We start from the raw sequence: 56390 nt of genomic DNA, 5'->3' as shown, positions 1-56390 counted from the left end.
GCACATTAGATCCAGTGATTGGTCGTAGCAAAGAAATTACGCGTGTAATCGAAATCTTAGCGCGTCGTACAAAGAACAACCCAGTGCTTATTGGAGAGCCTGGTGTTGGTAAGACCGCAATCGCAGAAGGACTTGCGCAGCAAATCGTACACAACGAAGTGCCTGAAATCTTGCGTGACAAACGCGTTATGACACTGGATATGGGGACGGTTGTAGCAGGTACGAAATACCGCGGAGAATTTGAAGATCGTTTGAAAAAAGTAATGGATGAAATTCGCCAAGCAGGCAACATCATCTTGTTCATTGATGAACTTCACACATTGATTGGTGCAGGGGGAGCAGAAGGTGCGATTGACGCATCTAACATTCTAAAACCAGCACTAGCACGTGGTGAACTGCAATGTATCGGTGCGACAACACTTGATGAGTACCGCAAATACATTGAAAAAGATGCGGCTTTAGAACGTCGTTTCCAGCCAATCCAAGTGGACGAACCATCTGTTGAAGAAGCGATTCAAATCATCTATGGTCTGCGCGACCGTTACGAAGCGCATCACCGTGTGAAAATCACAGATGCAGCGGTAGAAGCGGCAGTTAAAATGTCAGACCGCTATATTTCGGACCGTTTCCTACCGGATAAAGCAATTGATCTGATTGATGAAGCAGGGTCGAAAGTACGCCTACGCTCATACACGACACCGCCGAACTTAAAAGAGATGGAACAACAACTTGAAAGCTTACGTTCTGAGAAAAACGCAGCCGTACAAAGCCAAGAGTTTGAAAAGGCTGCATCGTTCCGCGATAAAGAACAAAAGTTAAAAGAAGAACTTGAGAAATTGAAAGACAACTGGAAAGAAAAGCAAGGGAAAGCAGAAACAGAAGTGACTGTCGAAGATATCGCAACTGTCGTTTCGATGTGGTCAGGTGTACCGGTCTCAAAACTGGCGCAAACGGAGTCAGACAAACTGTTGAAACTCGAAGATACATTGCACAAACGCGTCATCGGACAATCGGAAGCAGTCGATGCCATTTCTCGTGCGATTCGTCGAGCACGTGCTGGACTTAAAGATCCAAAACGTCCAATCGGTTCATTTATTTTCTTAGGGCCAACTGGTGTTGGTAAAACAGAACTTGCGCGTGCACTCGCTGAAGTAATGTTTGGAGATGAAGATTCAATGATTCGTATCGATATGTCTGAGTACATGGAGAAACACTCGACATCTCGCTTAGTCGGTTCACCTCCAGGGTATGTTGGCTTTGATGAGGGGGGTCAATTGACGGAGAAAGTGCGTCGCAAACCTTACTCTGTCATCTTATTAGATGAAATTGAAAAAGCGCACCCAGATGTATTTAACATCTTGCTTCAAGTGTTAGAAGATGGGCGTTTGACAGATTCGAAAGGACGTACAGTCGACTTCCGTAATACAGTGGTCATCATGACTTCAAACGTCGGAGCAGACGCTGTGAAGTACAACAAGTACGTTGGTTTCAATCTTCAAGAAGCAGGTTCTTCTAAAGACTATAAAGACATGAAGTCAAAAATGCTTGAAGAGTTGAAAAAAGCATTCCGCCCAGAGTTCTTGAACCGTCTCGATGAGATGATTGTGTTCCACTCATTAGAGCGCGAACACTTGAAAGAAATTGTCACACTTATGGCGAATCAGTTAACGAAACGCCTAAAAGAGCAAGATATCGAGCTGGAACTTACAGAAGCAGCAAAAGATAAAATTGCTAAAGAAGGGTATGACCCAGACTACGGAGCACGTCCATTACGCCGTGCGTTACAAAAGCACGTTGAAGATCGTTTATCAGAAGAAATTCTAAAAGGCGAAGTGCTGACAGGTCAATACATCATCTTTGATGTTGAAAATGATGAATTTGTCGTTCGTACAGAAAAAGCTCAAGCTGAAACTGTAACGGAATAGAAGCACGTTAGCACCCCGTTTCTTTGCAGGAATGGGGTGCTATTTTTCGTATAGAAGAAAGTACGTTATACTGAGAACTAGAACGCCCGTTCCTAAGGAGGACTTTATGGCAAAGAGAAAAACAAAATTTATGTGTAATGATTGTGGCTATGAATCACCAAAATGGATGGGAAAATGTCCAGGGTGCGGCCACTGGAATACGATGGTGGAAGAAGTGGAGGTCGTCAGCAAAGGGCCGAAACGTTCTTTTGTAACATCTGATGGACCGAGTATGAAAGCGACGCCGATTGTTTCGGTGCAAACACAAGAAGAACCACGAGTTGATACGTCACTTGAAGAACTGAACCGTGTGCTAGGTGGTGGGATTGTCCCAGGCTCCTTAGTCCTTATCGGTGGAGACCCGGGGATCGGCAAGTCTACGTTACTCCTTCAAGTATCTTCGCTCCTCGCGAATAAAAATATGCGCACACTCTACATTTCCGGAGAGGAATCCGTTCGCCAAACTAAATTACGTGCGGAACGACTCGGGGTCGCATCGAGCGAGTTGTATCTGTATGCAGAGACAAACCTTGAACTGATCAATGAAACGATTGAACAAGTAGAACCGAAGTTTGTCATCATCGACTCGATTCAAACTGTCCATCATCCAGATGTCACGAGTGCACCTGGTAGTGTGTCTCAAGTGCGTGAATGTACGGCAGAAATGATGCGTATTGCGAAAACGAAAAATATTGCCATCTTCTTGGTTGGTCACGTGACGAAAGAAGGGCAGATTGCAGGGCCGCGTCTTCTTGAACATATGGTGGATACCGTATTGTATTTTGAAGGAGAACGTCATCATACGTATCGCATTTTACGCTCCCAAAAAAATCGTTTTGGGTCCACGAATGAAATTGCGATTTTCGAAATGGTACAAGCGGGGTTAAAAGAAGTGTTGAACCCGTCGGAACTATTCTTACAGGAACGCTCGCACGGTGCGCCTGGTTCGGCAATTGTCGCGTCAATGGAAGGTACCCGACCGATTTTGGTTGAAATCCAGGCGCTGGTTACCCAGTCGAGTTTCAACTATCCAAAGCGTATGGCAACAGGTGTCGATCAAAACCGTGTTTCTCTATTAATGGCTGTTCTAGAAAAGCGAATGGGTATGCTTTTACAGTCGCAAGATGCTTATATCAAAGTAGCGGGTGGGGTAAAACTCGACGAACCATCCATTGACCTTGCCATACTAGTAAGTGTTGTCTCTAGTTTCCGAGACACCGGTGCAAACCCAACAGACGTCTTTATCGGTGAAGTAGGATTGACAGGTGAAATCCGTCGCGTGTCTCGTATTGAACAACGCGTGCAGGAAGCAGCGAAACTTGGTTTCAAACGTGCGATTGTGCCGGCGAGTAATTTAGGAGGTTGGGATTATCCGGCGGGCATCAGTGTGATTGGTGTAGAGACTGTGAATGAGGCTATGAAATTAGCATTTAATTAGATGTGGAGAACGCCATTTTTTAGTAGGTTCAATCTCTGGCGATCCGGCAGTGAGTTCCCAGGGGAGCATACCGGAGCCTCCTCTTGGCATACGAGAAGCTTGCACTTCTCGCCTCCACTGCGGGGTCTCCGCTATACTCTGATTCCCAAGGAACTCACTACCTCCTCTTGTCGATTGAAAATGACGACAATATAGTGGAAACTTACTTCACTTCCCAGGATTAAATACTCTTTAAGGCTCTGCATGGACGTCCGTTTCAAGGAAAGCGTATAATGAAAAGACAACTGATGAGGAGGTGGAAGTATGCTTAAATGGATCATTCAAATCGCATTTGTGTTGATTGGTGGTACACTCGGGTTATTTTTCTTACCGCACTTATACGAAGCAATGAATTTATCCGACAACCCGTGGATTGCCAATCCGTACGTATCCATTTTAGTAGGAGCCATTTTATTATATGTGGCCGCATTGTTCATTACAGATTATCTCGTAACATTTATCCGATTCATGGAAGAACGACTCTTGAACACTCCGGTGTGGGACTTGGTATTTGGAACAATTGGTCTTGTGCTCGGTCTTGTAGTGGCATTTTTATTAGGAACTGCCATCGACACACTCGAGTTACCTGCCATTGGATCCGTCGTTCCAGTCGTATTGTCCCTGGTTCTAGGGTACCTAGGTTTTCAGGTTGGATTTAAAAAGCGTGAAGAGATGATGTCGATTTTCTCTGGTTCTCGAGGAACAGTGAAAAAGCGTGGGGAAGAAGAGGTCGCGGTTGTGGACGCGCCGAACTATAAATTGCTCGATACAAGTGTCATTATTGACGGACGAATTGCTGATATTTCGGATACGGGCTTCCTAGAAGGGACGCTTGTCGTACCCCAGTTCGTGTTAACCGAATTGCAACATATCGCCGACTCTTCAGATACACTTAAGCGTACACGCGGTCGCCGAGGACTCGATGTATTAAAGCGTCTGCAAGCTGAACGGACGACACCTATCGAAATCGTGGAAGACGATTTTGAGGACGTGCATGAAGTAGACTTGAAACTGGTGCGATTAGCGAAGAAGAAAAAAGGGATAGTCATGACCAATGATTTTAACCTGAATAAGGTATGTGAGTTACATAATGTACCGGTTCTCAATATTAATGATCTTGCCAATGCTGTGAAACCAGTCGTTATCCCAGGTGAAGTCATGCAAGTTGTGATCATCAAAGACGGGAAAGAGCAAAATCAAGGCGTGGCTTACTTAGATGATGGTACGATGATTGTTGTTGAAGGTGGAAAATCGTATATCAATCAAGCGATCCAAGTGGAAGTGACAAGTGTTCTTCAGACATCTGCAGGACGCATGATTTTTGCAAAGCCACTTGAAAAATAAGTTCAGGATCTCGGGCACGTTCGTGTACCGGGATTCCGTCTGTTTAGAAAGGTGTTTCACTATGAACTATACAGTCGTACTGCCGGCTGCCGGAAGTGGAAAGCGGATGGGAGCAGCGTATAATAAATTATTTCTAAAGTTGAATGGCAAACCGATACTTGCACACACATTGGAAGTATTTCAACTAGATCCGTGGTGTGAAGAAATTGTTCTTGCGATTAAAGAACAAGAACAACAAGATGTTGAAAATTTGATTACACAGTATCAACTGACAAAGGTGACAAAGCTCGTACAAGGTGGAGATGAACGTCAACACAGTGTTTATGCAGCACTTCAAGCAGCAAGTGGTGCAGAAATCGTACTCGTCCACGACGCGGCACGCCCCTTCATCTTGCAAGAGACGATTCATGCACTCGTTGAAAAAGCAACAGCGAGCGGCGGTGCAATCGCCGCAGTAAAAGCAAAAGATACGATGAAACGAGTGGTAGATGGCCAAGTGCAAGAGACGATTGACCGTGAAACTTTGTGGTCTGTTCAGACGCCCCAAGCGTTTCAGTATGAATTGCTAATGAAAGCGGCGCGTCAAGCAGATGAACAGGGTTTTTTAGGGACCGATGAAGCGATGCTTGCAGAACTAGCGGGCATTCCAGTTTATGTTGTGGAGAGTTCGTATGACAATCAAAAAATGACGACACCAGAAGACCTGGTGCTTGGAGAAGGAATTTTAAAACTTAGAGAGGAGACAAAGTAATGCGTATTGGACAAGGATTTGATGTACATGCTTTTGAAGAAGGGCGCCCATTAATTATTGGAGGAATCACAGTTCCCCACGAAAGAGGTCTTGTCGGCCATTCGGATGCAGATGTTCTGCTACATACGATTACAGATGCGGCACTTGGAGCAATCGGCGAAGGAGACATTGGCCGTCACTTCCCAGATACGGACCCAGCATTTAAAGACGCAGATTCAGCGAAACTGCTCACACACTGCTGGAACATTGTAAAAGAAAAGGGCTATGTACTCGGCAATATTGACTGCACGATCATTGCACAGCGCCCGAAAATGGCTCCACACATTCCTGCGATGCGTGCCCGTATTGCAGAACTATTAGAAGCAGATGAGTCTCAAATCAACGTCAAAGCAACGACGACAGAGAAGCTAGGATTCCCGGGTCGTGAAGAAGGGATCGCTGCACTAGCAACGATTTTACTCGTACAAAAATAAACTTTCTCTATCTCGGCTCGAATGATAGAATGGTACAAGTGAATTTTAGAGGAGGAACACCCATGACAAACGAAGTACGCGTACGTTACGCACCGAGTCCGACTGGTCAATTGCATATCGGCGGTGCCCGTACAGCACTTTTTAACTATTTATTTGCGCGCCACCACGGCGGGAAATTTATCGTCCGAATTGAGGACACAGACATCGAACGCAACATCGAAGGCGGCGAATTGTCACAGCTTGATAACTTGCGCTGGTTAGGAATCGAGTACGATGAGTCTGTAGACATTGGCGGCGACTACGGTCCGTATCGTCAAATGGAACGTTTAGATATCTACAAAGAACATGCTGAAAAGATGCTTGCAGAAGGTCATGCTTACAAATGCTTCTGTTCATCAGAAGAGCTCGAAGCAGAGCGCGAGCGCCAAAAAGAAGCGGGAATTGCTGCTCCTATGTATAGCGGGAAATGTCGCAACCTTTCTGCAGAAGAAGTAGCTGCAAAAGAAGCGGCTGGAGAAGCTTATACAATTCGCATGCGTGTACCAGCGGATGTAACTTACACAATCGAAGATATGGTCCGTGGTACAGTCACGTTCGAATCCAAAGATGTGGGGGATTGGGTACTGGTTAAAGCAAACGGCATCCCAACATACAACTATGCGGTAGTATTAGATGATCACTTCATGAAGATCAGCCATGTTCTTCGTGGGGAAGAGCATCTTTCAAACACGCCAAAACAAATCATGGTATTCCATGCACTTGGTATGGAAGCGCCAAAATATGGCCACATGACGTTGATTATTAATGAGAGCCGTAAAAAACTTTCAAAACGTGATGAGTCCATCATTCAATTCATCACACAATATAAAAACTTAGGCTACCTTCCTGAAGCGATGTTCAACTTCTTCGCACTTCTTGGGTGGTCACCTGAAGGGGAAGAAGAAATCTTCTCAAAAGATCAGCTCATCGAATTATTTGATGAAAAGCGCCTTTCAAAGTCACCATCGATGTTTGATACGAATAAACTGACATGGATGAACAATCAATATATGAAAAAACTATCTGCTGAAGAAGTCGCTGCAATGGCCATCCCGCACTTGCAACAAGCAGGTAAGCTTCCTGCTGAATTGTCAGCGGAGCAAGCGGACTGGGCAAACCAGTTGGTTGCCTTGTATCAAGAACAAATGAGCTTTGGTGCTGAAATCGTGGAACTATCGGAGTTGTTCTTTGCCGACGAGTTAAACTATGATGATGAGGCAATGGCAGTTCTTAATGAAGAGCAAGTGCCTGCTGTTATGACAGCCTTCAAAGCACAACTTGAGACAATGGACACGCTAGAGGCAGATGCAATTAAAGCAGCAATTAAGGCTGTACAAAAAGAGACGGGCGCTAAAGGGAAAGGCTTATTCATGCCGATTCGTGTAGTTGCTACAGGGCAAACACATGGTCCGGATCTTCCGAATGCGATCGCCCTTCTTGGTAAAGAGAAAGTTCTTAAGCGCGTGGAAAAATTCGCGAATCAATAAGATTGACTTTCTGCACTAGGTGAGTAAAATTAGAACCACATATGAAAGCTTTGATGAGGAGAAGTAAAAGACGTAAGCTCCCGTAGAGAGGGTCACCACCGGCTGCAAGTGACCTGAGCCCATGCATCTTTGAAATGCACCTCTGAGCGCTGTGCTGAACAATCAGTAGGCCAGACGATTCGCCCTCGTTATCGGGTAGGAGAAGTGAAATCTTTTTTCGGGATTTCTCATCAGAGTGGAACCGTGCATACTGCGCCTCTGTCTAGTCGACCTGACTAGGTGGGGGCGTTTTTTTACGCGTATTTAATTGAGAAGCTACTTAAATGGCGGAATTAGTTTCCATAATATGACCCAGGGCACAAAACGTCTTGTTCAGGGCACAAAACCATCTTCACAGGGCATAAAACGTCCACTTCAGGGCACAAAGTCAACAGACGTCCATCAGTATTTAAAATCTTCATTATTCATCATTAACTCAAGGAGGAACTCCTATGTTCAAGCATATAAAAGAAGACATCGCCACCGTCTTCGAGCAAGATCCTGCAGCCCGCAGCGTCTTTGAAGTCGTGTTGACCTACTCCGGCCTTCACGCGATCTGGGCGCACCGAATCGCACATACTCTGTTTAAAAATAAACTATTTTTCTTGGCGCGTGCTGTTTCTCAAATTAGCCGCTTCTTCACGGGAATCGAGATTCATCCGGGGGCAAAAATCGGTCGCCGTTTCTTCATCGATCACGGCATGGGTGTCGTCATCGGTGAGACATGTGAAATTGGCGACGACTGCATTTTGTTCCAAGGCGTCACGCTCGGCGGGACCGGTAAAGAAAAAGGCAAACGTCATCCGACACTTGGAAATAACGTCCTAGTGGCAACTGGCGCAAAAGTACTTGGTTCCATCACACTTGGAGACAATAGCAAAGTCGGGGCGGGGTCTGTCGTATTAAAAGACGTCCCTGCGAACGCGACGGTCGTTGGAATCCCAGGAAAAGTCGTCGTGCTAGATGGTGTACGTGTGAAGCAAAACTTGAATCACCAAAACATTCCGGACCCTGTAGACGAACGCTGTCAGCAGATGGAAGACTGTATCGAAAAATTACAACGTGAGTTAGATCGCTTAAGTGCGCAATTACGAGAGGAGAGAGGACAATGAGCATCCGTATTTTTAATACACTAACGCGTGAAAAAGAAACATTCGTCCCGTTAGAAGAAGGAAAGGTCAAGATGTACGTCTGTGGCCCAACGGTTTACAACTACATCCATATCGGAAACGCTCGTCCTGTCATCGTCTACGATACAGTGCGAAACTATTTGAGCTATCGCGGATATGATGTGCACTTCGTTTCAAACTTTACGGATGTCGACGATAAAATCATCAAAGCAGCGAATGAACTCGGAGAAGATGTATCGGACCTGACAGAACGCTTTATTGAAGCTTACTTTGCTGATATCGAGGCGCTTGGGTGCAACCGGGCAGACGATCATCCCCGCGTAACTGAGCATATGGATCAGATTATCGACTTTATCAATGTCTTAATTGACAAAGGCTATGCTTATGAATCACAGGGAGACGTTTACTACCGAACGCGTAAATTTGATGGTTACGGCAAATTGTCGCACCAAGATATTAACGACTTGAAGAGTGGGGCACGAATTGAAGTCGGCGAGAAGAAAGAAGATGCGCTTGATTTCGCTTTATGGAAAGCAGCAAAGCCAGGGGAAATCTCATGGGAAAGTCCGTGGGGAGCAGGACGCCCTGGTTGGCACATTGAATGTTCAGTAATGGCACGCGATATCCTTGGCGACACAATCGATATTCATGCAGGTGGCCAAGACCTGACATTCCCGCACCATGAAAATGAAATCGCTCAGTCTGAAGCACACAACGACAAAGAGTTCGCACGCTACTGGATGCACAATGGCTATATCAACATCGACAACGAAAAAATGTCGAAGTCTTTAGGGAACTTTGTGCTCGTGAACGATATTCGTAACCATATCGATCCACAAGTGCTTCGCTTCTTCATGTTGAGTGTGCACTACCGCAACCCAATCAATTATTCTGGTGAACTTGTGGAACAAGCAGAAGCGGGACTTGACCGCATCCGCACGGCCTATGCAAATGTCGTTCACCGCTTAGAACACTCGGCAGACCTTGGAGATCAAGATGACATGTGGACATTCCAGTTGAACGAGCAGATTAAAGCGTATGAAGATGCGATGGATGACGATTTCAATACAGCAAACGCGATTGCGACATTATTTGAAATCGCGAAACAAGCAAACGTCTATTTGAAGCAGAACCAGACATCGGTTGCTGTGTTAACGGCATACGCGGCGACACTAGAGAAGTTTATGGCCGTTCTTGGATTGAACGTATCTTCAGAAAAAGAACTGTTAGACGAAGAAATCGATGCGTTGATTGAAGAACGCAATCAAGCACGAAAAGACCGCAATTTTGCACGTGCGGATGAAATTCGTGACCAATTAAAAGAAATGAACATCTTGCTCGAAGATACAGCACAAGGTGTTCGTTGGAAGCGAGGCTGACATGTCGTTACGTCCAGCTGATGTGAAACAACTGAATGCCCTCGCGCTCGCCTATATGGGAGATGCTGTTCTTGAACGGGCGGTTCGTGAGCACCTTCTTGTGAACGGGATGATTCGCCCGAATGCCTTACACCGAGAAGCTACGAACTATGTATCTGCAAAAGCCCAGAGCGCTATTGTGCATGACATGATGGAAAACAACTTCCTGACAGAAGACGAACTTGCGACGTATCGCCGTGGCCGCAATGCGAAGTCTGGAACGGTCCCGAAAAACACAGACGTCCAAACATACCGAGCAAGTACAGGGTTTGAGGCGGTACTAGGTAGCCTTTATCTGCGAGGAGACCATGACCGTGTCGAACAACTTTTAACCTATGCGATCACCGCAATTGATAGCCGAAAGGAGGCCGCAAAATGACTGAAAAACATGAACAGACCGGAGAGATTATTGCCGGGAAAAACCCCGTCCTCGAATCATTAAAGGCCGGACGAGAAATGAACAAAATTTGGATTGGCGAAGGAACGCAAAAAACCGGCGTCACGGAAATTATCAAACTCGCAAAGGAATCGGGCATCGTCGTCCAGTTCGTTCCGAAGAAAAAACTCGACCAACTGACAGATTCGGTCCACCAAGGAGTCGTCGCATCAGTTGCTGCATACACATACGCAGAGCTTGATGATATTTTGGCCCTAGCAGAAAGTCGCAAAGAAGACCCATTCATCTTAATTTTAGACGAGCTAGAAGATCCTCATAATCTGGGGTCGATTTTACGAACAGCGGATGCAGTGGGTGTTCACGGAATCATCATTCCAAAGCGCCGTGCAGTTGGATTGACAGCGGTCGTTGCAAAAGCGTCAACTGGCGCAATTGAACACGTACCTGTTCATCGCGCTACAAACTTAGCGCAAACCATTGATGAGTTAAAGAAGAAGGGTGTTTGGATCGCAGGAACTGATGCAAAAGGCTCGACAGATTACCGTCGTATGGATGCAACACTTCCACTAGCTGTCATCATTGGAGGCGAAGGGAAAGGGATGGGCCGCTTGTTACGTGACAAGTGTGACTTCCTGTACCATTTGCCGATGATTGGTCACGTGACAAGTTTAAACGCGTCCGTAGCAGCTTCTCTCTTGATGTACGAAGTGTATCGAAACCGTCAGCCACTAGGTAATTAACATGAAGCAGATCCTTCTTGTAGACGGCTATAATATCATCGGTGCTTGGCAAGAGCTGCGCGTGTTAAAAGATAGCAAGCTCTTAGATGCCAGGGACCGGTTGATTGAACACATGGCAGAATATCAAGCCTTTATGGGATGTGAGGTCATCATTGTATTCGATGCCCACCTCGTCCCAGGGATCGAGTCGAAGGAAAACAAATACAAATTACAAATTATTTATACACGTGAGAATGAAACTGCGGATGAGCGGATAGAGAAGCTTGCTGCCCAACTCATCAACCGACGGACAGAAGTGGTCGTAGCTACGTCGGACTCTATCGAACAATGGGTCATCTTTGCGCAAGGAGCGCTCCGCAAGTCCGCGCGGGAGCTTGAAATCGAAATGGAACTTGTGGAGAAACAAATCACAAAAGAAGTTCGGTCTATTCAGTCTTCCAATGCCCATTCAAAGATTCCTTTGACGTCAGAAGTTGCAGAAATTTTCGAAAAATGGCGCCGAGGATTGAAATGATGCATTGAAGGCGCTTACCATCTTCTGTATACTAAAGGTAACAAGCGCATCCGAGGTGACTTCATGGATAAGACAGCACATGGGCATGCCCCCTTCTCACAACTGGCAGATGACGCCGTTCTCGAGCTCATCCATGCCGGCAATACCGAAGCACTGGATTTTCTGATCACCAAATACAAGCCACTCGTCCGTATGAAAGCCAAATCCTATTTTTTGATAGGAGCGGACCGGGAGGATATTTTGCAAGAGGGCATGATTGGCCTTTATAAAGCCATTCGTGACTTTCGTGAGGAAAAATTAACGTCTTTCCGAGCCTTTGCGGAACTTTGTATCACACGTCAAATTATTACGGCGATCAAGACGGCGACGCGTCAAAAGCACATCCCGTTGAACTCGTACGTCTCCCTTGATAAACCCGTTTATTTTGACGAAGATTCTGAACGGACACTGCTTGATACCATTGCCAGCACGGTGATCGATGACCCGGAACAATTGGTGATTAGCCAAGAGAGTTTTGATTTCATTGAAGAGAAGATGGGGGAGATGTTGAGTGATTTGGAGCAGCAAGTGCTCATGCTCTACATCGAGGGTCAGTCGTACCAGGAAATCTCGGAACAGTTAAACCGGCATGTCAAATCGATTGATAATGCTTTGCAGCGTGTCAAAAGAAAATTGGAACGTTATGCAGAAGTAAGTGTTATGAGTTGAGTACTTGACGCGCTGTTGACAGAGGAAATATCAGGTGGTACGCTTGTAAAAGACTTTACACGCCGAGAGGTGATGGTTATGTCGCAAAAAATGAGTTTAAGTTGTACACAGTGTGGCAGTCGTAATTATACGGTGCCTGCCAAAACCACATCAACGCGTGTTGAACGCAAGAAATTTTGTGCGCATTGCAATGCACATACACTTCATAAGCAAACACTGTAAACATACATCGCAAGATCCCACGCATGGAGGTTTTAGCTCGAATGGCTAATGTAGGTAATTTCTTTAAAAACGTCGTTTCTGAGATGCGTAAGGTCAGCTGGCCACGCCGCAAGGAACTTACACGTTACACAATTATTGTATTGTCCACGGTTGTAGTTGTAGCTTTATTTTTTGCTGTTATCGATTTAGGAATTACTGAGTTGTTCCGTTGGTATCTTGACCTGTAAATCACAGCAAATTGATATGTGAACGAATAGCCCGTCCTAAAACGGGTTTTTTCATTTGGAGAGAAAAAAGGAGGATTCCACACCGATGGAGAAGAATTGGTATGTCGTCCACACGTATTCTGGGTATGAGAACAAAGTAAAAGCAAACCTTGAAAAACGCGTTGAGACGATGGGAATGCAAGACAAGATTTTCCGCGTCATCATTCCAGAAGAGCAAGAGACAGATTATAAAGATGGTAAAAAGCGCACAGTGATGCGTAAAACATTCCCAGGCTACGTTTTGGTCGAATTGATCATGACGGATGACGCTTGGTATGTGGTACGTAACACACCAGGTGTAACAGGGTTTATTGGGTCATCAGGTGGAGGAACAAAACCAACACCACTTCTTCCAGAAGAAGTTGATTTCATCCTGAAACAAATGGGCATGTCCGAGCGCAAAGTCGAAATGGACTTTGATATCGGCGAGCTAGTTGAAGTGCTTGAAGGGCCGTTTGCACACTTCCAAGGCAAAGTGGAAGCAATCGATGGCGCGAAAGGCAAGATCACAGTTTCCGTCGACATGTTCGGTCGTGAAACGAATATGGAACTTGATTACGAGCAAGTTCAAAAAATATAATTCCGATTGCTACTTGCAGAACGTTGGAAATTATAGTATCATTTCAAAGGTCAGGCTGAAAAAGTCTGCCTAACAAATTTTATTACTGTAAGCAGCGAAATCGCTGAGAGACAGATATTGAGTGGGAGGGGCAACCCTATTACCACATCACGGACTTAAGGAGGTGTGTCTCGTGGCTAAAAAAGTGATTAAAGTTGTTAAACTACAAATCCCTGCAGGTAAAGCTAATCCAGCTCCACCAGTTGGACCAGCACTAGGTCAAGCAGGTGTGAACATCATGGGATTCTGTAAGGAGTTCAACGCACGTACTGCTGATCAAGCAGGACTAATCATTCCGGTTGAAATTTCTGTATTTGAAGACCGTTCATTTACATTCATTACAAAAACTCCACCGGCAGCAGTTCTACTTAAAGTAGCAGCTGGTATTCAATCTGGATCAGGTGAACCAAACCGCGTAAAAGTGGCAGTGGTGAAACGTGATAAAGTTCGCGAAATCGCAGAACAAAAAATGCCAGATTTAAATGCAGCATCTGTTGAAGCAGCTATGTTGATGGTTGAAGGTACTGCACGTAGCATGGGTATTACGATCGAAGACTAATACTGTGCTTACGTTTTTATGACGCGTTTGTTTTGGGGGTTGTAGTTGTTCATAACATGAATAGCTACAGCCCTTAATTGTGGGAGGTTTATTCCGCTAAGACCACTATAAGGAGGACATTTTAAAATGGCTAAACAAGGTAAAAAACTACAAGATGCGGCGAAATTAGTCGACCGTACGAAATTATATTCTGTTGACGAGGCGATCGCGCTTGCGAAAGAAACAAGCACTGTAAACTTCGATGCAACAGTTGAAGTGGCATTCCGTCTTGGAATCGACACTCGTAAAAACGACCAGCAAATCCGTGGAGCAGTAGTGCTTCCAAACGGAACTGGTAAAACTCAACGTGTATTAGTATTCGCTAAAGGCGAAAAAGCAAAAGAAGCAGAAGCTGCTGGCGCTGACTTCGTAGGCGATGCTGACTACATCAACAAAATCCAACAAGGATGGTTTGACTTCGATGTAATCGTAGCGACTCCTGACATGATGGGTGAAGTTGGTAAAATCGGACGTGTATTAGGACCAAAAGGTTTAATGCCGAACCCGAAAACAGGTACAGTTACATTTGACGTAACAAAAGCTGTTAACGAAATCAAAGCTGGTAAAGTAGAATACCGTGCAGACAAAGCTGGAATCATCCACGCTCCAATCGGTAAAGCTTCTTTCGACAACGACAAGTTAGCAGAAAACTTCAAAACTGTATTTGATGTAATTCAAAAAGCTAAGCCTTCAGCTGCGAAAGGTGTTTACATGAAGTCTGTAGTTGTAACAACAACTATGGGTCCTGCTGTAAAAATCGACGCTGCTGCTGCAGCAAAATAAGTATTGACAACTCTGAGAGGCATCTGTTAAGATGTCTCTTGTTGTAACTTAATCATTTGTACCGAAGACAGCAGGTGCGTGTCATGCGCTTAATGTTCCTGCCGAGGACAAGCAAAATTCAGATTCTTTTTGATGATGACTTTTCCTGCCTTCGTGTCTTTTTAGACCCGGGGGCTTTTCTTTTGTCGGTATAAATGGCAATTCTAATAGGAGGTGCCACTATGAGCAAAGCAATCGAAACAAAAAAAGTGCAAGTTCAAGAGATCGCTGAGAAGTTCCAATCTGCTGCATCAGTAGTAGTTGTTGACTACCGTGGTTTGAACGTTGCGCAAGTAACTGAACTTCGTAAACAACTTCGTGAAGCTGGCGTTGAGTTCAAAGTATTCAAAAACTCTTTAACACGTCGTGCTACTGAATCTGTTGGATTCGAAGCAATCAACGAGCACTTAACAGGTCCAAACGCTGTTGCATTTTCAACTGAAGATGTAGTAGCTCCTGCGAAAATCATCAATGATTTCGCAAAAACGAACGAAGCGCTTGAAATCAAAGCGGGTATTATCGAAGGTACGGTTGCATCTGCAGCAGACGTTAAAGCTCTTGCAGAACTTCCATCACGCGAAGGCCTACTTTCTATGCTACTTTCTGTACTTCAAGCTCCAATGCGCAACTTCGCGCTTGCAACAAAAGCTGTTGCAGAACAAAAAGAAGAGCAAGGCGCTTAATAGCAGCCTCGTAGCTTCATAAACTTATATCCAAATAGGAGGAAATTAAAATGAAAAACGAGCAAATCTTAGAAGCAATCAAAGAAATGACAGTTCTTGAACTTAACGACTTAGTAAAAGCAATCGAAGAAGAATTTGGTGTAACTGCTGCTGCTCCTGTAGCTGCTGCTGCTGGTAACGCTGCTGCTGCTGAAGAGCAAACTGAATTTGATGTAATCCTAGCTTCTGCTGGCGATCAAAAAATCAAAGTAATCAAAGTGGTACGTGAAATCACTGGTCTTGGCTTGAAAGAAGCTAAAGAAGTAGTAGACAACGCACCAAAAGCACTTAAAGAAGGCGTATCTAAAGAAGATGCTGAAGCAATCAAAGCTCAACTTGAAGAAGTAGGCGCTAACGTAGAAGTTAAGTAATCACTTTCTTCCTACAGTGAAAAGCCCGTCAATTAGTGACGGGCTTTTCTTCTTTTTACGTTTTACGAAGGAGGGGAATGTCATGAGCAACCACTATTATTCGAATCGTCCAGACGTTGAAAGTAATCCATCAAAGATCCAGCATGTAGGGCGTGGCCACACGTTCACACTAGAGACGGATCGTGGAGTATTCAGCAAAAGTGGAGTAGATTTTGGCTCCCGTGTTCTCATGGAGGCATTTCAGGCACCTCAGATCGACGGAGACTTTGCAGACGTAGGGTGTGGATACGGCCCGATCGGGTTGACGCTCGCCAAAGCGTTTCCAGAACGGATCGTCCATATGGTGGATGTCAATGAGCGAGCTGTGGAGCTTGCTGGAAAAAATGCAGACCGCAACGGGGTTCAAAATGTGCGAATTGCCGTAAGTGACGGAATGGAGAATGTACCGACAGGACTAGCTGCGGTCATTACCAATCCTCCGATTCGTGCAGGGAAAGAAACTATTTTCCGATTCTATCAACAAGCGTATGAACGTCTTTTAGACGGTGGCGAACTTTGGATCGTGATTCAAAAGAAACAAGGTGCCCCATCGACAAAAGAATTTCTCGAACAGCTCTACTCAGAAGTAGAAGTTGTGGAAAAAGTCAAGGGATATTGGATTTTAAAGGCCAAGAAATATTGACTTGACAAATTCGCTGTGATATTATAATAAAATGCAAAAATATTATTTTGTAGGAGTATGCCCATTTTTACAGCACGCTCCGTCAATTTTTATGTAATCGAAAATGAGCTCTAACTTAGAACTCGTTTTCTTTTTGTCTTTATCGCTGCCTAGGTAGCATAGAAAGAAAATCGTTTCTTGAGGGGTGAATAAGTTGACAGGTCAACTAGTTCAGTACGGACAACACCGCCAGCGTAGAAGTTTTGCGCGTATCAGTGAGGTGCTCGATCTTCCGAATCTGATTGAGATTCAGACGGCATCTTATGAGTGGTTTTTAGAAGAAGGATTGCGTGAAATGTTTAAAGATATTTCACCGATCGAAGATTTTACAGGGAACTTATCCCTTGAATTCGTCGACTACAAGCTTGGTGAACCTAAGTACTCAGTAGACGAATCAAAAGAGCGTGATGCAACATATGCAGCACCACTTCGTGTAAAAGTACGTCTCCACAACAGAGAGACAGACGAAGTAAAAGAACAAGATGTATTTATGGGTGACTTCCCACTTATGACAGAAACAGGCACATTCATCATCAATGGTGCTGAACGTGTAATCGTTTCTCAGTTAGTTCGTTCCCCAAGTGTATATTTCCACGATAAAACAGATAAAAACGGTAAAAAAGGCTTTGGTGCTACAGTAATTCCAAACCGTGGTGCATGGCTTGAGTATGAAATCGATGCAAAGGACGTTGTATACGTCCGTATCGACCGTACACGTAAACTACCAGTTACCGTGTTACTGCGTGCATTAGGTTTCGGTACAGACCAAGAAATCATTGAGCTTCTTGGTGACAACGAATACTTACGCAATACACTCGAAAAAGATAACACAGAAACAACAGAAAAAGCACTTCTAGAAATTTACGAGCGTCTTCGTCCAGGCGAGCCGCCAACAGTAGATAGCGCGAAGAGCCTTTTATATTCTCGTTTCTTCGATGCGAAGCGTTATGATCTTGCAAATGTAGGTCGCTACAAGATGAATAAAAAGCTTCACATCAAAAACCGTCTCTTCAACCAAACGATTGCTGAAACACTTGTTGACCCAGAAACAGGAGAAATCCTTGTAGAAGAGGGAACAATGATCGACCGTCGAGTACTAGACCGTTTGATTCCAAACCTTGAAAGTGGGATTGGCTTCAAAACACTTTCACAAGTGGGTGGCGTACTTGAAGATGACATCGTAATCCAAGCTGTGAAAATCTACGCACCAAACGATGAGAACCAAAAAGAAATTACGGTAATCAGCAATGCGTACGTAGAAGAAGAAATCAAAAATATCACACCTGCTGATATTATTTCTTCTATCAGTTACTTCTTTAACCTTTTATACAACGTTGGAAACACAGATGATATCGATCACCTAGGAAATCGTCGTCTGCGTTCAGTCGGAGAACTTCTTCAGAATCAGTTCCGTATCGGTCTTTCTCGTATGGAGCGTGTTGTTCGTGAGCGTATGTCAATCAATGATACACAGTCTATCGTGCCGCAACAGCTGATTAACATCCGTCCTGTTATCGCGTCGATTAAAGAGTTCTTCGGTAGCTCGCAATTATCTCAGTTCATGGACCAAACAAACCCACTTGCAGAGCTAACGCATAAGCGTCGTCTATCTGCACTTGGACCTGGTGGTTTAACACGTGAGCGTGCTGGATTTGAAGTACGTGACGTTCACTACTCTCACTATGGTCGTATGTGTCCGATTGAAACACCTGAGGGGCCAAACATCGGTCTAATCAACTCCCTTTCAAGTTTCGCGAAAGTGAACAAGTTTGGGTTTATTGAAACACCATATCGTCGTGTAGATCCTGAGACGGGTCAAGTGACTAGCCGCATCGATTATTTAACAGCAGATGAAGAAGACAACTATGTAGTGGCACAAGCAAACTCGATTCTTAACGAAGACGGTAGCTTTGCAAACGAAGAAGTCGTAGGACGTTTCCGTGGAGATAACACGGTATTCCGCCGCGAGCAAATCGACTACATGGACGTATCTCCAAAGCAAGTTGTATCGGCTGCGACAGCATGTATCCCATTCTTAGAAAACGATGACTCCAACCGTGCCCTAATGGGAGCGAACATGCAACGTCAAGCCGTGCCTCTATTAAACCCAGAAGCACCGTTTGTCGGAACAGGTATGGAGCACGTCAACGCACGTGATTCAGGCGCAGCAGTTGTTGCCAAGTATCACGGAATCGTTGAGCACGTCGAAGCAAAAGAAATTCGCGTTCGCCGCATCGAAGAAGTCGATGGCAAAGAAGTAAAAGGCGATTTAACAGTATACAAGCTACAAAAATTCATCCGTTCAAACCAAGGGACAAGCTACAACCAACGCCCAATCGTACGTGTTGGCGATGTAGTGAATCCAAATGATATCCTTGCAGACGGACCCTCAATGGAAGCTGGAGAGCTAGCGCTTGGGCGTAACGTTCTTGTTGCCTTCATGACATGGGACGGCTACAACTACGAGGATGCTGTAATCATGAGTGAGCGTCTTGTGAAAGACGACGTTTACACATCTGTCCATATTGAAGAGTATGAGTCAGAGTCTCGTGATACAAAGCTTGGGCCGGAAGAAATTACACGTGATATTCCAAATGTCGGGGAAGAAGCACTTCGTAACCTAGACGATCGTGGAATCATCCGTATCGGTGCTGAAGTTCGTGATGGCGATATCTTAGTAGGAAAAGTAACACCTAAAGGGGTTACAGAACTTACTGCAGAAGAGCGTCTACTACACGCAATCTTCGGTGAAAAAGCACGTGAAGTTCGTGACACGTCTCTACGTGTACCACACGGCGCTGGCGGTATCATCCTAGACGTGAAAGTGTTCAACCGTGAAGACGGAGATGAGCTTCCACCGGGTGTAAACCAACTCGTTCGTGCGTACATCGTACAAAAACGTAAAATCTCTGTAGGGGATAAAATGGCTGGACGTCACGGAAACAAGGGTGTTATCTCGCGCATCTTGCCGGAAGAAGATATGCCTTTCCTTCCAGACGGAACGCCAGTTGATATCATGTTGAACCCACTTGGTGTACCATCTCGTATGAACATCGGTCAGGTACTTGAGCTTCACTTAGGTATGGCTGCTCGTACGTTAGGTGTTCACATGGCATCTCCTGTATTTGATGGAGCGAATGAAGAAGATGTATGGGAAACGATGGAAGAAGCTGGGATGAATCGTGACGGGAAAACTGTCCTTTATGATGGTCGCTCAGGGGAACCATTCGACAACCGTGTATCTGTCGGAATCATGTACATGATCAAACTTGCGCACATGGTTGATGACAAGCTTCACGCACGTTCTACAGGACCTTACTCACTTGTTACGCAACAACCACTTGGCGGTAAAGCCCAGTTCGGTGGTCAGCGTTTCGGGGAGATGGAGGTTTGGGCACTTGAAGCTTATGGTGCTGCTTATACACTTCAAGAAATCTTGACAGTGAAATCCGATGACGTTGTAGGTCGTGTGAAAACATACGAAGCCATCGTTAAAGGCGAAAGCGTTCCAGAACCAGGTGTTCCAGAATCATTCAAAGTATTAATTAAAGAGCTTCAGTCACTAGGTATGGACGTTAAAATGATGACAATCAATGATGAAGAAGTAGAGCTTCGCGATCTTGAAGAAGACGAAGACCTGCCATCAGCTGAGTCATTAGGCATCTTACCACCAGTTTCAGAGGAAACTGCTGAGACAGTTGAATAAGTAATTTCTATACTGCGGGAAGGTTCGTCCTTCCCGCCTATCTTAAAGCAGAGCTGCTTGAAGTCTTTTAAAGACAACACTAGAGGGAGGTAGGCTCCTTGATAGACGTTAATAACTTCGAATATATGAAAATTGGATTAGCTTCACCAGACAAGATTCGTTCATGGTCTTATGGAGAAGTTAAAAAACCAGAAACAATCAACTACCGTACACTAAAACCTGAGAAAGACGGGTTATTCTGTGAACGTATCTTCGGTCCTACAAAGGATTGGGAGTGTCACTGTGGAAAATACAAGCGCGTCCGTTATAAAGGCGTCGTCTGTGACCGCTGTGGAGTAGAAGTCACACGTGCAAAAGTACGTCGTGAGCGTATGGGTCACATCGAGCTAGCTGCTCCTGTTTCACATATTTGGTACTTTAAAGGAATTCCAAGTCGTATGGGCTTGATTCTTGATATGTCTCCACGCTCTTTAGAAGAAGTCATTTACTTTGCTTCTTATGTCGTGGTAGATCCTGCGGATACACCGCTTGAAAAGAAACAACTTCTTTCTGAGAAGGAATACCGCGCATACCGTGAAAAATATGGAACGAAATTCTTAGCAGCGATGGGTGCAGAAGCTATCAAGCGCTTGCTCGAAGAAATCGATCTTGAAAAAGAAACGGATACGCTAAAAGAAGAATTGAAAACTGCACAAGGACAACGTCGCACACGTGCGATTAAACGTCTTGAAGTAGTTGAGTCATTCCGTAACTCTGGAAACAAACCAGATTGGATGATTCTTGATGTTCTTCCGGTCATTCCACCAGAATTACGTCCGATGGTTCAATTAGATGGTGGACGTTTTGCGACGTCTGACTTGAATGATTTGTACCGCCGTGTCATCAACCGGAACAACCGTCTAAAGCGTCTTCTTGACCTTGGTGCTCCAAGCATCATCGTTCAAAATGAGAAGCGCATGCTCCAAGAAGCAGTGGATGCATTGATTGATAATGGTCGCCGTGGCCGTCCAGTTACTGGACCAGGTAACCGTCCATTGAAGTCACTATCACACATGCTAAAAGGGAAGCAAGGACGTTTCCGTCAAAACTTACTTGGTAAACGTGTTGACTATTCTGGTCGTTCGGTTATCGTTGTAGGTCCTAACTTAAAAATGTACCAATGTGGTCTACCAAAAGAAATGGCGATCGAGTTGTTCAAACCGTTCGTTATGAAAGAATTGGTAGAACGCGGTCTTGCCCATAATATTAAATCTGCAAAACGCAAAATCGAGCGTCTACATTCTGAAGTTTGGGATGTATTAGAAGACGTTATCCGTGAGCATCCGGTCCTTCTTAACCGAGCACCTACGCTTCACCGATTAGGAATCCAGGCATTCGAGCCAACACTAGTTGAAGGCCGTGCCATCCGTCTACACCCACTTGTATGTACAGCTTACAACGCTGACTTCGATGGTGACCAAATGGCGGTTCACGTTCCACTTTCTGCAGAAGCACAAGCAGAAGCGCGTCTTCTTATGCTTGCCGCTCAAAACATCTTGAACCCGAAAGACGGAAAACCAGTTGTTACACCATCTCAGGATATGGTACTAGGAAACTACTACTTAACTCTTGAGCGTAAAGGTGCAACAGGTGAAGGTTCTATCTTCTACGGACCAGATGAAGTTTTACTTGCATACACGAACGGTCACGTGCATTTGCACTCTCGTATCGCGATTGCAGCTTCTTCTCTAAACAACCAAACGTTTACTGAAGAGCAAAACAAAATGTTGTTATTAACGACAGTCGGTAAAGTGATTTTCAATGAGATCCTTCCTGAGGAATTCCCATACATCAACGAACCAACTGACTTTAACCTACAAGTTGAAACACCAGGAAAATACTTCGTTCCAACGAACACAGATGTGAAAAAACATCTAGAGGACATGGAAATTGTTTCTCCGTTCAAGAAGAAAATCCTTGGAAATGTTATTGCTGAAGTGTTCAAGCAATTCCACATTACAGAAACATCAAAAATGTTGGATCGCATGAAAGCATTAGGCTTTAAATACTCAACGCGTGCTGGTATCACAATCGGTATTTCAGATATCGTGGTACTTCCAGACAAAGGAGAAATCCTTGAGGAAGCACAAGGCAAAGTGGACAAAGTAACGAAGCAATTCCGTCGTGGTCTTATTACGGAAGATGAGCGTTATGCAAGTGTCATCAGCCAGTGGAGTAAAGCAAAAGAAGTTATGCAAGACAAGTTAATGCAGTCTCTTGATCACTTAAACCCAATCTTCATGATGCAAGACTCTGGAGCACGTGGTAACGCGTCCAACTTCACGCAGCTTGCAGGTATGCGAGGTCTGATGGCCAACCCGGCTGGTCGTATCATCGAGTTACCAATCAAATCTTCCTTCCGTGAAGGTTTAACGGTACTTGAATACTTCATCTCTACTCACGGTGCTCGTAAAGGTCTTGCCGATACAGCCCTGAAGACAGCTGACTCAGGTTACTTGACGCGTCGTCTAGTAGACGTAGCACAAGACGTCATCGTTCGTGAAGACGATTGTGGAACAGATCGTGGTCTTGAAATTGGATCATTAATGGAAGGTTCAGAGGTTATCGAGGACTTCAGCGAACGTATCGTTGGCCGTCACACGAAGAAAACAGTATTCCACCCAGAAACGGGCGCTGTCATCTTAGAAAAAGACGGATTAATTACAACGGATATCGCACGCGAAATCTTAGACGCTGGACTAGAGAAGTTAACAATCCGTTCTGCTTTCACATGTAATACAAAACATGGTGTATGTAAGAAATGTTATGGTCTTAACCTTGCAACAGGCGACACAGTTGAAGTGGGAGAAGCAGTTGGTATCATCGCTGCCCAGTCAATTGGAGAGCCAGGTACTCAGTTAACAATGCGTACATTCCACACAGGTGGGGTAGCAGGAGACGATATCACACAAGGTCTTCCACGTATCCAAGAAATCTTTGAAGCCCGTAATCCAAAAGGACAAGCGGTCATCTCAGAAGTCAACGGTACAATCGAGAAGGTCGATGAGATTCGTGAAGGCCAGAAAGAAATTACAGTCAAAGGCGACGTGGAAACACGTAAGTACTTGGCACCATACAATGCCCGTCTGAAAGTGTCTGAAGGCGACACGGTTGAGCGTGGACAAGTTATGACAGAAGGTTCAATCGATCCGAAAGAACTTCTTCGCGTCAAAGATGTCAACACAGTTCAACTTTACTTGCTGAAAGAAGTTCAGAAGGTTTACCGTATGCAAGGGGTAGAAATCGGCGACAAACACATCGAAGTAATGGTTCGCCAAATGCTTCGTAAAGTGCGTGTCATCGAGGCTGGTGAAACGGAACTACTTCCAGGATCACTTCTGGACGTTCACCAATTCGCTGAAGCAAACCGTGACGCTGTTCTTGAAGGAAAACTTCCGGCTACTTGCCGTCCAGTCATCCTGGGGATCACAAAAGCATCACTTGAAACAGAATCCTTCTTATCTGCAGCATCGTTCCAGGAGACAACTCGTGTCCTTACAGATGCAGCAATCAAAGGAAAACGTGACGAGTTGCTTGGTCTTAAAGAGAACGTTATTATCGGGAAGCTTGTCCCAGCTGGTACAGGGATGCAACGTTACCGTCAATTGCGCTTAGCTAAAGACGAACTTGAAGAAGATTTAGAAACGATTGGCGCTGAGTAAGTTCTAGTCGATAAATCGCGGGCTCCTCCGAAGTGGAGAGAGTCCGTGATATTTTTATGGATTCGTGTTGACATGAATCTGTAGAGATGATAATATGTTTAAGGTTGATAGTTCCATGACTTGACCGCTTTGGAGGATATGCAAATGTCTTATGAAAAAGTGAAGCAAGCACAGAAAACGATCATCGGTACAAAGCAAGCAGTAAAAGCTGCGCGAAATGGACACTTGTCCGAAATTATTGTCGCGATGGATGTTGATCACCATGTGATTGCACCCGTTCTGGAAGTTGCGCGAGAGTTCAACATTCCGGTAACGAATGTTCCGTCAAAACAACAGCTTGGTAAAGTGGCTGGCCTTCGGGTTCACGCTTCTGTCGTAGCAATTGCTGACTCACGGTTTTTGTGAAATTCACAAAGCCTTTGTTTTTTACCTAAAAATGAACCACCTGGATGTGTGGTCTTAAATTAACTAGAAATGAAGGGAGGACAAATCGATGCCTACAATTAACCAATTGGTCCGTAAGCCTCGTAAATCCAACGTCACTAAGTCAAAATCACCAGCACTAGGAAAAGGCTACAACAGCTTTAAAAAATCAACGACAAACTTAAACTCGCCTCAAAAGCGTGGAGTTTGTACGCGTGTTGGTACGATGACACCGAAGAAACCGAACTCGGCTCTTCGTAAATATGCTCGTGTGCGTTTAACAAACACACTGGAAGTAACTGCTTACATTCCAGGTGAAGGTCACAACCTTCAAGAGCACAGTGTTGTACTTATCCGTGGCGGACGAGTAAAAGATTTACCAGGGGTACGCTACCACATCGTTCGTGGTGCACTTGATACTGCTGGTGTTAATGGTCGTATGCAAAGCCGTTCACTTTACGGTACTAAGCGTCCAAAAGAAAAAAAATAATTTAATTCAAATCGTACCAATCTTTGAAAGGAGGAAAACACATGCCTCGTAAAGGTCCTGTTTCCAAACGTGACGTGTTACCAGATCCAATTTACAATTCAAAGCTAGTAACACGCTTAATTAACAAAATGATGATTGATGGTAAAAGAGGTACTTCTCAAAAGATCCTTTATGGAGCGTTCGAATTAGTAAAAGAGCGTTCTGGTAAAGATCCACTAGAAGTATTCGAAGCTGCACTTAACAACGTAATGCCAGTACTAGAAGTACGCGCACGCCGTGTTGGTGGAGCGAACTACCAAGTACCGGTTGAGGTTCGCCCAGACCGTCGTTCTACTCTTGGTCTTCGTTACCTTGTAAACTACTCTCGCCTACGTGGAGAGAAAACTATGGAAGAGCGTTTAGCGAATGAAATCCTAGATGCATCTAACAACACTGGTGCTTCAGTTAAGAAGCGCGAAGATATGCACAAAATGGCGGAAGCGAACAAAGCATTCGCTCACTATCGCTGGTAGGATTCACCCGAATCTATACACTCTAATCCGAAGTGGAAGGAGACAACTTAAATGGCTCGCGAATTTTCATTACAGAAAACTCGTAATATCGGAATCATGGCGCACATCGATGCTGGTAAAACAACAACGACTGAGCGTATCCTTTATTACACTGGCCGTATCCACAAAATTGGTGAAACGCACGAAGGTGCTTCACAGATGGACTGGATGGAGCAAGAGCAAGAGCGCGGAATTACAATTACATCAGCTGCTACAACAGCTGCATGGAAAGAGCACCGCGTAAACATCATCGATACACCAGGACACGTAGACTTCACGGTTGAAGTTGAACGTTCATTACGTGTACTTGATGGTGCGGTAACTGTACTTGATGCACAATCAGGTGTAGAACCACAAACGGAAACAGTATGGCGTCAAGCTACAACTTACGGCGTACCACGTATCGTTTTCATCAACAAAATGGACAAAACAGGTGCAGATTTCTTGTACTCTGTTAAAACATTACACGATCGTTTGGAAGCAAACGCTCACCCAATCCAATTACCAATCGGTGCAGAAGACGACTTCACTGGCATCATTGACCTAGTGACAATGACTGCTACAATGTACGGAAACGACCTTGGTACGGATATTCAAGAAGTGGAAATTCCAGAAGAGTACAAAGCGCAAGCTGAAGAGTACCGCGAAAAGTTAATCGAAGCAGTAGCTGAGCTTGACGAAGAGCTAATGGAAAAATACCTTGGCGGCGAAGAAATCACAAACGAAGAACTAGTTGAAGGTATCCGTAAAGGTACTGTAAACGTAGAATTCTACCCAGTAGTTTGTGGTACTGCGTTCAAAAACAAAGGTGTTCAAAAGATGTTGGATGCGGTTATCGCATACCTGCCATCGCCACTTGATGTAGCTCCAATGAAAGGGATCGACCCAGACACAGAAGAAGAGCTAGTACGTGAACCTTCAGATGAAGCTCCGTTCTCAGCACTTGCATTCAAAGTCATGACGGATCCTTACGTTGGTAAATTAACATTCTTCCGTGTGTACTCAGGTACATTAGATTCTGGATCATACGTTCAGAACTCTACTAAAGGGAAGCGTGAGCGCGTAGGTCGTATCCTACAAATGCACGCCAACTCTCGTGAAGAGATTTCAAAAGTATATGCAGGAGATATCGCTGCGGCTGTTGGTCTTAAAGATACAACAACTGGAGATACACTATGTGATGAAAAGAGCCTAGTTATCCTTGAGTCTATGGACTTCCCAGAGCCAGTTATCTCATTATCTGTAGAACCAAAATCAAAAGCTGACCAAGATAAAATGGGTCAAGCTCTACAAAAACTTCAAGACGAGGATCCAACGTTCCGTGCACACACGGACCAGGAAACTGGCCAAACGATCATCTCAGGTATGGGTGAACTTCACCTTGATATCCTAGTTGACCGTATGAAACGTGAATTCAAAGTTGAAGCTAACGTAGGTGCTCCTCAAGTATCTTACCGTGAGACTATCCGTGCTACTGCTGAAGTAGAAGGTAAATTCGTCCGTCAATCTGGTGGTCGTGGTCAATTCGGTCACGTTTGGATCGAGTTCTCTCCAAACGAAGAAGGTAAAGGCTTTGAATTCGTTAACGCTATCGTTGGTGGTGTTGTACCACGTGAATACATTCCAGCAATCGAAGCGGGTCTACGTGACTCTCTAGACAATGGTATGTTAGCGGGTTACCCAATCATCGACTTAAAAGCAAAATTATTCGATGGTTCATACCACGATGTTGACTCGAATGAGATGGCGTTCAAAATTGCTGCTTCAATGGCTCTTAAAAACGCAGTATCTAAAGTTAACCCAGCTCTTCTAGAGCCTGTTATGAAAGTAGAAGTTGTAATTCCAGAAGAATACCTAGGCGATATCATGGGTGACATCACGTCACGTCGTGGACGCGTTGAAGGTATGGAAGCTCGCGGAAACGCACAAGTAGTTCGTGCAATGGTTCCACTTGCTGAAATGTTTGGATATGCAACATCACTACGTTCTAATACACAGGGACGCGGAACATTCTCAATGACATTTGATCACTATGAAGAAGTTCCTAAGTCAATCGCTGAAGAAATCATCAAAAAAAATAAAGGTGAATAATTGAAATTCACCTTCGTTTCAAGTATAACTATCTTGTAGTGTATGAAAGCAAAGGGGCTTGCCCCTTCTGCTTTTATCATAAAACAAACAATTACTGAGGAGGATTTACTCTAATGGCTAAAGAAAAATTCGATCGTTCCAAAACACATGCTAACATCGGTACTATCGGTCACGTTGACCACGGTAAAACTACTTTAACAGCTGCTATCGCTACAGTTCTTTCTAAGCGTCTTGGCGGTGAGGCTCGTTCATACGATCAAATCGACAACGCTCCAGAAGAAAAAGAGCGCGGTATCACAATCAACACATCTCACGTTGAGTACGAAACTGAAGCTCGCCACTATGCACACGTTGACTGCCCAGGTCACGCTGACTATGTTAAAAACATGATCACTGGTGCTGCACAAATGGACGGCGGTATCTTAGTAGTATCTGCTGCTGATGGCCCAATGCCACAAACTCGTGAGCACATTCTTCTTTCACGTCAAGTAGGTGTTCCTTACCTAGTTGTATTCATGAACAAATGTGACATGGTTGATGACGAAGAGTTACTAGAATTAGTTGAAATGGAAATTCGTGATCTATTATCAGAATACGACTTCCCAGGCGATGACATTCCAGTAATCAAAGGTTCTGCTCTTAAAGCTCTAGAAGGCGAAGCTGAGTGGGAAGAAAAAATCATCGAACTTATGGACGCTGTAGATTCTTACATCCCAACACCTGAGCGCCAAACTGACAAGCCTTTCATGATGCCAGTTGAGGACGTATTCTCAATCACTGGTCGTGGAACAGTTGCTACTGGCCGTGTTGAGCGTGGACAAGTTAAAGTCGGTGACGTTGTAGACATCATCGGTATCGTTGAAGAGCCAAAATCTACTACTGTAACTGGTGTAGAAATGTTCCGTAAACTTCTTGACTATGCAGAAGCTGGAGACAACATCGGTGCACTTCTTCGTGGGGTTTCTCGTGAAGATATCCAACGTGGACAAGTATTAGCTAAACCAGGCTCAATCACTCCACACACTGAGTTCAAAGCTGAAGTTTATGTATTATCAAAAGAAGAGGGTGGACGTCACACTCCATTCTTCTCAAACTACCGCCCACAGTTCTACTTCCGTACAACTGACGTAACTGGCGTATGTAACTTACCAGAAGGCGTTGAAATGGTTATGCCTGGAGACAACATCGAAATGACTGTTTCTCTAATCGCTCCAATCGCGCTTGAAGAAGGTACTAAGTTCTCTATCCGTGAGGGTGGACGTACTGTTGGTGCTGGTGTAGTTGCGACTATCACTAAATAATTTCAGCTTTTGCTGATTTTGAACCCTCCCCGGGACGCTGGGGAGGGTATTTTATATTTAGATGTGGCGCCGACTGTTCAGAAATTGTGCGATGGCTTCTTGCGGGATTTCTAGGAGGCGCAACTTGATTTCACCCGGAGTCGAAAAACCATTTAAGACGTTGAGTTCCACTGCGGGGTTGCTTTCCGCGGGCGCTGCGTGAGCTTCCTCGTCGCATACTCCTGCGGGATCTCACGGCAGACTGTAATCCCACTGGAGTCAACCCCTCCATTCCACTCAACTTTAGTGAAATTCAAAAATCGCCGCTGACTTTATCACACTATTAAGTTGATTATTATGTTAACTCGGCTGATTGTGACGTTAGCGGAGTGCATTCTGACGTTCCTCGAATTATGGAAACTAACTTCAACTCTCTTCTCATCAAAACCTCTAAATTACTCAAGTTCTTACTAGTAAGCCCTTAAGTATCAAAAGCCCTTCCTAGCAAGCCCTTCCCCCCATTAGGTTTGCGCAATTTCAACCGCGGGTAAAGTTTCCTATATATAAAGAGGAGGCCACATCCATGAAAGTTAGTACATATAAAGTGCCGAGCACAAAGTCCATTCGCCTCAAAGACTATCCAACTTCTGAAGGGAAGAAAGAAGAGAACGATCATATACGTGAGCACATCATTCCAGACCTGGTAACACAAATGAAAGATCTGCATCACAGACTTCATGCGGAAGAGAAACACGGGATCTTGGTTGTTTTGCAAGCAATGGATGCAGCAGGGAAAGATGAAGCAATTAGCTATATCTTTTCCAACTTGAGTGCTCAAGGCCTGAAAACGACGACACTTAGTAAACCAACAGATGAAGAGATGAAACAAGATTATTTAAGACGCATCCAAGTGGGACTGCCGGATCGGGGACAAATCGGGATCCTAAATCGCTCACACTATGAGGAAGTAATCGCACCGCGGATTCATAACACGCTGGAAGACGGGAATATTCCAGATCATGCAGACAAACGTTCTATTTGGAAACTGCGCTATCGCCAAATCAATGATTATGAAAAATATCTCTATGAAAATGGGATCCACATTGTGAAGTTCTTCTTTCATATGTCGAAAGATGAACAAAAAGACAGATTGCTTGAGCGCATGAAAAATCGGGAAAAGCACTGGGAGTTTTCGTTCTCAGATATTGAAGAACGAGAATACTGGGATGACTACCAAAAGGTGTTTGAAGAAATGTTAAATCATACGTCGACGAGTTATTGCCCATGGTACGTCTTGCCAGCAGATGACGAGTGGCATAGTCGCCGTCTGGTAACAGAGATCATGATTGAACTGATGGAAAAGTTAGATCCGAAATACCCAACATATACAGGTGAAGATTTAAAACGCTTGAAAAAGGAAATTAAAAAGCTAGAAAATGAATGAGCCGCCGAATCAGGCGGTTTTTCTATTCAATTCAAGTGGGGGAGCTAGCCGAGTTCGGCAATTGTGTCGGGAGATTCGAAGGTTATTCGCGGTTGTTTAGCAATTGTGTCGGGAGTTTCAAAGCCTAGTTTCACTGATTCACCGGTTCCTCATATTATGGAAACTAAATCGCTCCCACTAGCAATCATGAAACACCTTCTGGCCTTGATCACACATGTTGACACTCCAAAAAGCGCATGCTATTATAACACTTGTTAACTTTAACGCTCTACTTGTTTAGCAGAGTAAAGTATTCACGCAGAAACAATGAAATTAGAAATGAGGAATTTGAATGAATGCAGTACTGATAGCGGTACTCATCATGCTAGTACTAAGTTTACTACGCGTGAATGTAGTCGTCGCTTTATTAATAGGAGCATTATCTGGAGGCCTGATTGCAGGTCTTTCTATAGAAGCTACACTAACAGCAATTACAGAAGGTCTTGGAAACGGTGCGACGATTGCACTGAGTTATGCGTTACTGGGAGGATTTGCAGTTGCTATCTCGCGCACGGGGTTGCCACTCTGGCTCGTCGACAAATTGATAGATTCAACTAAACAATCAAAGTCAGGAAGCTTTGCCTCAATCAAATGGTTTTTACTTGCAGCGATTTTACTCATGTCCATCGCTTCGCAAAACGTCATCCCGATTCATATCGCGTTTATTCCATTGTTGATTCCACCATTACTCCCCCTGTTTAACAAAATGAATTTGGATCGTCGTTTAGTTGCAGCAATTTTGACATTTGGTTTAACGGCACCGTATATCTTATTACCATACGGATTCGGAGCCATCTTCCACGGAATCATTGCGGAACAGATGGAGCTCGCTGGAATGGCAATTGATCAGTCAGATATTCCGACTGCGATGTTGATCCCGACAGCAGGACTCATCGTTGGATTGTTCATCGCAGTATTCGTTACGTACCGAAAAGAACGAGCATATCACCAGTCTGCTGAGATTGAAGTAGCACGTGCCAATGTGCCGCCACTTACGATTGTGTTTACAATTTTAGCGCTCGCTGCAGCACTCGCAGGTCAGCTACTCACAGAAAGCATGATTATCGGAGCGCTCGCAGGTATTGCTGTACTGTTTGCTACACGTGCCGTTCGTTGGTCTGAATCAGATCGTGTTCTAATAGAAGGAATGCAGATGATGGCGTTCATCGGATTCGTCATGTTAGCAGCTAATGGCTTTGCGGAAGTCATGAAAGCTACAGGAGATGTGGAAACATTAGTAGAAGGGACAACAAACGTCATTGGCAACAATCAAGGACTCGCTGCCTTACTAATGCTTGTCGTTGGTCTGCTAGTGACACTTGGAATTGGTTCATCGTTTGCAACGATCCCAATCATCGCCACATTGTTTGTTCCGTTTGCGATGCAAGTTGGATTTAGTCCGATGGCAATCATCGCACTGATCGGAACAGCGGGTGCACTTGGAGATGCCGGCTCGCCAGCGTCTGACTCGACGCTTGGCCCGACATCAGGATTGAATGCGGACGGTCAGCACAATCATATCTGGGATACGACGGTGCCGACGTTCATTCACTACAACATTCCCCTCATAATTTTTGGGTGGATTGCAGCAATGATTTTATAACAAAAAGAATTTAAAAAAGAATTCGCTAAAACACTTGCGGATTCTTTTTTTTTTCGTTATAATGTTGAATGTTGGTCTTTGACTGCGATGAAGCGAGAGGTTACCGACACACCCGGCCGCTTTGCCATGGCGCGTGCGTTGGAAAATTTTCGTGGAGAATGTCTAGTAAATAGGCGAAAAGGAGGGAAAGTAATGGCAAAACAAAAAATTCGTATCCGTTTAAAAGCGTATGATCACAGAATTCTAGATCAGTCTGCTGAGAAAATCGTAGAAACTGCGAAACGTTCAGGTGCTAGTGTATCAGGTCCGATCCCACTTCCAACTGAGAAGTCGACGTACACAATCTTGCGTGCTGTTCACAAGTACAAAGATTCTCGTGAGCAATTCGAAATGCGTACGCATAAACGTCTGATCGATATCGTTAACCCAACACCACAAACTGTTGACGCGTTAATGAAGCTTGATTTACCATCTGGCGTTGATATCGAAATCAAACTTTAATAGGTAAAAAATAAACTAACAAACAATTAACAGGAGGTGTGACGAATGACCAAAGGAATCTTAGGTAGAAAAATCGGTATGACGCAAGTATTTGCTGAGAACGGTGATCTTATCCCAGTAACAGTTATCGAAGCAACACCAAACGTAGTGCTTCAAAAGAAAACTGTTGACACGGATGGCTACGAATCAATTCAGTTAGGTTTTGAAGATAAGCGCGAAAAGCTTTCTAACAAACCAGCTAAAGGACACGTAGCAAAAGCGGACACTGCTCCTAAGCGCTTCATCCGCGAGTTCCGCGGACTTAATACTGCTGATTACGAGGTTGGTCAAGTAGTCAATGTAGAAAGTTTCGCTGAAGGCGATGTAATCGATGTAACAGGTGTTTCAAAAGGTAAAGGTTTCCAGGGTGTAATTAAACGCCACGGACAATCTCGCGGCCCAATGTCTCACGGTTCTCGTTACCACCGTCGTCCGGGTTCAATGGGTCCAGTTGCTCCGAACCGTGTATTCAAACAAAAGAAATTACCTGGTCAAATGGGTGGACACACAGTAACAATCCAAAACCTAGAAGTGGTTAAGATTGATGCTGAGCGTAACCTACTATTAGTAAAAGGTAATGTTCCTGGTTCTCGTAAATCATTAGTAGTTGTGAAAGCGGCTATTAAATCGAAATAATCTTTGAAGAAAGGAGGAAACAGGAATGGCAAAAGTTAAAGTTTTAAACGTAACAGGTTCTGAAGTAGGCGAGATCGAATTAAACGATAGCGTGTTCGGAATCGAACCAAACGAAGCGGTACTTTTTGAAGCTATCATTGCACAACGTGCTTCTCTACGCCAAGGTAACCACAAAGTGAAAGGTCGCTCTGAGGTTGCAGGTGGTGGACGTAAGCCATGGCGCCAAAAAGGTACAGGCCGTGCTCGTCAAGGTTCTATCCGCTCTCCACAATGGCGTGGTGGTGGTATCGTATTCGGTCCAGTTCCACGTAGCTACAGCTACAAACTACCGAAGAAAGTTCGTCGCTTAGCTCTTCTTTCAGCGTTATCTTCTAAGGTTCGCGAAGAAAGCTTGCTAGTAGTGGATGCATTATCATTTGATGCACCAAAAACAAAAGACTTCGTTCAAGTATTGAAAGATCTTTCAATCGCGAAAAAAGCTCTTGTTGTAACAGCTGACCTAGATGAGAACGTTGCATTATCTGCACGTAACATCGCAGGCATCACAGTTGTTTCTGCTTCTGGAATTAACGTTCTTGACCTAGTGGGTCACGATCAGTTAATCATGACAAAAGCAGCTGTAGAAAAAGTGGAGGAGGTGCTTGGATAATGGAAGCACGTGATATTATTAAACGTCCGGTCATTACCGAGCGTTCTTCTGAACTAATGGGCGAGAAAAAGTACACTTTCGAAGTGGACACTCGCGCTACAAAAACAAACGTGAAAAGCGCAGTAGAAGAAATCTTTGGTGTTGAAGTTGCGAAAGTAAACATCATGAACTACAAAGGTAAATTCAAGCGCGTTGGCCGTTTCGGCGGATTCACAAACAAACGTCGTAAAGCAATCGTTACTTTAACAGTCGATAGCAAAGAAATCGAATTATTCGAGATCTAATCTTATAGAAGAGTTAAAACCATGAAGGAGGGAAAAACATGGCGATTAGAAAGTATAAACCGACCACAAACGGACGTCGTAACATGACTAGTCTTGATTATGCTGAAATCACAACTAACAAGCCTGAGAAATCATTGCTTGCTCCTGTGAAGCGTAAAGGCGGCCGTAACAACCAAGGTAAAATTACTGTTCGTCATCACGGTGGCGGTCACAAGCGTCAATACCGTATCATCGATTTCAAACGCAACAAAGATGGCATTCCAGGCCGCGTTGCTACAATCGAGTATGATCCAAACCGCTCAGCGAATATCGCTTTAATCAACTATGTTGATGGAGAAAAACGTTACATCTTAGCACCAAAAGGATTAGTAGTAGGTATGGAAATCGTATCTGGACCAGAATCGGATATTAAAGTAGGTAACGCGTTACCACTTGAAAACATCCCAATGGGTTCTACAATCCACAACATCGAAATGAAACCTGGTAAAGGTGGACAGCTAGTACGTTCTGCTGGTACATCTGCACAAGTTTTAGGTCGTGAAGGTAAGTACGTAATCGTACGTCTTCAATCTGGTGAAGTTCGCCTTATCCTAGGTGTTTGCCGTGCAACAATCGGTGAAGTAGGAAACGAACAACACGAACTAGTAAACATCGGTAAAGCAGGTCGTTCACGCTGGTTAGGTAAACGCCCAACTGTACGTGGATCTGTAATGAACCCGAACGATCACCCACACGGTGGTGGTGAAGGTCGTACACCAATCGGACGTAAGTCTCCAATGTCTCCATGGGGTAAACCAACTCTAGGAGCGAAGACACGTAAGAAGAAAAACAAATCCGACAAAATGATCATTCGTCGTCGTAAAAAATAAAGTGGTTAAACTGCGGTTCGTAGGAGCCGTAGTGGAATCACTAAGGGAGGTTCCAAAATGGGTCGTAGCTTGAAAAAAGGACCTTTTGTAGACGATCACTTAATGAAAAAAGTGGAAGCTCAAAAGGACAATGAGAAAAAGTCTGTCATCAAAACTTGGTCTCGTCGCTCTACAATTTTCCCAACATTTATCGGTCAAACGATTGCAGTCTACGATGGTCGTAAACACGTGCCTGTATACGTAACTGAAGATATGGTTGGACACAAATTAGGCGAGTTCGCACCAACACGTGCTTATAAAGGTCACGGTGCTGACGATAAGAAAACAAGACGCTAATTGAGAGGAGGTAACACCACATGGCACAAGCTAAAGCTATTGCTAGAACAGTGCGCATTGCTCCTCGTAAAGTACGATTAGTCGTTGATTTGATCCGAGGCAAGCAAGTTGGCGAAGCTGTTGCAATTTTAAACCACACACCACGTTCTGCTTCACCGGTTGTTGAAAAGCTATTGAAATCAGCTATCGCAAACGCTGAGCACAACTATGATTTAGATATTAACAGCTTAGTAGTATCTGAGGTCTTCGTTGATGAAGGTCCAACATTAAAACGTTTCCGTCCACGTGCACAAGGTCGTGCGAGTGCGATTAACAAACGTACTAGCCACATCACTTTAGTGGTATCTGAGAAGAAGGAGGGATAATTCGTGGGTCAAAAAGTACATCCAATAGGGTTACGCGTAGGTATCATTCGTGACTGGGAATCAAAATGGTTCGCAGAGAAGGATTACGCTACACTCTTACACGAAGATTTAAAAATTCGTCAATTCATCGACACACGTCTAAAAGACGCGTCAGTTTCTAAAGTAGAAATCGAGCGTGCTGCAAAACGTGTTAACATTACAATTCACACTGCGAAACCAGGTATGGTAATCGGTAAAGGTGGTACAGAAGTTGAAGCTGTACGTAAATCTTTAAACGACTTAACTGGCAAGCGTGTACACATCAACATCGTTGAAATCAAACGCGCGGATCTGGATGCGAAATTAGTAGCTGAAGGAATTGCACGCCAACTTGAAGGCCGTGTATCTTTCCGTCGTGCACAAAAACAAGCTATTCAACGCACAATGCGTTCTGGCGCTAAAGGGATCAAAACACAAGTTTCTGGTCGTCTTGGTGGAGCTGACATCGCACGTGCTGAACATTACAGCGAAGGTACTGTTCCACTTCATACACTTCGTGCAGATATCGACTACGCACACGCTGAAGCTGACACAACTTACGGGAAGCTAGGCGTTAAAGTATGGATCTATCGTGGAGAAGTCCTTCCGACTAAGAAGAACTCTGAGGAAGGAGGCAACTAATATGTTAATGCCTAAACGCGTTAAATACCGTCGTCAACACCGTGGAAAAATGCGCGGACAAGCAAAAGGCGGTACAGAAGTAACATTTGGTGAATTTGGCCTTCAGTCAACTGAAGCAAGCTGGATCACAAGCCGTCAGATTGAGTCTGCACGTATTGCAATGACACGTTACATGAAACGTGGCGGTAAAGTTTGGATTAAAATTTTCCCGCACAAACCATATACGAAAAAGCCTCTTGAGGTACGTATGGGTTCTGGTAAGGGAGCACCTGAAGGCTGGGTTGCTGTCGTTAAGCCAGGAAAAATCATGTTTGAAATTGCAGGAGTATCTGAAGAGGTAGCACGCGAAGCACTTCGTCTTGCATCTCACAAGTTGCCTGTAAAATGTAAAGTAGTTAAACGTCAAGAAATTGGTGGTGAATCTAATGAAAGCTAATGACATCCGTGAACTTACTACAGCTGAGATCGAACAAAAGGTAAAATCACTGAAAGAAGAGCTTTTCAACCTTCGCTTCCAATTGGCGACTGGTCAATTAGAAAACACAGCTCGCATTCGTGAAGTCCGCAAAGCGATTGCACGTATGAAAACTGTGATTCGCGAAAGAGAAATCAGTGCAAACAACTGATAAAGGAGGTTTTCAAGCATGACTGAGCGTAACCAACGCAAAGTATATACAGGCCGTGTTGTTTCAGACAAAATGGACAAAACTGTAACTGTTTTAGTTGAAACTTACAAGACACACAAACTATACGGCAAGCGTGTAAAATATTCTAAGAAATTTAAAGCACATGATGAAATGAACGAAGCTCAAGTAGGAGATATCGTACGCATCATGGAAACTCGCCCGCTGTCAGCTACAAAACGTTTCCGTTTACTGGAAGTTGTAGAAAAAGCGGTTATTATCTAATCATAATTCGGAACTATTTATTTCCGGAAGGAGGTAACCTAAATGATCCAACAAGAGAGTCGTATGAAAGTTGCTGATAACTCAGGAGCACGTGAAGTTTTAACTATTAAAGTTCTTGGTGGTACTGGACGTAAGACTGCTAACATCGGCGATATCGTCGTGTGTACAGTTAAGAAAGCAACACCAGGTGGCGTTGTTAAGAAGGGTGACGTAGTTAGAGCGGTAATCGTTCGCACGAAAAGCGGAGTTCGCCGTAAAGACGGTACGTACATCAAATTTGATGAGAACGCTTGTGTCATCATCAAAGACGACAAAGGACCTCGTGGAACTCGTATTTTCGGACCAGTTGCACGTGAACTACGTGACAGCAATTTCATGAAAATCGTATCTTTAGCTCCAGAAGTTCTTTAATTACGAGATAGTGCCAATCAAGGAGGTGCGACAGAATGCATGTAAAAAAAGGCGATAAAGTCATGGTAATCTCAGGGAAAGATAAAGGGAAAACAGGTGTGATCCTTTCAGCGTTTCCTAAGAAAGACCGCGTGCTAGTTGAAGGTGTAAACATCGTCAAAAAGCACACTAAGCCAAACCAAGCAAATCCACAAGGTGGAATTGTAGAACAAGAAGCTGCCATTCACGTATCGAATGTTATGTTGATTGACCCTAAAACAGGGGAACCAACTCGCGTAGGGTACAAAGTGGAAGACGGTAAAAAAGTTCGTGTTGCCAAAAAATCTGGTGAAATTCTTAAATAAGCAAAATGAAGAAGGGAGGTACACACATGAACCGCCTAAAAGAAAAGTTTGTTAACGAAGTTACTCCTGCTCTTATGAGCAAGTTCGAATATACATCTGTTATGCAAGTACCAAAAGTAGATAAAATCGTGATCAACATGGGTGTGGGCGACGCTGTCCAAAACACTAAATCACTTGATGCTGCTGTTGAAGAGTTGCAAACAATCGCTGGTCAAAAGCCAGTTATCACTAAAGCTAAAAAATCTATCGCCGGCTTCCGCCTTCGTGAAGGTATGCCAATCGGTGCGAAAGTTACATTACGCGGTGAGCGTATGTATGACTTCTTGGATAAATTAATCTCAATCTCACTTCCACGTGTACGTGACTTCCGCGGTGTTTCTAAAAAAGCATTCGACGGTCGCGGTAACTACACTCTAGGTGTTAAAGAGCAATTAATCTTCCCTGAAATCGATTATGATAAAGTATCTAAAGTCCGCGGTATGGACATCGTAATTGTAACAACTGCGAACTCTGATGAAGAAGCTCGCGAGTTATTGACACAATTCGGTATGCCATTCCAAAAGTAAATAATAGGGAGGCGAAATCGTGGCTAAAAAATCAATGATCGCTAAACAAAAACGTACGCCAAAACATCCAGTGCAAGCCTACACACGCTGTGAGCGTTGTGGACGTCCGCACTCTGTATATCGTAAATTCAAGCTTTGCCGTATTTGTTTCCGTGAGTTAGCTTACAAAGGACAAATTCCAGGCGTTAAAAAAGCAAGCTGGTAATCCCCTAAACTGGGAAGGAGGTAAATGTAATGACAATGTCAGATCCAATTGCAGATATGCTGACTCGCATTCGTAATGCGAATATGGTTCGTCACGAGAAACTAGAAGTGCCTGCTTCAAACTTGAAGAAGGAAATCGCTGAAATCCTAAAGCGTGAAGGTTTCGTCCGTGATGTAGAGTATGTAGAAGATAGCAAACAAGGTATCATCCGTATCTTCTTGAAATACGGTCAAAATAACGAACGTGTTATCACTGGCTTAAAACGTATTTCTAAACCAGGTCTTCGCGTTTACGCGAAAACTAGCGATGTTCCTAAAGTACTTAACGGTCTTGGGATCGCATTAATTTCAACTTCACAAGGTCTTGTAACTGATAAAGAAGCTCGTGCTAAACAAGTTGGCGGAGAAGTCGTCGCTTACGTTTGGTAATCCGTAACAAATGAATGGAGGTGCAACAGCATGTCTCGCGTAGGTAAAAAAGTTATTGAAGTACCAGCTAACGTTACCCTGACAATTGCAGATGACAACACTGTCACTGTAAAAGGTCCTAAAGGTGAGTTAACTCGTACGTTCAACCAAGATATGAAAATCGAACAAGAAGGCAACACACTTTCAGTAGTGCGTCCGTCTGAGTCGAAAGAACATCGTACAGTCCACGGAACAACACGTGCGTTACTAGCTAACATGGTCACTGGTGTTTCTGAAGGATTTACACGCAGTCTTGAATTAGTTGGGGTAGGTTACCGTGCACAATTACAAGGTAAGAAACTTGTACTTAACGTAGGTTACTCTCACCCAGTTGAATTCACACCTGAAGATGGTCTTGAAATCGAAGTTCCTTCTAACACGAAGGTAATCGTTAAAGGGATCAACAAAGAACGCGTTGGAGCATTAGCTTCTAACATCCGTCAAGTACGTCCTCCAGAGCCGTATAAAGGTAAAGGAATTCGTTATGAAGGCGAAGCCGTTCGTCGTAAAGAAGGTAAAACAGGTAAATAATGCTCGTAAGCATTAGAAAGGAGTGACCACTGTGATTACGAAACAAGATAAGAATCAAGTTCGTAAGAAACGTCATGCACGTGTTCGTACAAAAATCACGGGAACTGCTGAGCGTCCACGCTTAAACGTATACCGTTCTAATCAACACATTTATGCACAATTGATTGATGATGCTTCTGGTGTAACACTAGCTAGCGCTTCAACAATGGAAAAAGACTTTGACGGTGCTACAGGTAATGTAGAAGCTGCAGCGAAAGTTGGCGAAGCAATCGCTAAACGCGCAGTAGAAAAGAACGTTACTTCTGTTGTATTTGACCGTGGAGGTTACTTATATCATGGACGCGTGAAAGCATTAGCTGATGCTGCACGTGAAAATGGCTTAGAATTTTAAGAAGAAGGAGGGAAATACATCATGCGTGCTATTGACCCAAACAAATTTGAATTCGAAGAACGCGTAGTAACAATCAACCGTGTTGCTAAAGTTGTAAAAGGTGGACGTCGTTTCCGCTTTACAGCATTAGTCGTTGTTGGTGACAAAAACGGACATGTTGGATTCGGTACTGGTAAAGCACAAGAAGTGCCAGACGCAATCCGCAAGGCTGTTGAAGACGCGAAGAAAAACTTAATCGAAGTACCAATGGTAGATGGAACTACACCTCACCAAGTGCTTGGCCACTTTGGCGCTGGTTCGATCCTAATCAAACCTGCTGCACCTGGTACAGGAGTTATCGCTGGTGGACCGGTTCGTGCTGTACTTGAGCTAGCTGGTATCACTGACATTCTTTCTAAATCACTAGGTTCTAACACACCAATCAACATGGTTCGCGCTACTGTTGAAGGTTTAACACAACTGAAGCGTGCTGAAGATGTTGCTAAGCTTCGTGGTAAATCAGTGGAAGAACTATTAGGATAAGGGGGGAATTGACAATGACAAACAAATTAGAAATCACCCTAACTAAAAGTTTGATTGGTTCAAAGCCTAACCAACGTAAAGTTGCTGAGGCACTTGGTCTTCGTAAGATGCACCAAACAGTTGAACATCAAGACAATGCTGCAATTCGTGGAATGATCACGAAAGTAGCTCACCTAGTCACAGTTAACGAGAAGTAATTCTCTGATTTTACAATTAAGGAGGTGCCACCAGTTGAAACTACATGAGTTAAAACCAGCTGAAGGTTCACGTAAAGAACGCAACCGCGTAGGTCGTGGTACAGGTTCTGGTAACGGTAAGACATCAGGTAAAGGTCACAAAGGGCAAAACGCTCGTTCTGGCGGTGGAGTACGCCCAGGATTCGAGGGTGGACAAAACCCATTGTTCCGTCGTTTACCAAAACGTGGATTTACAAACATTAACCGTAAAGAATATGCTGTAGTCAACCTAGATGCGCTTAACCGTTTCGAAGAGGGCACAGAAGTTACACCTGCTCTTCTTATTGAAACAGGTGTAGTGAGCAAAGAAAGATCTGGAATCAAGATCCTTGGTAACGGAACTCTTGATAAAAAGCTTTCTGTTCAAGCTCACAAGTTCTCTGCTTCCGCTAAAGAAGCAATCGAGAACGCAGGCGGATCTGTCGAGGTGATTTAATGTTTCAAACAATCTCTAACTTTATGCGTGTGCGAGATATTCGAAATAAAATTCTTTTCACGTTAGCAATGCTCGTCATCTTCCGTTTGGGAACGTTCGTACCAGTACCAAACGTTGATGCAGACGTGCTGCGTGCTTCTGATGAGTTAGGGATTATTGGATTCCTAAACATTTTCGGTGGGGGCGCGTTGGTCAACTTCTCTATCCTAGCGATGGGAATTATGCCATACATCACCGCATCTATCATTGTGCAATTGCTACAGATGGATGTTGTCCCGAAATTTACAGAGTGGGCAAAACAAGGAGAAGTCGGGAGACGGAAACTTGCACAATTCACTCGTTATTTCACAATCGTACTTGCGTTTATTCAAGCAATCGCTATGTCATACGGGTTCAACCAAATGTATAGTGGCCAATTGATTCAAGACGACGGCGTAATGACATATGTTGTTATCGCAATCGTATTGACTGCTGGAACAGCATTCTTGCTATGGTTAGGTGAGCAAATTACAGCTCATGGAGTGGGTAATGGAATTTCTATTATCATCTTCGCGGGTATCGTAGCTGCCATCCCAACAGCAGTAAACCAAATCTACGCTACGCAAATTGAAGGAGCGGGCGATGCCTTATTCATCAATCTTGCAATTCTCGCATTAATTTTATTGGCAATCATCGCTGTAACTGTTGGTGTTATCTACATCCAACAAGCACTTCGTAAGATTCCAATTCAATATGCAAAACGTGTAGCCGGCTCGTCATCCACTGGCGGTCAGCAAACACACTTACCATTAAAAGTTAACGCGGCGGGAGTTATCCCGGTAATCTTCGCATCTGCTTTCTTAATGGCGCCGCAATCACTTACACTGTTCTTCGGAACGAACTCGTTCACTGAAACGATGACACGTGTACTTGATTACACACAGCCGATCGGTATGGTATTGTTCGTTGGTTTGATTGTTGCCTTCACATACTTCTATGCATTCATTCAGGTGAATCCAGAGAACGTGGCAGACAACTTGAAAAAGCAAGGAGCGTACATTCCGGGGATTCGTCCAGGAAGCCAAACGCAAGATTATTTAACAAGTGTGCTTTACCGCTTAACATTTGTTGGGGCAATTTTCTTAGCAGTGATTTCAATCATGCCTTTGTTATTCATTGAATTTGCAGGTCTGCCACAAGCAGCGCAAATCGGTGGAACAAGCTTGATCATCGTTGTAGGGGTTGCACTAGAGACAATGAAACAGCTAGAGTCACAACTTGTGAAGCGTCACTATAAAGGGTTTATGAAGTAAGAGGTTGAAATGGGGACAATGTGTTCCTCTTTCGACCTATTGATGAGAGGGAGGAAAAAACGTATGAATATCGTTTTAATGGGTTTGCCAGGTGCCGGTAAAGGTACGCAAGCAGATAAAATTGTTGAGAAGTACGAAATCCCTCATATTTCTACAGGCGATATGTTCCGTGCGGCTATTAAAAACCAAACGGCATTAGGTCTTGAAGCAAAATCGTTTATGGATCAAGGTGCTTTGGTACCTGATGAAGTAACGATTGGTATCGTTCGTGAACGCTTAAGCCAACCGGATTGTGAAAAAGGATTCTTGTTAGATGGTTTCCCACGCACAGTTCCTCAAGCAGAAGCTTTGGATGCGACACTTGCTGATTTGAACAAATCAGTGGAACATGTCATCAACATTCAAGTGGAGCAAGAAGAGTTGATTAAACGTTTAACTGGTCGTCGCATTTGTAAAGAGTGTGGCACTGCTTATCACTTAGTCTTTAATCCTCCACAAGAGGAAGGCAAATGTGATAAAGATGGTGGCGAATTGTATCAACGTGCGGATGATAATCCAGAAACGGTCACCAACCGTCTGGAAGTAAATATGAAGCAAACACAGCCATTGCTCGATTTTTATAGCGACAAAGGCGTGTTGACAAATATTGATGGTCAGCAGCATATTACAAAGGTGTTTGCTGATATCGATGCTCTATTAACAAACCATCGCAAGTAACCCCGGTTCTAGTCTTCGGACGCCCGGGTGGTATGCAACAAGAAATTGTTTTTCTCGAGAGCTGCAAAAGCATATTGCGCCCGGTATACGAACGGATGGTGGGAAAGTGTACAACTGCCCATCGGAAGGGGTATAATGGGTTTCGTGGAAGCATCGATTGCTTTATGCGAAGCCTTACGAGTGTCTTTCGATCATCTCTCATGCTTTCCAGACATATGCTCTCAGCAGACGATCGTACCTGTATGAAGCAACGACAACATCGAATGGGGCTTCGGCTTGATTTGTATAAGAAGGGAGACTGGGTTGATGGCGAAAGATGATGTAATTGAAGTCGAAGGAACAGTAGTTGAGACTTTGCCAAATGCTATGTTCAAGGTAGAACTTGAAAATGGCCACACAATTTTGGCACACGTTTCTGGAAAGATCCGGATGCACTTTATTCGAATTCTTCCTGGAGACAAAGTCACAATTGAACTATCTCCTTATGATTTAACTCGCGGTCGTATTACGTACCGTTTTAAATAATCTTTTGCACTCCGGACTATTAAGGAGGTTAGGTTAGATGAAAGTGAGACCATCTGTAAAACCGATCTGCGAAAAATGTAAGGTTATTCGCCGACGCGGTAAAGTAATGGTAATCTGTGAAAACCCTAAACACAAACAAAGACAAGGTTAATTTGAAGGAGGTGCACTCATGGCACGTATTGCTGGTGTTGATATTCCTCGCGATAAGCGCGTTGTAATTTCATTAACATACATTTATGGTATTGGTAAAAACACGGCTCAGAAAGTTTTAGAAGCTGCTGGCGTATCTCAAGATACTCGTGTACGCGATCTAACTGAAGATGAGCTAAACAAAATTCGTGAATCAGTCGGTGCGTTTAAAGTAGAAGGAGATCTTCGTCGTGAAATCTCTCTAAACATCAAACGTCTAATGGAAATCGGTTCATTCCGTGGTATCCGTCACCGTCGTGGTCTACCAGTTCGTGGACAAAATACGAAGAACAATGCGCGTACGCGTAAAGGTCCTCGTAAAACTGTAGCGAACAAGAAAAAATAATCGGTAAAGGAGGTTTCTTCTCAACATGGCACGTAAACAACAAACTCGTAAACGTCGTGTGAAAAAGAATATCGAGTCTGGTATTGCTCACATCCGTTCTACATTTAACAATACAATCGTTACGATTACTGACATGCAAGGAAATGCCCTTTCATGGTCAAGCGCTGGAGCACTAGGATTCCGTGGTTCACGTAAATCTACTCCATTCGCTGCACAAATGGCTGCTGAAACAGCTGCAAAGGGTTCTATGGAACACGGTTTGAAAACGTTAGAAGTAACAGTAAAAGGTCCTGGTGCTGGTCGTGAAGCTGCAATTCGTGCACTTCAAGCTGCTGGTCTAGACGTAACTGCTATTAAAGACGTAACTCCAGTTCCACATAACGGTTGCCGTCCACCAAAACGCCGTCGCGTGTAATAGGTGAAACTGCATCATTTATTGGACTGATGAAAATCAGCAACGATCGAATTCATGATGGCAAGTCCTATACATTCGATGTTTTGAGGGAGGGTAAAGTAGTATGCTGGAAATCGAAAAACCAAAGATTGAAACGATAGAAATCAGCGAAGATGCGAAATATGGCAAATTTGTTGTTGAGCCGCTAGAACGTGGGTATGGAAATACTTTGGGGAATTCACTACGCCGCATTCTTCTGTCTTCTTTACCAGGAGCTGCAGTGACTTCTATTCAAATTGATGGTGTACTTCACGAGTTCTCAACTATTGAGGGCGTTGTAGAAGATGTTGCATCTATCATTATGAACGTGAAAAAACTTGCACTTAAAATCTATTCCGATGAAGAAAAAGTCATCGAAATTGATGTCAAAGGTGAAGGGTCAGTAACTGCTGCGGATATTACGCATGACAGTGATGTTGAAATTTTGAACCCTGAACTCTATATCGCAACAATCGGCAAAAACGGACACCTTCGTATGCGTCTTTATGCAAACCGAGGCCGTGGCTATACTCCTGCTGATCAAAACAAACGTGAGGATCTTCCTATCGGCGTAATCCCGATCGACTCTATTTACACTCCAGTTTCACGCGTTAATTTTCAAGTAGAAAATACTCGTGTTGGTCAATCGACGAACTACGATAAGTTATCGCTTGATGTGTGGACAGATGGCAGCACCGGTCCAAAAGAGGCGATTTCGCTTGGAGCTAAAATCTTAACGGAGCACTTGAACATCTTTGTTGGCATGACAGATGAGGCAAAAACTGCTGAAATCATGGTCGAAAAAGAAGAAGATCAAAAAGAAAAAGTCTTGGAAATGACAATTGAAGAGCTTGATCTTTCTGTACGTTCTTACAACTGCTTAAAGCGCGCTGGAATCAACACGGTTCTAGAACTTGCGAACAAGTCAGAAGACGACATGATGAAAGTACGTAACCTTGGACGTAAGTCACTTGAAGAAGTAAAAGCGAAGTTAGATGAGCTTGGCTTAGGATTACGTAAAGAAGACTAAGCGCTAAATTTGATTCAGCTAGATAATTATTGAACTAAAGGAGGGAAACATCCATGGGTTACCGCAAACTTGGACGTACAAGTTCTCAGCGTAAAGCGATGTTACGTGACTTAACTACGGACCTAATCATCAACGAGCGTATTCAGACAACTGAAGCACGTGCGAAGGAATTACGTTCTGTAGTTGAAAAAATGATCACATTAGGAAAGCGTGGCGATCTTCATGCTCGCCGTCAAGCTGCTGCTTACATTCGCAACGAAACAGCTGTGAAAACAGATGAAGAAGGCAATGAAACATCAGTATACGCTTTATCTAAACTATTTGATGATGTAGCACCACGCTACGCAGATCGTCAAGGTGGTTACACACGTATCATGAAAGTTGGTCCACGTCGTGGAGACGGCGCACCAGTAGTAGTGATCGAATTAGTGTAAGACAATGAGAGAGGGTTTAGGGTTCACCCAGACTCTCTCTTTTTCAAAAGATTTATACGACAATTAAAAAGGCTGAGCGTTACGATGAGCGGGTCCTCCGGGGCGGCGTCTCGTCTAGCTCTACGCACCTCATCGAGCAGACTGCCTTGAGCAAGCGGCCTGTTAAACCCTGAAGAGCGCACTGATGAGGTGCGCGCTTTTTTATTACCTAAAAATAATGGTAGTAGTTCGGAAGGAATGCATTCCCGGTGCATTGCTTCGGACTTATTACAAAAAGTCGAGATTAGTTGAGTAGAGGAGGAATAGGACATGACAACCGTTGTAAAACTTCAAGACGTATCATATACGTATCCTTCAGATGAAGTCGTGAAACCAGCTGTTTCCCACGTCTCCTATTCGGTTGAGCAAGGAGAATGGATTGCGATTGTCGGCCATAACGGGTCGGGTAAATCAACAATGGCAAAATTGATCAACGGATTATTGTTTCCGAGTGAAGGGGTCGTCGAGTTATTTGGCCAGCCTTTGAATGAGGACACGTTATGGGAGAGCCGTTCGCAACTTGGAATGGTGTTCCAGAACCCGGATAACCAATTTGTCGGAGCTACTGTTCAAGATGACGTAGCCTTCGCATTAGAAAATAACGGCATTGTCTATGAAGATATGGTGGAGCGTGTGCACTCTGCTTTGCAACAAGTGCAGATGGCGGACTTTTTAAATCAAGAGCCCCATCACTTATCAGGTGGACAGAAGCAACGAGTGGCCATCGCGGGGGCTATTGCCATGCGACCTAAATTACTCATTTTAGACGAAGCGACGTCGATGCTCGATCCACAAGGGCGCCGAGAAGTGATTCAAACACTTCAAATGCTGCGTGAGTCGTCTGAAGTGACCGTATTATCGATTACACATGACCTAGAAGAAGCGATGCTTGCGGACCGGGTCATTGTCATGAACGGCGGCGAAAAGTTCCTTGAAGGTCGTCCTGAAGAAGTATTTGCGAATCGGGAACAAATTACGAAGCTGGGCCTTGATTTACCATTTGCAGCAAACGTTGCGAATCTTCTTCGTGCACGTGGAGTCGATGTGCCAGCTACAATCATGTCAGAGAAAGAATTGGTGGAAGCATTATGGACATTACACTCCGACAAGTAAGCTATGCCTATGCGGCGGGGACACCTTTTGAAAAACGTGCACTTCATGAGGTGGATCTTACCATTCCAACGGGCAGTTACCAAGCCATCATTGGTCACACAGGCTCCGGGAAGTCGACTGTCTTACAGCATTTGAATGCCATTTTAAAACCGACTGCCGGAACTGTGACGATTGGTGAGAAAGTGATCGAGGCAGGGGTCAAACCGAAAGAATTAAAGTCTGTGCGCAGTCGTGTCGGCATTGTATTCCAGTTTCCAGAGCATCAATTGTTCGAAGAGACAGTAGAAAAAGACATCATGTTTGGTCCGATGAACTTTGGCGTGCCAGAAGAAGAAGCTCGTCGACGTGCCCACGAATTAGTTGGGCTACTGGGTTTGCCAGAAGGAACATTACAGAAGTCGCCGTTTGATCTATCCGGTGGCCAGATGCGCCGAGTAGCGATTGCTGGCGTTCTTGCGATGGATCCAGACGTCCTTGTACTCGATGAACCGACAGCTGGACTTGATCCACGCGGTCGGAAAGAAATCATGAACCTGTTCGCCCGTCTACACGAAGAGAAGAACTTGACGACGATTCTCGTGACACACAGTATGGAAGATGCTGCGCGCTACGCGGACCGTGTGGCCATCATGCACAGTGGGCGATGCGTAGTGGAGGGGACGCCGCAAGAGGTGTTTGCGCAAGACGAGTTGTTGCGCGACTTCCGCTTGGAGCTTCCTCAGTCTGTAAAACTCCAACGTGAATTTGAAACGATTACAGGTCAGGCATTTCCGGTGCTTTATTTGACAGAAGAGACCCTGGCTGAAGCGATTGCCTCGCATTTTGAGCAAGAAAGTGAGGGAACGCGCTGATGTTAGAAAAAATGATTTTTGGTCGCTACATCCCTGGCGACTCGATCGTGCATCGCATTGATGCACGTGCAAAGTTGATTTTTGTGTTCCTGTTCATCGCCATCGTATTTTTAGCCAATAGCTGGATCACGTATGGTTTGTTGATTCTGTTTACGTTATTCATTGTGCGTCTTTCAGGCATCCGTTTTTACTTCATTGTGATGGGGCTCAAGCCGGTCCTCTTCCTGCTCATTTTCACGTTCTTATTGCATACATTCTTCACAAAAGAAGGAACGGTGCTACTTGACCTTGGGTTTACAGAAATCTACACAGGTGGAGTTATCCAAGGGGTTTTCATCGCCATCCGTTTCTTTGTCCTCGTCGTGATGACAACGATCTTGACGCTGACGACAACGCCGATTTCGATCACGGATGCATTAGAACTGTTATTGAACCCATTGAAGAAAATCAAAATGCCCGTCCATGAGCTGGCATTGATGATGTCGATTTCATTACGCTTTATTCCGACATTGATGGATGAGACGGACAAGATCATGAAAGCGCAAATGGCACGTGGATCGGATATGACGACCGGACCTTTCAAAGAACGTTTAAAGGCCGTCGTTCCCTTACTGATTCCGTTGTTTGTCAGTGCGTTTAAACGAGCAGAAGACTTGGCGACTGCGATGGAAGTACGCGGTTACAAGGGCGGGGAAGGCCGAACACGGTTCCGCCAGCTTGACTGGAAGATGCGCGACACAGGAGCAATTGTTGTGTTGCTAGGTCTAGCGGTCGCTCTTGTCTTCTTGCGTAGTTAGGAGGAGCGATATGCGATTACGTGCAACAATTAGTTACGATGGCAGCGGCTTCTCTGGCTATCAAGTTCAACCGAATGGACGGACCGTGCAAGAAGAGGTCGAGAAAGTGCTGACCAAGATGCATCAAGGAACGTTTACACGTATCACGGCGAGTGGACGAACGGACACAGGCGTTCACGCAACCGGTCAGGTCATCCATTTTGACAGTCCACTCACAATTCCGCCTACAGGGTGGGTGAAAGGTTTAAATGCTCAACTTCCTGCAGATATCCGTGTACTTGCGGTCGAGCAGGTCGCGGACGATTTTCATGCCCGCTACCATGTCTGTTGGAAGACCTATCGCTACAAGTGGACGTTAGAGGCCATCCCTATGCCATTCGAGCGTCATATGCTCTCTCACGTTCCTGGAAAGCAGCCGGACGTCTCACGCATGCAACAGGCGGCCCAGGCTCTACTAGGAGAACATGATTTCCGAAGCTTTAGTGCAGCGAACACAAGCATTCAAGATTTCGTACGGAAGATTTATGATGTGCGTCTGGAGTCCCATGGCAATCAATTGCATCTTGTTATTACCGGCAACGGCTTTTTATACAATATGGTCCGGATTTTAGCGGGCACATTGTGGGAAATCGGAATCGGCAAGAAGCAGCCAGAAGACTTGGCAGGAATCATCGCTGCAAAAGACAGGGGCAAGGCCGGAAAAACCGCGCCACCACAGGGCTTATATTTAGAAAAAGTAGGTTACGAAGAGCTGTAGCAACTTTTCCAGGTGTTTTTTGAAAATCGCTTGACAGAATGTCGTATCTGTTATACGATGATGTATGGTATTTTCAAAACCCCACAAATAAGCCCCGAAACTTAATTGTTAGGTTAAATAGAAAATTCAAGAACGAATAAGATCGTTATTAGGAGGACAATATACATGCGTACAACATTCATGGCTAAAGGTCACGAAGTAGAGCGTAAGTGGTTAGTTGTTGACGCGGAAGGCCAAACTCTTGGTCGTCTAGCTTCAGAAGTAGCTTCAATCTTACGTGGGAAAAACAAACCAACATTCACACCAAACGTTGACACTGGTGACAACGTGATCATCATCAACGCTGACAAAATCGAATTAACTGGTAACAAATTGCAAGACAAAATTTACTACCGCCACACACAATTCACTGGTGGTCTTAAGCAACGTACTGCACTTGAGATGCGTACGAAGTACCCAACTCAAATGTTAGAACTAGCAATCAAAGGCATGCTTCCTAAAAACTCTTTAGGTCGTCAAATGTTCCGTAAGCTTCACGTTTACGCTGGAGCAGAACACCCACATGCAGCACAAACACCAGAAGCATACGAGCTTCGCGGATAATCATTAAGAGGAGGACATACCCTTGGCACAAGTTCAATATATCGGCACAGGCCGTCGTAAAAGCTCAGTCGCTCGCGTACGTTTAGTACCAGGCGAAGGAAAAATCATCATCAACAAACGTGAAGTAGCGGACTACGTTCCATACGAAACGCTTGAGCAAATCATCAAACAACCACTAGTAACTACTGAAACTCTAGGTAGCTACGATGTACACGTAAACGTAAACGGTGGAGGATTCACTGGTCAAGCTGGTGCTATCCGTCACGGTATCGCACGTGCTCTACTAACTGTAGACCCAGACTTCCGCGGTAAATTAAAATCTGCTGGATTCTTAACACGTGACCCACGTATGAAAGAGCGTAAAAAGCCAGGTCTTAAAGGCGCTCGTCGTGCACCTCAGTTCTCAAAACGTTAATTGTTGGAGCCGATTCAAACCCATCTTCGCTTATCGCGAGGGTGGGTTTTTTGTTTTGTTAGAAAGGGCTTTGAGTAGCTAAGGGCTTACTAGAAAGAGCTTAAGTAGCTAAGGGCTTGCTAGAAAGGGCTTAAGTAGCTAAGGGCTTACTAGAAAGGGCTTAAACATTTTGGGGGGTTCGCTGGATTAGTTTCCATAATATGAAGAAGTGGTGAACAAGAAGATTTAGACGTCGAATCTCGCCCCTTAGACCTCGAACATCTCGGACACAATTGGTGAAACTCCCGACACAATAACCGAACCATCAGACATAGTCTCAGTTTCTTAAACCAATTAAAGGAAGAAATGAATGTACACCTATTTCATAAGGTGATATTCTACTAAAAAGGAGTGATTGCTATTTACATTCACCACACTACCTCGTTCATCTCTGCTCTTGAAATCTTCTACGCTCAACTCCCGCACTATCACCCTCAAAAAAGTTATATAGAATCTCAACTAAAAAATATTAAAACGGGTGAGAGAGGCGAATCTAAAGTTTTTCGTTATCTGGAAGAAGTGACTTTTAAAGAACCCCCGATGATACTTCGTAATTTTATAACACAGGTTCATACGCGACGAGTGATTCAGATCGACTTAGTGATCATCACGCGAAGATACATTCTTTTAATTGAAGTGAAAAATATTGCAGGGCATATTAAGTTCAATTCAGTACCTGCTCAACTAATTCGTACATTACCAGAAACACCTCCGCAAGCTTTTGATTGTCCATTTACTCAGCTAGATCGAAATTTAAATGGCTTCTCTACACTCTTTCCAGATTTACAATTACCTATTTATACTGCTCTTGTTTGGGCAAACGCTTCTGCTACATTTGATTTTTCATCCCAACCTCCTCACACTTTTATAACACTTAAGAGGTTACCTCTATTCGTTCAACAGCTCGAGCAACTTCCACTAGTTCTACCTGATAATGAAGTCCAAAAGTTACAACAAAAAATAATAACTAAAACTCAATTTTTTCAAGAAGTACCATTCTCTAAAAGGTATAGGATTGAGCGAGCTGAACTACTTGAAGGATTATTCTGTCCAACATGTCATTCTGCTCTAAAAAGATTCGTTAGAACCTGGGTATGCAAAGTCTGCAATGTGAAAGCGCATGAACTGATTGCGCTAAATATTCTCAGTCAATTTGCAATTCATGGGCCGGTTTTAAGTATTTCTGAAATTCGTAAGCAGCTACCAGAGATAGGGGCGGATGCTATACGCAAAGTATTATTACAAGCTGGTTATGCTGCTGAAGGAAATACTAATGCAAGAGTTTATAGAAAGAAAATTGAGGGAGGAGATTAGTTTCCATAATATGAGGAAGTGGTGAACAGGCGGATTTAGACGGCGAATCTCAGCCGTTAGACCTCGAATCTCTCGGACACAATTGGTGAAAATCCCGACACAATCCCCGAACCTCCCCGATTCTGCCATCCCACGTCATACCCAAAACCCCACCCGCATACACTGCATCAAAAAGGAGTCGGGGCACAAGTATTCTTCCATGAGGAAGGGGAAGTGAACGGGGAGTCACTCGCAAAAGCCATTCAAGCTACCCTCCGTGACACGCTACAAAATACAGAACGAGAAGCGATGGGTATTCGCCAAATCTATCTGCTTAAAAAAGCCAATGCCCCCTCTGCGTTAGTCGAAACAGGATTTATCAGCAATGAAGAAGAACGCGCACTCTTGCAAACACCAGAATATCAGCAAAAAATTGCACATGGCATTGTCACTGGCCTCGAACAATTTTTCCAGTTGCAAGCACAAGCAACCCCTACTCCACAAGGGTATGCTATACTAGTAGACGACTAGGAAAAAAAGGGGTTTTGAGCATGCTAACCGAACAAGAGGTACGGGCTCTTCTTGGAAAACTCGAAGATCCGTTTCTACATAAAACACTTGAAGAAACAAACGGAATTCTGTCCGTTAAAATCAAAGAAGAAAAGAATTACGTAAGCGTCAAAGTCGCAATCGCAAAAACAAATACAGCAGAACAAATGCAACTTCAAACAAAAGTTGTCGATACACTAAAGAGTGCGGGTGTGGCTACAGTCGGAATCCGTTTCGAAGAACTTCCACAAGAAGCACTTGAGCAATTCCGTGGCCAACTTGGCGCAGCAGCAGAAAGCCTCACATCTCCTGCAACAAGCGTGAAGATCATTTCAATCGCTTCTGGTAAAGGTGGCGTAGGGAAATCAACTGTTTCCGTAAACTTAGCAGTTGCACTTGCACGCCTAGGAAAAAAAGTAGGCCTTGTCGACGCAGATATCTACGGATTCAGCGTGCCAGACATGATGGGTATTCGTGAGAACCCACAAATTAAAGAAGACCGAATCATTCCAGTGGAACGTAAAGGTGTCAAAGTCATTTCTATGGGCTTCTTCGTAGAGAACAACGCACCAGTCGTTTGGCGCGGACCGATGCTTGGAAAAGTTCTTGATCAATTCTTCAAAGATGTAGAGTGGGGAGAACTTGATTTCCTTCTATTAGATTTACCACCCGGAACAGGTGATGTCGCTTTAGATATTCATCAGATGCTTCCGGCTTCAAAAGAAATCGTCGTCACAACACCACACCCAACAGCCGCTTTCGTAGCAGCACGAGCTGGGGCAATGGCTCTACAAACCGACCACGAAGTTATTGGCGTCATCGAAAATATGGCATGGTATGAATCGAAGTCAACGGGTGAACGTGAGATGGTGTTCGGAAAAGGTGGAGGACCGAAACTTGCGGAAGAACTTCGCACAGAGTTATTGGGTCAGATTCCACTTGGGCAACCTGACTGGAACAACGAAGACTTTGCACCGTCTGTTTATGAAGAGTCACATCCAACGGGCAAACTTTACAATGAAATCGCACAACAAGTTATCGAACGCGCATAATCAAAAGGCAGTATTCTCATCAGTCGAGAATACTGCCTTTTCTTGTTACTGGCCCCCACCACCAGCTTGACCACCGCCAGAACCGCCACCACCAGCGCCACCATCGCCTGACGAGCCACCTGCACGATCTCCTCCACGAGAAGGACCGCCTTCAGATCCACCGGTACCTTTTCCAGCTTCCGCCGCTTTCATCACAAGATCTTGCCAATACGCTGTCCAAACAGGATTTTGAATCGTTTCTTCTACAACTTTTTTCATCTCTTCTCGCAAACTGCTCGACTTCAACAGCTTCTCCAGTTCTTGCTGCTGTGTCGGTTGTTTCCAAAACTCTTCCCACTCTTTCATATACGCGGGGTCTGTCATCAATTGCTTCATCAATTCTTTCTGCTGAGCCGTCATACTCTTTGCCATCGAGTCCATAAATTTCGGGTCTTGCATCGAATGTTCCCAAAAAGCTTTGCCATCCTCTGTTTGCTGCACATCAATTACCATCTTTTTCGTTTCATCGTATGTCGACTTTTGCTCAAATGGAGAACAAGCACCTAGAATCAAAATCGATAGTAGTAGCAGCCAAACGCGCATCATCCTCACCTCTTTTTCAATTAGTGTTCACAATTGATAGGGAATTATGCAAGAACTGGCGTGATTCATAGATTTTTATCTAAATAATTTGATACAATCGAGAAGAACTAGAAAGAGATGGAGGATTTTTCGTGACTATACGAAATTGGTTTAAATTTTTTGTACGCGCGATGCTCATCGGTGGACTTATCACAGGTGTGCTCGGCTTATTTATACGATGGGACGATGCATTCGCCCAATACTTCCAAGCGGGTGAGTGGGGAGAATTCACAGCGGCTTTTGTCTTTATGGTCGTTATGGGGTTCACTGTAAGTGTTATTGCTCAGATGGGATTTTTTGCGTATTTAACAATTCATCAGATGGGCGTCAATATTTTTAAGAGCCTTACACTTTGGAACTGGGTCCAGGTTTTACTTATCATCATTGTCATCGGAGATTTAATCATCTTCCGATTCCGCCCAGGATCAGCATCCACTGAACAGTTACTATTGTATCTTGGACTACTTCTTGTCCTGATTGGAACTGGTGTGACCGTTGCCATGATCAAAGCACGTCTGACAAAGAAACATGCATTGATTTCTGCGATGTTCTTCATGATTGTTATTTCTACATTAGAATGGTTGCCAGTGCTCATGGTACGCGCTGAAGGTGTGGATAGCTGGGTGACATTATTGTTATTCCCAATATTGGCGGTCAACGCATTTCAACTTCTGGCGTTACCGAAGTACAACAAACAATCTGAAATTGACCTTGCGAAGCGTGAAGAACGACGCAAAGCTCGGAAGCAGCAAGCCGCTCAACAATAAGTTGAGTGGTTTTTTTATTTCGAAGTAGAGGAAAGGGTGAGGAGCTCTATTATCTTGTCCTTTGGAAATTAAATGGTCTTTATTTTCATATAACGCTGAAATCGGTATATACAGCTTGATTTAGGTAGCTGGAGAAATTGATTCTACGTGTAAAGACAATAAGCTTGCCGGATATGTTGTGCCAATCTATTGTCGGACTAACATCATCTTGTGATTGAATCAGAAATTGAAAAAAGTAACGAAAAAGTTTCGAAAAAGCGTTGACGTTCTGTCCGAAACGATGCTAAGATACAGAGGTCGCCAAAACAAGACGAAACAAATAGTTGACAACACATCGAATGTTTTGTTACTATATGAAAGTTGTCCCAAGACGACATATGAACATTGAAAACTGAACATGCAAGACGTCAAGATAGAGCGTCACCGCCCCGACCCCCGTTGGGTGTGCGTGACGCAAACACGAACCAAGTCGCTTCCTATAAACGGTTGTGATGGACGTTCAAAAATGGACATCATTATGATGCCAGCAACAAAATGAGCTTCTATTAAGTTCTCTTTTATGGAGAGTTTGATCCTGGCTCAGGACGAACGCTGGCGGCGTGCCTAATACATGCAAGTCGAGCGGAATCTGGAGGAGCTTGCTCCTCCAGATTCAGCGGCGGACGGGTGAGTAACACGTGGGCAACCTGCCCTGTAGATTGGGATAACTCCGGGAAACCGGGGCTAATACCGAATAATCCACCAGACCACATGGTCCGGTGTTGAAAGGCGGCTTCGGCTGTCACTACAGGATGGGCCCGCGGCGCATTAGCTAGTTGGTGGGGTAACGGCTCACCAAGGCGACGATGCGTAGCCGACCTGAGAGGGTGATCGGCCACACTGGGACTGAGACACGGCCCAGACTCCTACGGGAGGCAGCAGTAGGGAATCTTCCACAATGGACGAAAGTCTGATGGAGCAACGCCGCGTGAGTGAAGAAGGTTCTCGGATCGTAAAACTCTGTTGTGAGGGAAGAACAAGTA

Annotated in this window: 69 protein-coding genes, 1 rRNA gene and 1 other annotated feature (1 of these 71 running past the window's edge); of the genes, 69 read left to right on the top strand and 1 reads right to left on the bottom strand. The window is 44.3% G+C overall.

Going from position 1 to position 56390, the window contains the following annotated elements:
- The 67 genes from AB5N96_RS03445 to salA all read left to right on the top strand — a co-directional run.
- A protein-coding gene (locus AB5N96_RS03445; RefSeq protein ID WP_499704635.1) for an ATP-dependent Clp protease ATP-binding subunit crosses the window boundary here: on the top strand, positions 1-1925 show its 3' portion. 538 nt of this gene lie to the left of the window's left edge; 1925 of the gene's 2463 nt are visible here — the last part of the coding sequence; the start codon falls outside the window, past its left edge; the stop codon is at positions 1923-1925.
- A 106-nt stretch (positions 1926-2031) separates the two neighbouring features.
- Positions 2032-3402, top strand: a complete 1371-nt coding sequence (radA, locus tag AB5N96_RS03440; protein ID WP_499704634.1) for a DNA repair protein RadA — start codon at positions 2032-2034, stop codon at positions 3400-3402.
- A gap of 303 nt (positions 3403-3705) precedes the next feature.
- Positions 3706-4785: a PIN/TRAM domain-containing protein gene (locus AB5N96_RS03435; protein WP_499704633.1), complete on the top strand. Its 1080-nt coding sequence runs from the start codon at positions 3706-3708 to the stop codon at positions 4783-4785.
- A gap of 61 nt (positions 4786-4846) precedes the next feature.
- Entirely contained in the window at positions 4847-5536 is a 690-nt protein-coding gene (gene ispD / locus AB5N96_RS03430; RefSeq protein ID WP_499704632.1) for a 2-C-methyl-D-erythritol 4-phosphate cytidylyltransferase, read from the top strand.
- Positions 5536-6009 carry a 2-C-methyl-D-erythritol 2,4-cyclodiphosphate synthase gene (gene ispF / locus AB5N96_RS03425; RefSeq protein ID WP_204591450.1) on the top strand — a complete coding sequence of 158 codons (474 nt, stop codon included), beginning with the start codon at positions 5536-5538 and terminating at the stop codon, positions 6007-6009. The genes ispD and ispF overlap by 1 nt, the downstream gene beginning before the upstream one ends.
- Before the next feature lie 62 nt (positions 6010-6071).
- The gene (gene gltX / locus AB5N96_RS03420) at positions 6072-7535 is read left to right on the top strand and encodes a glutamate--tRNA ligase (RefSeq protein ID WP_499704631.1); all 1464 of its coding nucleotides are present in this window, start codon (positions 6072-6074) and stop codon (positions 7533-7535) included.
- A 491-nt stretch (positions 7536-8026) separates the two neighbouring features.
- Entirely contained in the window at positions 8027-8686 is a 660-nt protein-coding gene (gene cysE, locus AB5N96_RS03415; protein WP_499704630.1) for a serine O-acetyltransferase, read from the top strand.
- Positions 8683-10083 (top strand): cysteine--tRNA ligase, encoded by a 1401-nt coding sequence (cysS, locus tag AB5N96_RS03410; protein WP_499704629.1) that lies wholly within the window; start codon positions 8683-8685, stop codon positions 10081-10083. Before cysE ends, cysS begins: the two co-directional genes overlap by 4 nt.
- A gap of 1 nt (position 10084) precedes the next feature.
- Positions 10085-10501: a Mini-ribonuclease 3 gene (locus AB5N96_RS03405; protein ID WP_204591458.1), complete on the top strand. Its 417-nt coding sequence runs from the start codon at positions 10085-10087 to the stop codon at positions 10499-10501.
- The gene (rlmB, locus tag AB5N96_RS03400) at positions 10498-11259 is read left to right on the top strand and encodes a 23S rRNA (guanosine(2251)-2'-O)-methyltransferase RlmB (RefSeq protein ID WP_204591460.1); all 762 of its coding nucleotides are present in this window, start codon (positions 10498-10500) and stop codon (positions 11257-11259) included. Before AB5N96_RS03405 ends, rlmB begins: the two co-directional genes overlap by 4 nt.
- A 1-nt stretch (position 11260) precedes the next feature.
- Positions 11261-11773, top strand: coding sequence for an NYN domain-containing protein (locus AB5N96_RS03395; RefSeq protein ID WP_204591461.1), 513 nt, complete (start codon positions 11261-11263; stop codon positions 11771-11773).
- A gap of 63 nt (positions 11774-11836) precedes the next feature.
- Positions 11837-12481 (top strand): RNA polymerase sporulation sigma factor SigH, encoded by a 645-nt coding sequence (gene sigH / locus AB5N96_RS03390; protein WP_204591463.1) that lies wholly within the window; start codon positions 11837-11839, stop codon positions 12479-12481.
- 78 nt (positions 12482-12559) lie between these two features.
- Positions 12560-12703: a 50S ribosomal protein L33 gene (gene rpmG, locus AB5N96_RS03385; protein WP_204591465.1), complete on the top strand. Its 144-nt coding sequence runs from the start codon at positions 12560-12562 to the stop codon at positions 12701-12703.
- A 41-nt stretch (positions 12704-12744) separates the two neighbouring features.
- Positions 12745-12930 (top strand): preprotein translocase subunit SecE, encoded by a 186-nt coding sequence (gene secE / locus AB5N96_RS03380; protein ID WP_204591467.1) that lies wholly within the window; start codon positions 12745-12747, stop codon positions 12928-12930.
- Between the two features lie 85 nt (positions 12931-13015).
- The gene (gene nusG / locus AB5N96_RS03375) at positions 13016-13549 is read left to right on the top strand and encodes a transcription termination/antitermination protein NusG (protein ID WP_204591469.1); all 534 of its coding nucleotides are present in this window, start codon (positions 13016-13018) and stop codon (positions 13547-13549) included.
- 172 nt (positions 13550-13721) lie between these two features.
- Positions 13722-14147, top strand: coding sequence for a 50S ribosomal protein L11 (gene rplK / locus AB5N96_RS03370; protein WP_165767464.1), 426 nt, complete (start codon positions 13722-13724; stop codon positions 14145-14147).
- 126 nt (positions 14148-14273) lie between these two features.
- Complete coding sequence (gene rplA / locus AB5N96_RS03365; protein WP_204591471.1) at positions 14274-14969, top strand: 50S ribosomal protein L1; 696 nt, start codon at positions 14274-14276, stop codon at positions 14967-14969.
- A 43-nt stretch (positions 14970-15012) separates the two neighbouring features.
- Positions 15013-15159: a sequence feature (ribosomal protein L10 leader region), on the top strand.
- A gap of 31 nt (positions 15160-15190) precedes the next feature.
- The gene (gene rplJ / locus AB5N96_RS03360) at positions 15191-15691 is read left to right on the top strand and encodes a 50S ribosomal protein L10 (protein WP_204591473.1); all 501 of its coding nucleotides are present in this window, start codon (positions 15191-15193) and stop codon (positions 15689-15691) included.
- Positions 15692-15741: 50 nt separating this feature from the next.
- Positions 15742-16101 (top strand): 50S ribosomal protein L7/L12, encoded by a 360-nt coding sequence (gene rplL / locus AB5N96_RS03355; RefSeq protein WP_499704628.1) that lies wholly within the window; start codon positions 15742-15744, stop codon positions 16099-16101.
- Between the two features lie 82 nt (positions 16102-16183).
- Entirely contained in the window at positions 16184-16783 is a 600-nt protein-coding gene (locus AB5N96_RS03350) for a class I SAM-dependent methyltransferase (RefSeq protein ID WP_204591477.1), read from the top strand.
- A 193-nt stretch (positions 16784-16976) separates the two neighbouring features.
- Positions 16977-20528, top strand: coding sequence for a DNA-directed RNA polymerase subunit beta (gene rpoB / locus AB5N96_RS03345; RefSeq protein WP_499704627.1), 3552 nt, complete (start codon positions 16977-16979; stop codon positions 20526-20528).
- Between the two features lie 98 nt (positions 20529-20626).
- Positions 20627-24229: a DNA-directed RNA polymerase subunit beta' gene (gene rpoC, locus AB5N96_RS03340; RefSeq protein ID WP_204591481.1), complete on the top strand. Its 3603-nt coding sequence runs from the start codon at positions 20627-20629 to the stop codon at positions 24227-24229.
- Positions 24230-24373: 144 nt separating this feature from the next.
- Positions 24374-24634: a ribosomal L7Ae/L30e/S12e/Gadd45 family protein gene (locus AB5N96_RS03335; RefSeq protein WP_392455474.1), complete on the top strand. Its 261-nt coding sequence runs from the start codon at positions 24374-24376 to the stop codon at positions 24632-24634.
- An 88-nt stretch (positions 24635-24722) separates the two neighbouring features.
- Positions 24723-25142 (top strand): 30S ribosomal protein S12, encoded by a 420-nt coding sequence (rpsL, locus tag AB5N96_RS03330; RefSeq protein ID WP_094942217.1) that lies wholly within the window; start codon positions 24723-24725, stop codon positions 25140-25142.
- A 41-nt stretch (positions 25143-25183) separates the two neighbouring features.
- Complete coding sequence (gene rpsG, locus AB5N96_RS03325; protein WP_094942216.1) at positions 25184-25654, top strand: 30S ribosomal protein S7; 471 nt, start codon at positions 25184-25186, stop codon at positions 25652-25654.
- A 51-nt stretch (positions 25655-25705) separates the two neighbouring features.
- On the top strand, positions 25706-27784 hold the full coding sequence (fusA, locus tag AB5N96_RS03320) for an elongation factor G (protein WP_499704626.1): 2079 nt from the start codon (positions 25706-25708) through the stop codon (positions 27782-27784).
- Positions 27785-27897: 113 nt separating this feature from the next.
- A complete protein-coding gene (gene tuf / locus AB5N96_RS03315; RefSeq protein WP_204591485.1) occupies positions 27898-29085 on the top strand; it encodes an elongation factor Tu in 1188 nt (395 codons plus the stop codon).
- A gap of 562 nt (positions 29086-29647) precedes the next feature.
- Complete coding sequence (locus AB5N96_RS03310; RefSeq protein ID WP_204591486.1) at positions 29648-30508, top strand: PPK2 family polyphosphate kinase; 861 nt, start codon at positions 29648-29650, stop codon at positions 30506-30508.
- A 331-nt stretch (positions 30509-30839) separates the two neighbouring features.
- Entirely contained in the window at positions 30840-32150 is a 1311-nt protein-coding gene (locus AB5N96_RS03305; RefSeq protein WP_499704625.1) for a Na+/H+ antiporter family protein, read from the top strand.
- 192 nt (positions 32151-32342) lie between these two features.
- Positions 32343-32651: a 30S ribosomal protein S10 gene (gene rpsJ, locus AB5N96_RS03300; RefSeq protein ID WP_093274779.1), complete on the top strand. Its 309-nt coding sequence runs from the start codon at positions 32343-32345 to the stop codon at positions 32649-32651.
- A 45-nt stretch (positions 32652-32696) separates the two neighbouring features.
- Positions 32697-33326: a 50S ribosomal protein L3 gene (gene rplC, locus AB5N96_RS03295; RefSeq protein WP_392455479.1), complete on the top strand. Its 630-nt coding sequence runs from the start codon at positions 32697-32699 to the stop codon at positions 33324-33326.
- A 25-nt stretch (positions 33327-33351) separates the two neighbouring features.
- Positions 33352-33975 (top strand): 50S ribosomal protein L4, encoded by a 624-nt coding sequence (gene rplD / locus AB5N96_RS03290; protein ID WP_204591492.1) that lies wholly within the window; start codon positions 33352-33354, stop codon positions 33973-33975.
- A complete protein-coding gene (rplW, locus tag AB5N96_RS03285) occupies positions 33975-34259 on the top strand; it encodes a 50S ribosomal protein L23 (protein WP_204591494.1) in 285 nt (94 codons plus the stop codon). Before rplD ends, rplW begins: the two co-directional genes overlap by 1 nt.
- A gap of 38 nt (positions 34260-34297) precedes the next feature.
- The gene (gene rplB, locus AB5N96_RS03280) at positions 34298-35128 is read left to right on the top strand and encodes a 50S ribosomal protein L2 (protein ID WP_204591495.1); all 831 of its coding nucleotides are present in this window, start codon (positions 34298-34300) and stop codon (positions 35126-35128) included.
- Positions 35129-35185: 57 nt separating this feature from the next.
- Entirely contained in the window at positions 35186-35464 is a 279-nt protein-coding gene (gene rpsS / locus AB5N96_RS03275; RefSeq protein WP_204591498.1) for a 30S ribosomal protein S19, read from the top strand.
- A gap of 20 nt (positions 35465-35484) precedes the next feature.
- Entirely contained in the window at positions 35485-35829 is a 345-nt protein-coding gene (rplV, locus tag AB5N96_RS03270; RefSeq protein ID WP_204591500.1) for a 50S ribosomal protein L22, read from the top strand.
- 3 nt (positions 35830-35832) lie between these two features.
- Positions 35833-36489, top strand: a complete 657-nt coding sequence (gene rpsC / locus AB5N96_RS03265) for a 30S ribosomal protein S3 (protein ID WP_204591502.1) — start codon at positions 35833-35835, stop codon at positions 36487-36489.
- A gap of 1 nt (position 36490) precedes the next feature.
- On the top strand, positions 36491-36925 hold the full coding sequence (gene rplP / locus AB5N96_RS03260; protein WP_204591504.1) for a 50S ribosomal protein L16: 435 nt from the start codon (positions 36491-36493) through the stop codon (positions 36923-36925).
- Positions 36915-37115 carry a 50S ribosomal protein L29 gene (gene rpmC / locus AB5N96_RS03255; RefSeq protein WP_053591325.1) on the top strand — a complete coding sequence of 67 codons (201 nt, stop codon included), beginning with the start codon at positions 36915-36917 and terminating at the stop codon, positions 37113-37115. The genes rplP and rpmC overlap by 11 nt, the downstream gene beginning before the upstream one ends.
- Before the next feature lie 18 nt (positions 37116-37133).
- Positions 37134-37397: a 30S ribosomal protein S17 gene (gene rpsQ, locus AB5N96_RS03250; protein WP_204591506.1), complete on the top strand. Its 264-nt coding sequence runs from the start codon at positions 37134-37136 to the stop codon at positions 37395-37397.
- Between the two features lie 42 nt (positions 37398-37439).
- Positions 37440-37808, top strand: coding sequence for a 50S ribosomal protein L14 (gene rplN, locus AB5N96_RS03245; RefSeq protein WP_204591508.1), 369 nt, complete (start codon positions 37440-37442; stop codon positions 37806-37808).
- Between the two features lie 35 nt (positions 37809-37843).
- The gene (gene rplX, locus AB5N96_RS03240; RefSeq protein ID WP_204591510.1) at positions 37844-38152 is read left to right on the top strand and encodes a 50S ribosomal protein L24; all 309 of its coding nucleotides are present in this window, start codon (positions 37844-37846) and stop codon (positions 38150-38152) included.
- A 26-nt stretch (positions 38153-38178) separates the two neighbouring features.
- Positions 38179-38718, top strand: coding sequence for a 50S ribosomal protein L5 (gene rplE, locus AB5N96_RS03235; RefSeq protein ID WP_204591512.1), 540 nt, complete (start codon positions 38179-38181; stop codon positions 38716-38718).
- A 19-nt stretch (positions 38719-38737) separates the two neighbouring features.
- The gene (locus AB5N96_RS03230; RefSeq protein WP_094942199.1) at positions 38738-38923 is read left to right on the top strand and encodes a type Z 30S ribosomal protein S14; all 186 of its coding nucleotides are present in this window, start codon (positions 38738-38740) and stop codon (positions 38921-38923) included.
- A 29-nt stretch (positions 38924-38952) separates the two neighbouring features.
- Positions 38953-39351, top strand: a complete 399-nt coding sequence (gene rpsH / locus AB5N96_RS03225; RefSeq protein WP_204591514.1) for a 30S ribosomal protein S8 — start codon at positions 38953-38955, stop codon at positions 39349-39351.
- 30 nt (positions 39352-39381) lie between these two features.
- Complete coding sequence (gene rplF / locus AB5N96_RS03220) at positions 39382-39921, top strand: 50S ribosomal protein L6 (RefSeq protein WP_204591516.1); 540 nt, start codon at positions 39382-39384, stop codon at positions 39919-39921.
- A gap of 31 nt (positions 39922-39952) precedes the next feature.
- Positions 39953-40312 carry a 50S ribosomal protein L18 gene (rplR, locus tag AB5N96_RS03215; RefSeq protein ID WP_204591518.1) on the top strand — a complete coding sequence of 120 codons (360 nt, stop codon included), beginning with the start codon at positions 39953-39955 and terminating at the stop codon, positions 40310-40312.
- Positions 40313-40333: 21 nt separating this feature from the next.
- Complete coding sequence (gene rpsE, locus AB5N96_RS03210; protein WP_204591521.1) at positions 40334-40834, top strand: 30S ribosomal protein S5; 501 nt, start codon at positions 40334-40336, stop codon at positions 40832-40834.
- Positions 40835-40848: 14 nt separating this feature from the next.
- Positions 40849-41031, top strand: coding sequence for a 50S ribosomal protein L30 (rpmD, locus tag AB5N96_RS03205; RefSeq protein WP_204591523.1), 183 nt, complete (start codon positions 40849-40851; stop codon positions 41029-41031).
- 34 nt (positions 41032-41065) lie between these two features.
- Positions 41066-41506, top strand: a complete 441-nt coding sequence (gene rplO / locus AB5N96_RS03200) for a 50S ribosomal protein L15 (protein ID WP_100354151.1) — start codon at positions 41066-41068, stop codon at positions 41504-41506.
- A complete protein-coding gene (secY, locus tag AB5N96_RS03195) occupies positions 41506-42798 on the top strand; it encodes a preprotein translocase subunit SecY (protein WP_204591524.1) in 1293 nt (430 codons plus the stop codon). Before rplO ends, secY begins: the two co-directional genes overlap by 1 nt.
- 63 nt (positions 42799-42861) lie before the next feature.
- Entirely contained in the window at positions 42862-43515 is a 654-nt protein-coding gene (locus AB5N96_RS03190; protein WP_204591526.1) for an adenylate kinase, read from the top strand.
- 306 nt (positions 43516-43821) lie between these two features.
- Entirely contained in the window at positions 43822-44040 is a 219-nt protein-coding gene (infA, locus tag AB5N96_RS03185) for a translation initiation factor IF-1 (RefSeq protein WP_016429904.1), read from the top strand.
- A 37-nt stretch (positions 44041-44077) separates the two neighbouring features.
- Positions 44078-44191 carry a 50S ribosomal protein L36 gene (rpmJ, locus tag AB5N96_RS03180; RefSeq protein WP_003247619.1) on the top strand — a complete coding sequence of 38 codons (114 nt, stop codon included), beginning with the start codon at positions 44078-44080 and terminating at the stop codon, positions 44189-44191.
- A gap of 18 nt (positions 44192-44209) precedes the next feature.
- Entirely contained in the window at positions 44210-44575 is a 366-nt protein-coding gene (gene rpsM / locus AB5N96_RS03175) for a 30S ribosomal protein S13 (RefSeq protein WP_204591530.1), read from the top strand.
- Between the two features lie 25 nt (positions 44576-44600).
- Positions 44601-44990: a 30S ribosomal protein S11 gene (gene rpsK, locus AB5N96_RS03170; RefSeq protein WP_094942188.1), complete on the top strand. Its 390-nt coding sequence runs from the start codon at positions 44601-44603 to the stop codon at positions 44988-44990.
- Positions 44991-45093: 103 nt separating this feature from the next.
- Positions 45094-46038 carry a DNA-directed RNA polymerase subunit alpha gene (locus AB5N96_RS03165; protein WP_204591532.1) on the top strand — a complete coding sequence of 315 codons (945 nt, stop codon included), beginning with the start codon at positions 45094-45096 and terminating at the stop codon, positions 46036-46038.
- 53 nt (positions 46039-46091) lie between these two features.
- Complete coding sequence (gene rplQ, locus AB5N96_RS03160; RefSeq protein ID WP_094942187.1) at positions 46092-46472, top strand: 50S ribosomal protein L17; 381 nt, start codon at positions 46092-46094, stop codon at positions 46470-46472.
- Between the two features lie 309 nt (positions 46473-46781).
- Entirely contained in the window at positions 46782-47624 is an 843-nt protein-coding gene (locus tag AB5N96_RS03155; protein WP_204591534.1) for an energy-coupling factor ABC transporter ATP-binding protein, read from the top strand.
- A complete protein-coding gene (locus tag AB5N96_RS03150) occupies positions 47600-48475 on the top strand; it encodes an energy-coupling factor ABC transporter ATP-binding protein (RefSeq protein WP_392455483.1) in 876 nt (291 codons plus the stop codon). The genes AB5N96_RS03155 and AB5N96_RS03150 overlap by 25 nt, the downstream gene beginning before the upstream one ends.
- Positions 48475-49272, top strand: coding sequence for an energy-coupling factor transporter transmembrane component T family protein (locus AB5N96_RS03145; protein ID WP_499704624.1), 798 nt, complete (start codon positions 48475-48477; stop codon positions 49270-49272). Before AB5N96_RS03150 ends, AB5N96_RS03145 begins: the two co-directional genes overlap by 1 nt.
- 10 nt (positions 49273-49282) lie before the next feature.
- The gene (gene truA, locus AB5N96_RS03140) at positions 49283-50029 is read left to right on the top strand and encodes a tRNA pseudouridine(38-40) synthase TruA (RefSeq protein WP_499704623.1); all 747 of its coding nucleotides are present in this window, start codon (positions 49283-49285) and stop codon (positions 50027-50029) included.
- A 165-nt stretch (positions 50030-50194) separates the two neighbouring features.
- On the top strand, positions 50195-50632 hold the full coding sequence (gene rplM / locus AB5N96_RS03135; RefSeq protein ID WP_204591543.1) for a 50S ribosomal protein L13: 438 nt from the start codon (positions 50195-50197) through the stop codon (positions 50630-50632).
- 22 nt (positions 50633-50654) lie between these two features.
- On the top strand, positions 50655-51047 hold the full coding sequence (rpsI, locus tag AB5N96_RS03130; RefSeq protein WP_094942181.1) for a 30S ribosomal protein S9: 393 nt from the start codon (positions 50655-50657) through the stop codon (positions 51045-51047).
- 390 nt (positions 51048-51437) lie between these two features.
- Positions 51438-52400 carry a nuclease-related domain-containing protein gene (locus tag AB5N96_RS03125; protein WP_499704622.1) on the top strand — a complete coding sequence of 321 codons (963 nt, stop codon included), beginning with the start codon at positions 51438-51440 and terminating at the stop codon, positions 52398-52400.
- Between the two features lie 81 nt (positions 52401-52481).
- A complete protein-coding gene (locus AB5N96_RS03120; protein WP_499704804.1) occupies positions 52482-52910 on the top strand; it encodes an N-acetylmuramoyl-L-alanine amidase family protein in 429 nt (142 codons plus the stop codon).
- A gap of 20 nt (positions 52911-52930) precedes the next feature.
- Entirely contained in the window at positions 52931-53980 is a 1050-nt protein-coding gene (gene salA, locus AB5N96_RS03115; protein ID WP_392455488.1) for an iron-sulfur carrier protein/transcriptional regulator SalA, read from the top strand.
- Between the two features lie 45 nt (positions 53981-54025).
- Here the strand turns inward: salA and AB5N96_RS03110 are convergent, their stop codons facing one another.
- The gene (locus tag AB5N96_RS03110; RefSeq protein WP_499704621.1) at positions 54026-54562 is read right to left on the bottom strand and encodes a GerD family protein; all 537 of its coding nucleotides are present in this window, start codon (positions 54560-54562) and stop codon (positions 54026-54028) included.
- Between the two features lie 131 nt (positions 54563-54693).
- Here AB5N96_RS03110 and AB5N96_RS03105 point away from each other — a divergent pair, with 131 nt between their 5' ends.
- Both AB5N96_RS03105 and AB5N96_RS03100 read left to right on the top strand, forming a co-directional pair.
- Positions 54694-55368: a KinB-signaling pathway activation protein gene (locus tag AB5N96_RS03105; RefSeq protein WP_204591555.1), complete on the top strand. Its 675-nt coding sequence runs from the start codon at positions 54694-54696 to the stop codon at positions 55366-55368.
- A 556-nt stretch (positions 55369-55924) separates the two neighbouring features.
- Positions 55925-56390: ribosomal RNA gene (locus tag AB5N96_RS03100) — 16S ribosomal RNA — on the top strand; the annotation flags it as partial.

This window comes from Chryseomicrobium imtechense (assembly GCF_041475995.1).
Classification (GTDB): Bacteria; Bacillota; Bacilli; order Bacillales_A; family Planococcaceae; genus Chryseomicrobium; species Chryseomicrobium aureum.
This window is presented reverse-complemented; position numbering and strand designations above follow the sequence as displayed.

Bases quoted from the DNA above. Each gene is read 5' to 3' on its own strand.
- rplP (WP_204591504.1), top strand. From the start codon at position 36,491: ATGTTAATGCCTAAACGCGTTAAATACCGTCGTCAACACCGTGGAAAA.
- secE (WP_204591467.1), top strand. From the start codon at position 12,745: ATGGCTAATGTAGGTAATTTCTTTAAAAACGTCGTTTCTGAGATGCGT.
- rplV (WP_204591500.1), top strand. From the start codon at position 35,485: ATGGCACAAGCTAAAGCTATTGCTAGAACAGTGCGCATTGCTCCTCGT.
- rpmG (WP_204591465.1), top strand. From the start codon at position 12,560: ATGTCGCAAAAAATGAGTTTAAGTTGTACACAGTGTGGCAGTCGTAAT.
- AB5N96_RS03155 (WP_204591534.1), top strand. From the start codon at position 46,782: ATGACAACCGTTGTAAAACTTCAAGACGTATCATATACGTATCCTTCA.
- AB5N96_RS03165 (WP_204591532.1), top strand. From the start codon at position 45,094: ATGCTGGAAATCGAAAAACCAAAGATTGAAACGATAGAAATCAGCGAA.
- AB5N96_RS03150 (WP_392455483.1), top strand. From the start codon at position 47,600: ATGGACATTACACTCCGACAAGTAAGCTATGCCTATGCGGCGGGGACA.
- rplM (WP_204591543.1), top strand. From the start codon at position 50,195: ATGCGTACAACATTCATGGCTAAAGGTCACGAAGTAGAGCGTAAGTGG.
- sigH (WP_204591463.1), top strand. From the start codon at position 11,837: ATGGATAAGACAGCACATGGGCATGCCCCCTTCTCACAACTGGCAGAT.
- rplD (WP_204591492.1), top strand. From the start codon at position 33,352: ATGGCAAAAGTTAAAGTTTTAAACGTAACAGGTTCTGAAGTAGGCGAG.
- salA (WP_392455488.1), top strand. From the start codon at position 52,931: ATGCTAACCGAACAAGAGGTACGGGCTCTTCTTGGAAAACTCGAAGAT.
- rplQ (WP_094942187.1), top strand. From the start codon at position 46,092: ATGGGTTACCGCAAACTTGGACGTACAAGTTCTCAGCGTAAAGCGATG.
- rpsL (WP_094942217.1), top strand. From the start codon at position 24,723: ATGCCTACAATTAACCAATTGGTCCGTAAGCCTCGTAAATCCAACGTC.
- ispD (WP_499704632.1), top strand. From the start codon at position 4,847: ATGAACTATACAGTCGTACTGCCGGCTGCCGGAAGTGGAAAGCGGATG.
- AB5N96_RS03435 (WP_499704633.1), top strand. From the start codon at position 3,706: ATGCTTAAATGGATCATTCAAATCGCATTTGTGTTGATTGGTGGTACA.
- secY (WP_204591524.1), top strand. From the start codon at position 41,506: ATGTTTCAAACAATCTCTAACTTTATGCGTGTGCGAGATATTCGAAAT.
- rplB (WP_204591495.1), top strand. From the start codon at position 34,298: ATGGCGATTAGAAAGTATAAACCGACCACAAACGGACGTCGTAACATG.
- AB5N96_RS03305 (WP_499704625.1), top strand. From the start codon at position 30,840: ATGAATGCAGTACTGATAGCGGTACTCATCATGCTAGTACTAAGTTTA.
- rpmC (WP_053591325.1), top strand. From the start codon at position 36,915: ATGAAAGCTAATGACATCCGTGAACTTACTACAGCTGAGATCGAACAA.
- truA (WP_499704623.1), top strand. From the start codon at position 49,283: ATGCGATTACGTGCAACAATTAGTTACGATGGCAGCGGCTTCTCTGGC.
- rlmB (WP_204591460.1), top strand. From the start codon at position 10,498: ATGACTGAAAAACATGAACAGACCGGAGAGATTATTGCCGGGAAAAAC.
- AB5N96_RS03310 (WP_204591486.1), top strand. From the start codon at position 29,648: ATGAAAGTTAGTACATATAAAGTGCCGAGCACAAAGTCCATTCGCCTC.
- ispF (WP_204591450.1), top strand. From the start codon at position 5,536: ATGCGTATTGGACAAGGATTTGATGTACATGCTTTTGAAGAAGGGCGC.
- rplX (WP_204591510.1), top strand. From the start codon at position 37,844: ATGCATGTAAAAAAAGGCGATAAAGTCATGGTAATCTCAGGGAAAGAT.
- rpsG (WP_094942216.1), top strand. From the start codon at position 25,184: ATGCCTCGTAAAGGTCCTGTTTCCAAACGTGACGTGTTACCAGATCCA.
- rpsM (WP_204591530.1), top strand. From the start codon at position 44,210: ATGGCACGTATTGCTGGTGTTGATATTCCTCGCGATAAGCGCGTTGTA.
- rpsH (WP_204591514.1), top strand. From the start codon at position 38,953: ATGACAATGTCAGATCCAATTGCAGATATGCTGACTCGCATTCGTAAT.
- infA (WP_016429904.1), top strand. From the start codon at position 43,822: ATGGCGAAAGATGATGTAATTGAAGTCGAAGGAACAGTAGTTGAGACT.
- rpmJ (WP_003247619.1), top strand. From the start codon at position 44,078: ATGAAAGTGAGACCATCTGTAAAACCGATCTGCGAAAAATGTAAGGTT.
- rpsK (WP_094942188.1), top strand. From the start codon at position 44,601: ATGGCACGTAAACAACAAACTCGTAAACGTCGTGTGAAAAAGAATATC.
- rpmD (WP_204591523.1), top strand. From the start codon at position 40,849: ATGACAAACAAATTAGAAATCACCCTAACTAAAAGTTTGATTGGTTCA.
- rplA (WP_204591471.1), top strand. From the start codon at position 14,274: ATGGCTAAACAAGGTAAAAAACTACAAGATGCGGCGAAATTAGTCGAC.
- cysS (WP_499704629.1), top strand. From the start codon at position 8,683: ATGAGCATCCGTATTTTTAATACACTAACGCGTGAAAAAGAAACATTC.
- gltX (WP_499704631.1), top strand. From the start codon at position 6,072: ATGACAAACGAAGTACGCGTACGTTACGCACCGAGTCCGACTGGTCAA.
- fusA (WP_499704626.1), top strand. From the start codon at position 25,706: ATGGCTCGCGAATTTTCATTACAGAAAACTCGTAATATCGGAATCATG.
- rplJ (WP_204591473.1), top strand. From the start codon at position 15,191: ATGAGCAAAGCAATCGAAACAAAAAAAGTGCAAGTTCAAGAGATCGCT.
- rplL (WP_499704628.1), top strand. From the start codon at position 15,742: ATGAAAAACGAGCAAATCTTAGAAGCAATCAAAGAAATGACAGTTCTT.
- rpsE (WP_204591521.1), top strand. From the start codon at position 40,334: ATGCGTGCTATTGACCCAAACAAATTTGAATTCGAAGAACGCGTAGTA.
- rpsJ (WP_093274779.1), top strand. From the start codon at position 32,343: ATGGCAAAACAAAAAATTCGTATCCGTTTAAAAGCGTATGATCACAGA.
- AB5N96_RS03145 (WP_499704624.1), top strand. From the start codon at position 48,475: ATGTTAGAAAAAATGATTTTTGGTCGCTACATCCCTGGCGACTCGATC.
- AB5N96_RS03110 (WP_499704621.1), bottom strand. From the start codon at position 54,562: ATGCGCGTTTGGCTGCTACTACTATCGATTTTGATTCTAGGTGCTTGT.
- rplF (WP_204591516.1), top strand. From the start codon at position 39,382: ATGTCTCGCGTAGGTAAAAAAGTTATTGAAGTACCAGCTAACGTTACC.
- AB5N96_RS03335 (WP_392455474.1), top strand. From the start codon at position 24,374: ATGTCTTATGAAAAAGTGAAGCAAGCACAGAAAACGATCATCGGTACA.
- nusG (WP_204591469.1), top strand. From the start codon at position 13,016: ATGGAGAAGAATTGGTATGTCGTCCACACGTATTCTGGGTATGAGAAC.
- rplN (WP_204591508.1), top strand. From the start codon at position 37,440: ATGATCCAACAAGAGAGTCGTATGAAAGTTGCTGATAACTCAGGAGCA.
- cysE (WP_499704630.1), top strand. From the start codon at position 8,027: ATGTTCAAGCATATAAAAGAAGACATCGCCACCGTCTTCGAGCAAGAT.
- AB5N96_RS03405 (WP_204591458.1), top strand. From the start codon at position 10,085: ATGTCGTTACGTCCAGCTGATGTGAAACAACTGAATGCCCTCGCGCTC.
- AB5N96_RS03395 (WP_204591461.1), top strand. From the start codon at position 11,261: ATGAAGCAGATCCTTCTTGTAGACGGCTATAATATCATCGGTGCTTGG.
- rplW (WP_204591494.1), top strand. From the start codon at position 33,975: ATGGAAGCACGTGATATTATTAAACGTCCGGTCATTACCGAGCGTTCT.
- rpsQ (WP_204591506.1), top strand. From the start codon at position 37,134: ATGACTGAGCGTAACCAACGCAAAGTATATACAGGCCGTGTTGTTTCA.
- AB5N96_RS03190 (WP_204591526.1), top strand. From the start codon at position 42,862: ATGAATATCGTTTTAATGGGTTTGCCAGGTGCCGGTAAAGGTACGCAA.
- rplE (WP_204591512.1), top strand. From the start codon at position 38,179: ATGAACCGCCTAAAAGAAAAGTTTGTTAACGAAGTTACTCCTGCTCTT.
- radA (WP_499704634.1), top strand. From the start codon at position 2,032: ATGGCAAAGAGAAAAACAAAATTTATGTGTAATGATTGTGGCTATGAA.
- rplC (WP_392455479.1), top strand. From the start codon at position 32,697: ATGACCAAAGGAATCTTAGGTAGAAAAATCGGTATGACGCAAGTATTT.
- AB5N96_RS03350 (WP_204591477.1), top strand. From the start codon at position 16,184: ATGAGCAACCACTATTATTCGAATCGTCCAGACGTTGAAAGTAATCCA.
- rpsS (WP_204591498.1), top strand. From the start codon at position 35,186: ATGGGTCGTAGCTTGAAAAAAGGACCTTTTGTAGACGATCACTTAATG.
- tuf (WP_204591485.1), top strand. From the start codon at position 27,898: ATGGCTAAAGAAAAATTCGATCGTTCCAAAACACATGCTAACATCGGT.